Here is a 57,358-nt window from a genome sequence, read left to right as displayed (position 1 = left end):
GAAAGCTGCTTGCCTGCCGGCAAGACCCCGACCTGGCGAAGCAGGATTTGAGGACCTTCGGCGCCGACATTTTTGCGACAACGGCGGTTGAGTATTTTGCGCCTTATGAACCCGTTCACCGGCAGAACGTGGAGGCCGCTATCGCGGCGAAGCGCCGGTAATGTGCGCTAGGCGAGGAAGGGCCGCAGCAACAGCTCGACGCCGAGCAGGACCAGAAAGATCAGGAACCATCGACGGAAAGTCGCTGGGCTGATTTTCTGGCGCAGCACCTGCCCCAGCCACATGCCGAGCAAGGCCGGCAGCACGGCGAGTGAGGACATCGCCAGATGCCCGGCCTCGAAGGCGCCATGCGAGGCAAGGCCTAGCGCCAGGGCGATCGTCGACACCGTGAAGGAGAGGCCGAGTGCCTGGATGAGATCATCGCGGCTCAAGCCCAGCGCCTGGATGTAGGGGACGGCAGGCACGACGAAGACGCCGGTGCCGCCCGTGACCAGGCCGGTGAGGAAACCCACAAACGGCGACGACCAGCGTTCGGCGAGTGCCGACACCGTCGGCTGCCGCGCGAGCAGGCTGTAGGCGGCATAGACGATCAATGCCGCGCCGAGGCCGGCGGTCGTCCATTTGACGTTGTCGCTGGCGAGCAGCCGCGAACCGGCGATGGTGCCGATCAGGATGCCCGCCATCATCAGCCACAGCCGGCGCAGGATCGCGGAAAAACTCGGGCCGGCGAAAAGCTGCCAGACATTGGTGACGAAGGAGGGCACGATGAGCAGCGATGCCGCGGTCACCGGCGGCATGATCGTGCCCAACAGGCCCATCGCTAGCGTCGGCAGGCCCATGCCGGTCACGCCTTTGACGATTCCGGCGAGCAGGAAAGTGATTGCGACGATGAGCGTCAGCAGCAGGGAAAAATCGGACATCGCCCTTCATGATCCGCCGCCGCATGCTTCAAAGAGCCAGAAAGGCTCGTTGCGGGTGGCACAAAAAAGCGGCGCCTCTCGGCGCCGCTTCCGTCTCGGGAGGGAGACGTCGTCTGCGATGGAGCCCGCGGATTACGCGGCGGCCTTGGCCTCGATCTGCTTGGCCTTGTCCGAAGACTGGGTAATCGCGATCTTGCGCGGCTTCAGCTCCTCGGGAATGTTACGCTTGAGGTCGACGAAGAGCAGGCCGTTCTTCAGCGTGGCGCCTTCCACTTCGACGTGATCGGCCAGCTGGAAGCGGCGCTCGAAGGAGCGGGAGGCGATGCCGCGATAGAGCAGCTCCGAACCCTCGCCGTTGTTCTCTTCCTTGCGCTCGCCCTTGACGGTCAGCACGTTGCGGTGCGCCTCGATCGAGATCTCGTCTTCGGAGAAGCCGGCAACGGCCATCGAGATGCGATAGGCGTTCTCGCCGGTGCGCTCGATATTATAGGGCGGGTAGGTCTGCGCGGTCTCGGGCTGGCCGAGCGAGTCGAGCATGGTGAACAGCCGGTCGAAGCCGACAGTCGAACGATAAAGCGGGGAAAAATCAACGTGACGCATAGGTGTTCTCCTTTTGAGCAACATGGTTTGCGTGTGACCGGTGCGAAACCCTCGAAAGGCGTTCCGGATGGGCCAGCGGCCCCGACATCGGCGGCCACAACCTTCATTTGGGAAGCTCAAAAAGCCATTTCAAGGTTTTCTTCGCGGTCGCAATGCGGCCACGTTCATGAACGGTGGATGAACCACCGCTTCGGCATCCGTTCAGTCATGCAGCGCTAGGCTTGGTCACGTTCGAGCAATTCCAGGAGAAGTGCGAAGCGGTTTTCCGTCCGGAATTGCGTCAAGACACAGAGACAAGCGGCGCCTCTTTCCCTGCGCCGCGACGAGGCCGAACCGGGTGCAACGTCCCTTCCTCCCGGATCGACAGAGGCCGGAAGTGCGCCGCAGGCACTTCCGGCCTTCCCCCTGCGCTGGCAGCCGCGTAAATCCTCGCAACGCCTTTGCTTTTGCCGCCTGGCCGTCTATCACCATGCCGACGCCTCGCCCGTCCGGGCAAAAGAGCAACCATCGACGCGCCGAATGACGGATCTTTTCCATCGCACCGAAGACAATCCCGCGCCGCAGAATGCCGCAGGCGGCTTCTTCACCACGCGAGACGGCAAGAAGATCCGCTACGGCGTCTTTGCCGCTGTCAGCCGCCCGCTGCAGGGCACGGTGGTTCTGCTGACGGGGCGCAACGAATGCATCGAGAAATATTTCGAGACCATTCGCGATCTCGCCGATCGCGGCTTCAGCGTCGCTGTCCTCGACTGGCGCGGCCAGGGCGATTCCAGCCGCCTGCTGCGCGACCGCCAGCGCGGCTATGTCCGCAGCTTTCGCGACTATACGCGCGACCTCGAGCAATTTTTCGAGGAGATCGTGCTGCCTGACTGCCGTGGTCCCTATTACATCCTCGCCCACTCCACGGGCGCGGTGATTGCGCTGCTTGCCTCGCCATCGATGGTCAACCGCGTGCGCCGCATGGTGCTGCTGACGCCGTTCCTCGCGGTGCCCGACCTGCCGGTTTCGATAAGCACGGTGCGGCGCGTCTGCGCGGTCTTCTGCGCGCTGGGTCTCGGCTGGCTCTATGCCGCGCTCGGTCCGCGGCCGAAAGTGCCGCCGCCTTTCGAAATGAACAAGGTGACCTCGGATCCCGGGCGCTACCGACGCAATGTCGGGATCTACGAGGCCTGGCCGCAGCTCGCGCTCGGCGGCCCGACGATCCGCTGGCTGAAGGCCGCCGCTGCCGCCGCGGAAGCCGTCAGCGATCCGGATTTCATGGCCAGGGTGAAGGTGCCGATGCTGATCGTCGCCGCCGGCGCCGACCGGGTGGTCTCGACGAGGGCGGTGGAAGCCTATGCCAGGAAACTGCGCGTCGGCTCGCTGTTGATGATCGACGGCGCCGAGCACGAAATCCTGCAGGAGAAGGACATCTACCGCGAGCAGCTCCTGGCCGCTTTCGACGCCTTCATTCCGGGCACCGGCGACGCTCCCTGAGCGCGATCGAAATCCTGCGGCGACCAGCCCTTGCCGCTTGGCGCATCAGCCGCGCAGCGCCGCCATCGCCGCAGCGTGAAGCTCGGGCGTCGCCGCTGCCAATACGTCGCCGCCCTTTTCCGCCGGTCCGCCTTCGAAAGTGGTGATGACGCCGCCGGCCTTCTCAATGATCGGGATCAGCGCCACGATGTCGTAGGGCTTCAGGCCCGGGTCGGCGACGATGTCGACGCTGCCCGCGGCCAGCATGGCGAAGGCGTAGCAGTCGGTGCCGTAGCGGGCGAGTTGCACCTTTGTCTCGAACTGGTCGTAACGCTTGCGCGCATCGCCCTTGAACAGGGCCGGCGTGGTCGTGAACAGCGTCGCTTGCGCAAGGTCGGTCGTCTTGCGGGTCGCGAGCCTGCGCGGGCCGCCCGGTCCCTCGTAGTGCGAGCCGGAAGCGTTGGCGTAGAACAGCTCGCCGGTGAAAGGTTGCGACATCATGCCGGCGACCGCGTCGCCGTCGACGGTGAACCCGACCAACGTTCCCCACACCGGGACGCCGGAAATGAAGGCGCGGGTGCCGTCGATCGGGTCGATCACCCAGACATGCCGGCTGGTGAGGTTCTGGCTGCCATGTTCCTCGCCGAGAATGCCGTGCTCGGGATATTCGGCGGAAATCAGCGCCCGGATCGCGCGCTCCGCCTCGCGATCGGCCTCCGTCACCGGATCGAAGCTTCCCGCAAGCTTGTTGGTGACCACCCCCTGGCTGCGGAAGCGCGGCAAGGTTTCGGCGGCGGCGGCATGCGCGATGCGCCGCATGAAATCGGTGCTGATATCCAAGTCGCTCTCCCCATCGCGGCCTTTGCCAGCCGCTCTTTCTCACGGAACAGCCGCGCTGAAGACCGGCCAGATGCCCGTTTTCTGTTGCCCGAATGTCACATCTGAGCCGCCGAAGCGGAATTTCCACATCATATTGAATTAAAAAAGCCTGCTGTCGATTGACATTTGTGCGGCGCACAATAATTTTGTCATCGGACAGGTTTTCCTGTCCATGCCCTCCTTGGGCGTTTCCTCCCTAGACTTCGACCGTGTCGTGAAAACGATGCGGTCTTTTTTTCGAGCAATTCCAGGAAAAGTGTGAAGCGGTTTTCCGTCCGGAATTGCGTTTATAAGAACCCGGCGCGCCGACCGCGCCGTCATTCCGCCGCGAGCGGCAAATCGACGAAATGATGGTCGGGCATCGACATCAAATCGGCCGAGAAGCGGGTCAGGTTGCAGGCCAAAGCGTCGAAGCTGGCCGATTTCTGGAACGTCCGCTCGTCCATGTAAAGCCCGCGATTGACCTCGATCTGCAGCGCATGCAGATGCCTTGCCGGCCTGCCATAATGCTCGGTGATGAAGCCTCCGGCATAAGGCTTGTTGTGCGCGACCGTGTAGCCCATGTCGACAAGCAGGCTGATGGCCATCTCGGTGAGCGCCGGCGATGCTGAAATGCCGAACCGGTCGCCGATGATGAAGTCGGGCCGCACACCATTGTCGCCGACGCGGATGCTGGCCGGCATCGAATGGCAATCGATCAGCACGGCATAGCCGAACCTGGCATGCGTCCTGGTCAGGAGCCGCTTAAGCGTCTCGTGATAGGGCTTGTACACCGCTTCGACGCGTCCCACCGCCTCGGCCAGCGGCAGCCGGCCGGGATAGATATCGAGCCCCTCGCCGACCAGTTTCGGCACCGTGCCGAGCCCGCCGGCGACACGCGCCGAGCGGATGTTGCAGAAGGACGGCATTGGCTCCGCGAACATGCGCGGATCGAGTTCCCAGGGCTCGCGGTTGACGTCGAGATAGGCACGCGGAAAATTGGCGGCCAGCAACGGCGCGCCGAGCGCCACGGCGCCGCCGAAGAGCTCCTCGACATAGCAGTCCTCCGACCGGCGAATGGCGTTGCGGTCGAGCCGCGCCATGGCCAGGAAGCGCTCCGGATAGTGGCGGCCGCTATGCGGTGAGTTGAACAGGAAAGGCACGCGCTGTTCGGCGCCCGATCGGATTTCGAAGGGTGGAACGACCGAAAAATCCTCGGCTGCCGTCTTCAATTTGTATGAACCAGGAAACAGCACTGCATCATGGCATGAAATTGCCATCTTGCGCCCGGCATGTCCAGCATTTCAGGCGGTGAAACCGCGCCTCGAGCCGGATGTCGGATGCCCTTCATTCACTTGATGTTTACCGGCGCGACCGCATATACAGGATGGTTAACGGTCTTGCCCGGCGGCAGGCTTGGGGCGGGTGATTCGGACGGGATATGATGGCACGCATTCTGCTGGCGGAAGACGATGACGATATGCGCCGCTTCCTCGTCAAGGCGCTGGAGCGCGCCGGCTACCAGGTAAGCGATTTCGACAATGGCGCCAGCGCCTATGAGCGGCTGCGCGAGGAACCTTTTTCGCTGCTCCTGACCGACATCGTCATGCCGGAGATGGATGGCATCGAGCTCGCCCGCCGCGCCACCGAGATCGATCCGGACCTCAAGGTGATGTTCATCACCGGCTTTGCCGCGGTCGCGCTCAATCCCGATTCCAAGGCACCCAAGGACGCCAAGGTGCTGTCGAAGCCCTTCCATCTGCGCGATCTCGTCAACGAGGTCGAGAAGATGCTGCAGGCGGCCTGAGCCGTCTTCTGGTTCGCATTGAGGCCCCATCGGCGGGCGCTTCGCCGATGCGACAAACGGAAGCCGTCTTTCCACATTCCCGCTATTGACGCGCCGGATCAAAAGTGGTGTATGCGCGGCTTCGGATGGGCGTGTAGCTCAGCGGGAGAGCACTGCATTGACATTGCAGGGGTCACAAGTTCAATCCTTGTCACGCCCACCATCCTTCCAATAACTTCGCCGATCTCCGCCACTAGACCCCGAGCACACCGGCTAGGAGCATTGCAGCCACTGGTCGCGCCCGGTGGCGACGTGAGCAGGCGGCGTCTTAATATTTGTGAAAGTGCACGCAGCCGTGCTGCGATGGATTCCCCTCGCTGAACAGCCCGTAGGCCTCTGTCGGCGGGATTTTTGTTGCGCGGCCTAATTTCATTAGTTGTCACTAAAATCATTGATGCAGAAACCTGCCAATTGGCGCATAATATTCGCCTGCCCCGCGCAGCAATCCGGGGTAAGGGCCCGGCCTGTCTGCCCTAGTCCCCCGACTTCCCGCAGGCCGGGTTCGTATGTCTGGCCAGCTAATTCAGCCTGGGCGCCTTGTCGGCAACGAAGGGCGCCAGCGCGTCGGAGCAGCGCAAGAGCTGGACGCCTTCCCCATAGAGCGGCCCGACAGTTCCGCGTTGGGGTTTGCGTTGGGTTGAACCGCCGGGCCCAACCGACTCGGTAAGGGTGAGTCGGCCAAAGAGAAGGCTAAATTAGCATCCATGCATTGATATAGATTTCTATGCCTTTCCACTGGTTTCGTTGGCCGGATACGCGGCTTGCGCAATGTTGCTCAATCATATGACAGGGCTCGTCTGAACTAAGGCGGCAAGAGCAGCACGGCCATGAGAGCGTTTGCTGCCATCCCGATCATAATCGCGCTGCCGGTAGCGCCAAACTGCGATGGCGAGCATCACGGCGCCGATGGCGGCGATGTAGGTTGAGACGGGATCGATAGCGTTCAAGGTGCGTCCGCGGCGATGGTGAACGGGCGGGTGGTGGCCGTGGTGCCCTCCGAGGGAACGCGAATTGCGCTACTCAACCTTCACGTTGATCGTGATGCTGTAGGATGCGCCATCGTATGTGTGTACCGACAGGGCGATCTGGTCATGGCCTTTGAACCCTGACATGGACCGGTACAGCACCTTTATGCCGTCCACCTTACGGAAATTGCATTTCCATCGAATGTTGCTTTTGGTGAAGTGAGGAAACGTCTTCGCGTTGACGATGGAGATTTTCCCGTGACTCGGTCCGGAAACCGCCTTCAGATCGACCGGGCCCGCGTTCGAGCAGTCGGGGTTAACGCTAGCTCCGTCGTAGACTTTGATTTCCTTCCCCGAAAGCGCTGTCCTTTCGAGGGTTTTCGAGTTCCCCCATGCGGCGGCCTGGCCTCCGCCAAGTCCCAAAAAAATAAGCGCGATCCCAACAGCAGTAACGCGGTAGCCCATCTTTGTCGCCCCTTCGTTGAAGTAGATATCCCGAGTGTTCTAGAGGCGCCCCGGCAAAACACCATGTGTCGTGCTATCAAATGACCGTTATTGGCGAAGAATTCGATAACCGCTCGATTGAGTATCGTATTTTGCCGGCCCGCCGAAACGGCACCTTTTCCTTTGGCTGACACACAGGGAAGATCGCACTCTCTGGCACAGGAACGGCACAGATATTTCGAATGTTTTTGCTCTGTTCACGTTCATTTGGGGCCAATTTCGCAATGAAATCAGAGAACGAACTGCATTGACATTGCAGGGGTCACAAGTTCAATCCTTGTCACGCCTTCCGAATAACTTAGTCAAGCCATCTGGCGGAGAACACTCCGGCGGCACAACTACTCGAGATCCCCTTCGAACATCACGAGCACGCGGTTCGACGCCTTGAGCGCGAAGCGCATGGCTTCCTCATAATCCGGGTCCGCGTAACAGGCCTTGGCGATCTCCAGCGACGGAAATTCCACAAGGACCATGCGCTTGGCATCGCGCGCCTCGACGAGCAGCGGCGGCTGCTTTGTCGTGTTCGTCCGTGCCTGGTATTTTTCGCCGATCGGCATCCAGAGGCGGCTGTACTCGGCCTGCGCCTCCTGGTCCGAAATCTCGGTTCCGACGATGAGCCAGTATCCCTTCACGCTGAAGCGCTCTCCCTGATGATTGCCGGCCTACACCATGAACTCGCCGATTGAACGCGTCTCGTTCGGACCGATCGCCGATCTTGGCAGCCGCCGCGATCGCCGCATTGCCGCGCTCATCCTGAATTTGGGAAGCGAATACGATTTGCCGGCGGAACGCAAATCCCCTCACGGGGGATCGGCTCAGACGCCCGCCGTCGCCAGCAGTGCCTTCATCCTGGCGGTAGCAAGATCGGGGTCTGCCAGCAGGCCGGCCTGGTCGGAGAGCCGGAAGACGTCCGCGTAATGGCATATGCCGCGCGCCGACTGCATGCCTCCGACCATCGTGAAATGATCCTGATGCCCGTTCAGCCATGCCATGAAGACGATGCCGGCCTTGTAGTATTCGGTCGGCGCTTCGAAGATCTTGCGCGACAGCGGCACGGTCGGCGCCATCAACGCGTCGTAACCGGTCTTATCGCCTTCTGCCAGCTTCGCCAGTGCGGCATTTGCCACGGGTGCGATGGCGTCGAAGATGCCGAGCAGTGCGTGCGAATGCCTCTTGCCGTCCCCCGTGATCAGCTCCGGATAATTGAAATCGTCGCCCGTGAACATCACGACGCCCTCGGGCAGCCGGTCGCGCAGCAGCACTTCCTTCTCGGCATCGAGCAGCGATATCTTGATGCCCTCGACCTTGCCCGCATGCCGCTCGATGATGGCGACGACCGTGTCGAGCGCCGAGTCGAAATCGTTGCTGCCCCAGTAGCCCTTAAGCGCTGGATCGAACATGTCGCCCAGCCAATGCAGGATGACCTTGCCGGACGCCTGGGAGAGCATGCGGTCGTAGACGCGGGCATAATCGTCAGGCCCCTTGGCCACCGCCGCCAGAGCGCGGCTCGCCATCATGATCGCCTTGCCGCCCTCGCCTTCAATGAAGGCGAACTGGTCTTCATAGGCGCGGATGACGTCGTCGACCGTCTTGGCCGCAGCCGGCGCCAGATGATCTGTCCCCGCCCCCGATGCGAGGTCGGCGCCCGGCACCGTTTTAGCCTCCGCGATCGAGCGTCGGATCAGTTCCTTCGCGCTCGCCCAGTCGAAACCCATGCCGCGCTGGGACGTGTCCATGGCCTCGGCGATGCGGAAGCCGAGCCGCCACAGATGATGGCGAAACGCCATCGTCCTGTCCCAGTCGACCGCTGGCCGAGACCAGGGATTGGTCATGGCGATGGGATCGGCAACGACATGGGCGGCGGCATAGGCGATGCGTGAAAATCGCGCGCCCATGCTCGGTTCGATCGGTTTGCCGACGAGCCGGTAGCTGACCCGGCCGCGGTTTGCCGCAGGCAAGATGATGTCCATGGAACTCTCCCGTTGCGGCCGCTATAAATGGAACGTTCCAATAAATCAAGAACCTTTATGATTCAAGGCGCCCCAGCCGGTGAAGCATCGTGTCTCTAGAGGATAGTCCTTGCATTCATTGAGATTTTGAACCGCTCCAATCAATTTTTTGAATCTTATCGGAATCGCAATTGACTCTGATTTCGAACGATGATTAGAACGTTCCAATAAATTCGTTCAAAAAACACGGAGGACGGGACGAGGATGGCCAGCCGGGCCAAGGCAACGATCCTGGACATCGCCCGCGAGGCCGGCGTGTCCAAATCGACGGTGTCGCTCGTGCTGCAGGGCAGCGGGCTGATCCGGCCTGAAACCGCGACCAAGGTGCGCAAGGCGATCGAGGATGTCGGCTATGTCTACAACCGCGGCGCCGCCAATCTGCGCAAGGCCCATTCCAACGTCATCGGCATGGTGATCAACGATCTCACCAACCCGTTCTTCGCCGAGCTTGCCGTTGGCATGGAGCGCGTCTTCCAGGCGGCGGGCGTCGTCCCCTTCATTGCCAACACGGCGGAAAACCCGGTGCGCCAGGAAGAGGTGCTGAAATCGCTGATGGAGCAGGGTGTCGCCGGACTGATCGTCTCGCCGGCGCGCGGCACCACGCCGGGCGCCTTCCGCCGCATCGAGACGGCCGGAGTGCCGATCGTCTTTGCCATGCGCCGCCTGCCCGACAGCCGCATCCCAGTGATCGCGCCGGACAATCATCGCGGCGCGGTGCTTGCCACCGAGCATTTGATCCGCAAGGGCCATCGCCGCCTGGCGTTCTTCGGCGGCTCGTCCGATCTCGTCGTCTATCACGAGCGCCTGGGCGGCTTCCTCGAGGCTTGCGAAACGATCGGCATTCCGGCCTCCGACCGGCTGATCGTCGAGGGCGAGACCAGCCGCAAGGGAGGCATGGCCTGCCTGGAGACGGCGCTCGCCGCAGCCGAACCGCCAACTGCGGCACTCTGCTTCAACGACGCGGTCGCCTTCGGCGCCATGCTGGCGCTGCGTCGTCGCAATCTGGAAGCAGGAGCGGACTTTGCCGTCGTCGGCTTCGACGACGTCGCCGAGGCCGAGCACTACAGTCCGGCGCTGACCAGCGTTGCCGTCGACACAGCGGGTCTCGGCGAACGCGCCGCCCACGTCATGCTGAAGATGATTCAGTCGCGCACCACGCGCGCCGAGGACCATATCGGCGCCGTCAGCCTGGTCGTGCGGGAAAGCAGCGGCCCGGAACGCAACAGCCAGGTGGGAGACGCGGCATGAGCGTGCGATGGGGATTGATCGGCGCGAGCACGATCGCCAGACAGTTCGTGATCGATGCCATCCGCGCGCAGGCCGATGGCGAGGTCGCCGCCGTGATGAGCTCGAATCCCGAGCGCGCCAAGACCTATGCCGGCGAGAACGGCATTCCGACCGCCGTCTCGACCCTCGACGCGCTGCTCGACGCCGACATCGACGCCGTCTATATCTCGACCACCAACGAACTGCATCTCGAGCAGGGTCTTGCCGCAATCAAGGCCGGCAAGCATGTGCTGTGCGAAAAGCCGCTGGCGCTGACCAGCGCCGATGCCCGCAAGATGGTTGCGGCAGCCAAGGCCGCCGGCATCGTCTTCGGCACCAACCACCATTTGCGCAACGCCGGCGCCCATCGCGCCATGCGCGAGGCGATTGCCGCCGGTCGTATCGGCAAACCGGTCGCGGCGCGCGTCTTCCACTCCGTCTACCTGCCGGAGAACCTGCAGGGCTGGCGCATCGCTAAACCCGAGGCCGGCGGCGGCGTGGTGCTCGACATCACCGTGCATGATGCCGACACGCTGCGCTTCGTGCTCGGCGACGATCCTGTCGAGATTTCGGCCTTCACGCAGTCGGCAGGCATGGCCGGCGGCGGCCTGGAGGACGGTGCAATGTGCATCTGGCGCTTCAAGTCGGGCGTCATCGCGCAGTCGCATGAAGGCTTCACGACAAAATTCGCCGGCACCGGCTTCGAGGTGCATGGCTCGGAAGGCTCGCTGATCGCCACCAATGTGATGACGCAGAAGCCGGTCGGCTCGGTGCTGCTGCGCACGGCCAAGGGCGAAGAAGAATTGAGCTTCGACCGCGAGGACCTCTACGCCCGCTCGCTGCGCCAGTTCCATGCCGCGATCCGCGGCGAAGGCCAGCCTTCGGCCACTGGCGAGGACGGCATCTGGTCGCTGGCCTCCGCCGAAGCGGCTTTGCAGTCGGCGAAGACCGGCAAGACTGTTTCGATCGATCCGAAACTCGGGAGCGGAAATTGAGCAAGGTTGTTTCCGCGGCCCAGGCCGCCAGCCTGATCAAGGACGGCATGGTCGTCTCTGTGTCGTCGTCGAGCGGCCTTGGCTGCCCGGACGCCGTGCTTGCCGCGATCGGCGAGCGTTTCGACGCGGAGGGCCATCCGAAGGCGATCACCACGCTGCACCCGATCGCCGCCGGCGACATGTACGGCATCAAGGGCATCGACCATCTCGCCAAGCCGGGTCTGTTGAAACGCACGCTTTGCGGCTCCTATCCGTCCGGCCCCTCCTCCGCCGAGCCGCCGCGGATCTGGAAGATGATCGGCGACAATTCCGTCGCCGCCTACAACGTGCCATCCGGCATCCTCTTCGACATGCATCGCGAGGCCGCCGCCAAGCGCCCGGGCGTGCTGACCAAGGTCGGCCTCGACACGTTTGCCGATCCACGTCACCAGGGCTGCGCCATGAATGCGGCGGCCAGCGAGCCGATCGTCTCGGTTGAGCAATTCGACGGCGAGGAATGGCTCTATTTCCGCGCTATCGTTCCCAACATCTCGATCATTCGCGCCACCACGGCCGACGAACGCGGCAACCTGACCTACGAGCATGAGGGCGCCTATCTCGGCGGCCTGGAGCAGGCGCTGGCGGCCCGCAACAATGGCGGCATCGTCATCGCGCAGGTCAAGCGCGTGGTCGAGAACGGCACGCTGAAGCCGCATGACGTGCGCGTGCCAGGCGTTCTGGTCGACCATATCGTCATTGCGCCCGACCAGTTGCAGACGACGCAGACCCCTTACGATCCGGCGATCTCGGGCGAAATCTTCCGACCGCTGTCGAGCTTCCGCAACGCCGAGATGAACGTGCAGAAGGTGATCGCGCGCCGCGTCGCCATGGAATTGCGCGACGGCATGGCGGTCAACATCGGCTTCGGCATCTCAGCCAACGTGCCGCGCATCCTTCTCGAAGAAGGCCAGCACGGCAAGGTCACCTGGGTGATCGAGCAGGGCGCGGTCGGCGGCGTGCCGCTGCTCGACTTCAAGTTCGGCTGCGCCTCCAACGCCGAGGCGATTATGCCTTCGCCGCACCAGTTCATCTACTTCCAGGCCGGCGGCTTCGACGCCTCGCTGCTCTCCTTCCTGCAGATCGACCGCCACGGCTCGGTCAACGTCTCGAAGCTTTCGGCAAGGCCGCATGTCACCGCCGGCGCCGGCGGCTTCGTCGACATCACGGCGCGGGCGAAGAAGATCGTCTTTTCCGGCTTCTTCAACGCCAACGCCAAGCTCTCGCTGGCCAATGGTGCGATCCGCATCGACCAGGAAGGCAAGGTCAAGAAGGTTGTCGAGGAGGTCGAGCACATCTCCTTCTCCGGAAAACGCGCCGTCGCGCAAGGCCAGGACATCACCTATGTCACCGAACGCTGCGTGATGAAGCTGACCCCCGACGGCCTGATGGTGACGGAGTTGGCGCCCGGCATCGACCTCGAGCGCGACGTGCTGGCGCAGGCCGAGATCCCGCTTGGCGTCGCCAACGACCTCAAGGTGACGCCGGCTGCGCTCTATCAGGACCGGACGATCGGCCTGACGCTCAACGGCGGCGCCTCGCTCGGAGGCGCGCATGGCTGAGCATCTCGTCACCTTCGAACAGGACGGCGCCGTCGGCAACATCACGCTGCGGCGGCCGGATAAATTCAACGCGCTCGACATTCCGATGCTGCGTGCGCTCGAAGCAGCACTTGACGAAGCGGAACTGGCCGAGGGCGTTCGCGCCGTGCTCATCGGTGGCGAAGGCAAGGGCTTTTGCGCCGGCGGCGACGTCGAGGCCTGGGGGACGATGAGCGCGGCCGATTTCCAGGTGCAATGGGTCCGCTACGGCCACCGCGTCTTCGACCGGCTGGCGCGCCTGCGGCAGCCGACCATCGCGGTGCTGTCCGGCCATGCGCTGGGCGGCGGGCTGGAACTGGCGGCGGCCTGCGATTTCCGCGTCGCCGAAACCCAGGTGAAGCTGGGCTTCCCGGAAACCTCTATCGGCGTCGTGCCCGGCTGGTCCGGCACGCAGCGCGCCGTGCGCCGCTTTGGCGCGCAAGTGGTGCGGCGCATGGCGCTGGGTGGCGAGATTTTGCTGGCCCCTGACGCGCTTGCGATCGGCGTCGTAGACCGTGTCGTAGAAACCGGCAAGGCGTTCGACGAAGCGAAAGCTTGGGCAGAAAAAATCGCCGAGCGCGGGCCGCTGGCAACCGAGGCCGCCAAGCTGATGATCGGCATTGCCGAGGGCGAGGAAAACGCCGCCGCGACCGAGGCGCTGGCCAGTGGTTTCATAGCGCTCACCGCCGACCTGAAAACCGGCGTTAGCGCCTTCAAGGCCAAGCAGAAACCGGCCTTTTCGAGATCCTAGAGAAGAGACGATGAACGCACCCCTCAACATTGCCATGCCGGCCGAGGCGTCCCAGGCGCCCAAGACCTACAAGCTCCTGATCGACGGCAAGCATATCGAAGCGCGCGATGGCCGCGCGATCGAGCGCGCCAGCCCCGGCCATGGCTTTGTCGTGTCCCGCTATGCGCGAGCAGGCGCAGCGGACGTCGACGCTGCGGTTCAGGCGGCGCACAAGGCTTTCGAGACCGGCCCGTGGCCGCGCATGAAAGCATCGGAACGCGCGGCGGTCCTGCTGAAGACGGCCGACCTGATCGAGACTCGGCTGGAAGAGATCGCCCGCCTCGATGCGCTGGAATCCGGCAAGCCGATCGCCCAGGCGCGCGGCGAGATCGGCGGCGCGATCGACATCTGGCGCTATGCCGCCTCGCTCGCCCGCACGCTGCATGGCGAAAGCTACGCCAATCTCGGCGACGATATGCTGGGCGTCGTGCTGCGCGAGCCGATCGGCGTCGTCTCGATCATCACGCCGTGGAATTTCCCCTTCCTGATCGTCAGCCAGAAGCTGCCCTTCGCGCTCGCCGCCGGCTGCACGGCGGTGGTGAAGCCGAGCGAGATGACGTCGGCCTCGACCTTCGTGCTCGGCGACATCCTGCTCGAGGCAGGGCTTCCTGCAGGCGTCGTCAACATCCTTGCCGGCTTCGGCGCCGATGTCGGCGCGCCGATGGTCAGCCATCCGCTGGTCGAGATGGTGTCCTTCACCGGCTCGACCCGTGTCGGCAAGATGACCATGGCGGCCGCTTCCGATTCCTTGAAGAAGGTCTCGATGGAGCTCGGCGGCAAGAACGGCCAGATAGTCTTCCCCGACGCCGACCTCGAAGCCGCGGCGGATGCCGCAGTGTTCGGCGGCTTCTTCAACGCCGGCGAATGCTGCAATGCCGGCAGCCGCCTGATCGTGCATGAGGCGATTGCCGACGACTTCCTCAACGCGGTCAAGGCGCTGGCCGGGAAGGTCCGCGTCGGCGATCCGCTCGACGACCGCACCAAGGTCGGCGCGATGATCTCGGCCGATCATGTGGAAAAGGTAGCCGGCTATGTAACGGCGGCGAAAACCGACGGCGGCAACGTTTTCACCGGCGGCGCCCGGCTTGCATCCAATGCCGGCCAATATCTCGATCCGACCATCATCCGTAACGTTACAGAGGATATGGCGATCGCGCGCGAGGAAGTGTTCGGGCCGGTGCTGTCCGTGCTCACTTTTGAAACGATTGAAAAGGCATTGCACATTGCCAACAACACGCCCTATGGTTTGTCTGCAGGGGTGTGGAGCGCCGGCGTCGACACGTGCATGTCGGTGGCGCGCGGTGTGCGTTCGGGGACGGTTTGGGTGAATACGTTCATGGAAGGTTATCCCGAACTGCCCTTCGGCGGCTACAAGCAGTCCGGTCTGGGACGCGAACTCGGCAAGCGCGCAGTCGAGGACTATACCGAGGAAAAGACCATCCAGTTTCATCGCGGCCAGCGCACCGGGTGGTGGGTCGGCTGAGTTGGGAGACCCCGGCGGACACCCGCCGGTTATGTGTATGCAACAAGGGAGGTAGTACATGTTGCGCAAACTGCTTATCGGAACGGCTCTTGCGACGAGCTTTGCGTTCTCGGCGCATGCCGCGGACGTCAAGGAAGTGCAGATGCTGCATTGGTGGACGTCGGGCGGCGAAGCGGCTGCTCTGAACGTGCTGAAGCAGGATCTGGCCAAGGAAGGCTATGCCTGGAAGGACGTGCCGGTGGCCGGCGGCGGCGGCGACGCCGCCATGACCGCGCTGAAGGCGATGGTCGCGGCCGGCAACTATCCGACCGCATCGCAGATGCTCGGCTACACCGTGCTCGACTACGCCGCCGCCGGCGTCATGGGCGACCTGACCGAGACCGCCAAGAAGGAAGGCTGGGACAAGTCGGTTCCGGCCGCCCTGCAGAAGTTCTCCGTCTATGACGGCAAGTGGGTCGCGGCTCCGGTCAACGTCCACTCGGTCAACTGGCTGTGGATCAACAAGGCGGTGATGGACAAGATCGGCGGCACCGAGCCGAAGACCTTCGACGACTTCGTGGCCCTGCTCGACAAGGCCAAGGCGGCCGGCGTCACCCCGCTGGCACTCGGCGGCCAGAACTGGCAGGAAGCCACCATGTTCGACTCCGTCGTGCTGTCGACCGGCGGTCCGGAGTTTTACAAGAAGGCGATGAACGACCTCGATGAAGAGTCGCTCAAGTCCGACACGATGAAGAAGTCGTTCGACAACCTCGCCAAGCTGGTCACCTATGTCGACCCGAACTTCTCGGGCCGCGACTGGAACCTCGCCACCGCCATGGTCATCAAGGGCGACGCGCTGGTTCAGGTCATGGGCGACTGGGCCAAGGGCGAGTTCCACGCCGCCAACAAGACCCCGGGCACCGACTTCCTCTGCTATCGCTTCCCGGGCACCGACGGCTCGGTGATCTACAACTCCGACATGTTCGGCATGTTCAACGTTCCGGACGACCGCAAGGCCGCCCAGGTCGCTCTGGCCACTGCCACCCTGTCGAAGAGCTTCCAGTCGGCCTTCAACGTGGTGAAGGGTTCTGTCCCGGCCCGCACCGACGTGCCGGACACCGACTTCGACGCTTGCGGCAAGAAGGGCATCGCCGACCTGAAGAAGGCCAATGAAGGCGGCACGTTGTTCGGCTCACTGGCGCAGGGCTACGGCGCCCCGCCGGCCGTCGCCAACGCCTACAAGGATGTCGTGTCGAAGTTCGTCCATGGTCAGATCAAGACCTCCGACGAAGCCGTGACCGAGCTGGTCAAAGCGATCGACGACGCAAAGTAAGCGTGCCTTGAACTGAGCCTCCCCTGCCCTGGCGGGGGAGGTCTCCTACCGAAGCAAGGTCCGGGATTGCTCGGGCTGGCGCGGTTCGCGCCGGTCGGTCCCGTGACAAACCGGTACTGGACAAGCCGATGAGCACAGTTGCCGAAACCCAGATCAAGCTGACACCGGAGCACGACGCCCGGCCTGGCGCGTCGGTCCGTTCGCGGCTGCAGGACCTGCTGCCGAAGATCGTGTTGGCGCCAAGCTTCGCGGCGACGATCGTCTTCGTCTACGGCTTCATCCTGTGGACGATCTATCTGTCCTTCACCAATTCCAAGACCTTCCCGTCCTATGCCATCACCGGTCCCCGCGCCTATCAGCGGCTATGGCGCTGGACCTTCGAGAGCGACCCGCCGTCGAGCTGGTACACCTCGATCACCAATATGGGCATCTTCGGCTTCCTTTATATCGGAATCTGCCTGACGCTCGGCCTGTTCCTGGCCATTCTGCTCGACCAGAAGATCCGCGGCGAAGGTGTCTTGAGGCCGATCTACCTCTACCCGATGGCGCTCTCCTTCATCGTCACCGGCGTCGCCTGGAAGTGGTTCCTCGACCCCGGCCTCGGGCTGGAACAGACGCTGCATCAATGGGGCTGGACGGGCTTCCACTTCGACTGGATCAAGAACAAGGATTTCGTCATCTACACGGTGGTGATCGCCGGCGTCTGGCAGGCTTCCGGCTTCGTCATGGCGATGTTCCTGGCCGGGCTTCGCGGCATCGACGGCGAGATCATGAAGGCGGCGCAGATCGACGGCGCATCCACCTTCCAGCTCTACCGCCGCATCGTCATCCCGCTGCTGCGGCCCGTCTTCCTGTCGGCCTTCATCGTGCTCGCGCACCTCGCAATCAAGTCCTATGACTTGGTGGTGGCGCTGACCAGCGGCGGCCCCGGCGGCTCGGCCTGGCTGCCCTCCAACTTCATGTATGAGTTCACCTTCAAGCGCAACGAAATGGCGGTCGGCTCGGCAAGCGCGGTGATCATGCTGATGACCATCACGGCCATCATCGTTCCGTATCTCTACTCCGAGCTCAGGGAGAAGTCGCGATGAGCGCCGTCACTTCACCCGCCCGCCAGGCCGCAAGCAGCGTCCGCGCCAGGACGCTCAACCGCATCGTCATCTACGGGCTGCTCGCGCTGTTCGCGATCTTCTACTTGATGCCGCTCTTCGTCATGCTCGTCACCTCGTTCAAGACCATGGACGAGATCCAGAACGGCAACATGCTGTCGCTGCCGCATGCGCCGACCTTCGCACCATGGATAAAGGCATGGAGCGAAGTTTGCTCGGGCCTGACTTGCGTCGGCATGAAGGGCTACTTCTGGAACTCCATCAAGATGGTCGTGCCGGCGGTGCTGATCTCGACGCTGCTTGGCGCACTCAACGGTTATGTGCTGACCAAATGGCGCTTCCGCGGCCACACGCTGGTCTTCGCCATGATGCTGTTCGCCTGCTTCATTCCATTCCAGTCGGTGCTGTTGCCGATGGCAACGATTCTGGGCAGCCTTGGCCGCTTCGGTGTCACCCTGCAGAACGCCACCGGCTTTAATTTCGGCCTCGGCAATTCGACCGTCAATCTCGTCTTCGTCCACGTGGTCTACGGCCTCGGCTTCACCACGCTTTTCTTCCGCAATTATTACGAGGCCTTCCCGACCGAACTGGTCAAGGCGGCACAGGTCGACGGCGCCTCCTTCTTCCAGATCTTCCGGCGCATCATGCTGCCCAATTCGCTGCCGATCATCGTTGTGACGGTGATCTACCAGTTCACCAACATTTGGAACGACTTCTTGTTCGCCTCCGCCTATGCCGGCTCCGGCGACGTGATGCCGATGACGGTGGCGCTGAACAATGTCGTCAATACTTCGACCGGCGTCGTCGAATACAACGTCAACATGGCGGCGGCGATGATTGCGGCGCTCCCCACACTGATCGTCTATGTCGTCGCCGGCCGCTATTTCGTGCGCGGGCTGATGGCGGGCGCGGTCAAGGGCTGACCCTATTTTCTGAAGGAACGATCATGGCTTTTCTTGAAATTGATGGGCTGAAGAAGCGCTTCGGGAATGTCGAGATCCTGAAGGGCATCGATGTCGAGCTCGAAAAGGGCGGCTTCCTCGTGCTGGTCGGCCCGTCCGGCTGCGGCAAGTCCACGCTGCTCAACACCATCGCCGGCCTGGAGCAGATCACCGAGGGTGAGATCCGCGTCGACGGCCGCGCCATCAACGACCTGCATCCCTCGAAGCGCGACATCGCCATGGTGTTCCAGAGCTACGCGCTCTATCCGAACATGACGGTGGCCGGCAACATCGCTTTCGGCATGGAGATGCGCGGCGTGCCGGTGACGGAGCGCCAGGCTGCGATCGACAAGGTGGCCAAGGTTCTGCAGATCGGCCACCTGCTCAACCGCAAGCCCAGCCAGCTTTCCGGTGGCCAGCGCCAGCGCGTCGCCATGGGCCGGGCGCTGGTGCGCGACCCGAAACTCTTCCTGTTCGACGAGCCGCTCTCCAACCTGGACGCCAAGCTGCGCGTCGACATGCGCATCGAGATCAAGCGCCTGCACGCCACGACCGGCACGACCATCGTCTACGTCACGCACGACCAGATCGAGGCGATGACGCTGGCGACCAAGATCGCCGTCATGCGCGACGGCGAGGTGCAGCAATTCGGCACGCCGGCCGAAATCTACAACAACCCGACCAACATCTTCGTCGCCGACTTCATGGGCTCGCCGGCGATGAACCTGATCCCGGCCAAGATCGACGGCAATGGCAGCGGGCTGTCGGTGGTGCTGGACCGCGACGCGCGCCAGCCGATCGTGCTGCCCATGCCCGCCGCGCCTGCGGGCCTGTCGGCGTTCAAGGACAAGCAGGTGATCTTCGGCGTGCGCCCCGAGGCGCTGACCGACCCGGAAGGCGCCGAGCGCAACGGTTCGAACATCGCCACCGCCGACTGCCACATCGAAGTGGTGGAGCCGGCGGGATCGGATACTTTCGCCGTCACCAATCTGGGCGGCAAGGGCGTCGTGGCGCGGCTGCGGGCCGATGCCAGGATCCAGCCCGGCACCAGCACGCCTTTAGCCTTCAACCTCAGCAAGGCGGTGTTCTTCGACCCCGCGACCGAGAAGCGCATCCTCTGATGCCTGTCGCCCAAAAGTGGGTCCGGTTTTGGGGCAACGACATGCAGCAAAACAAAGATCTATGAAAAATCCGGATATCGTCATCATCGGCTCCGGCATCGGCGGCGCCACGATCGCCTCCGGCTTGGCCGGCAGCGGCGCCTCGATCCTGATCCTGGAGCGTGGCGAACCGCTGCCCGCGACACCACATGCGCGCTCGACGCGTTCCATCTTCGTCGACGAGCACTACCGGCCGAAGGAGATGTGGCGCGAGGCCGGCGGTGCTGCCTTCAACCCCGGCAACTACTACTATGTCGGCGGCAATTCGAAGTTCTTCGGCGCGGTCCTGATCCGCTACCGCAAGGAGGATTTTGCCGAGCTCGAGCATTTCGGCGGCGTCTCGCCGGCCTGGCCGTTTTCCTATGACGAGTTCGAGCCCTGGTATTCGAAAGCCGAGCAGCTTTTTCGCGTGCGCGGCACGCTCGGCGAGGATCCGACCGAGCCGTTCCATTCGATCCCCTACGCCTTCCAGCCGGTGCCGGACGAGCCGCCGATCGCGCGCGCCCGCGCCGAGTTGAAGAGCCTCGGACTGCATCCGGCATCGCTGCCGCTCGGCGTCGACATCGAGACCTGGCTGAAAGACGGCAAGACGGGCTGGGACGCATTTCCCAACACCGGCCAGGGCAAGATCGACGCGCAGACCGGTCCGCTGACCGAAGCGCTGAAGGATCCGAACATCCGGCTCGAAACCGGCGCCTATGTCGACTGGCTCGAAACCGCGCCGGACGGCAAGTCGATCGCCGCCATCCACTATACCCAGAACGGTGCGCAAAAGACGCTGTCGCCGAAGCTGGCGATCCTCTCCGCCGGCGCGATCAACTCGGCCGCCATCCTGCTGCGCTCGCCTTCGGCCAACGGTAAAGGCCTCGCCAACAGCTCCGATCAGGTCGGGCGCAATTTCATGAACCACAATTCGAGCGCGATGCTGGCGATCGATCCGCGCCGCCGCAACGATAGCGTCTACCAGAAGACGCTGATGCTCAACGACTACTATCTGTCCGACGGCAAGGGCGGCAAGCCGCTCGGCAATGTGCAACTGCTCGGCAAGATCGACGGCAACATGCTCAAGGCCAATGTGAAGACGATGCCGAAATTCGCGCTCGACTACATGGCCGGCCACGCCGTCGACTGGTACCTGATGTGCGAGGACCTTCCCGATCCGGAAAGCCGCATCATGGTCGACGGCAAGGAGATCGTCATGCAGTGGCGGCGCTCCAACATGCAGTCGCTGGAAGGCCTGTCCAAGGTGATGCGCGAGAACCTTCGCGCCTGCGGCTATCCGATCGTGCTGTCGCGCCCCTTCGACAAGCGCACGCCCTCGCATCAGTGCGGCACGGTGAAGATGGGCAACGAGCCAGCCACCTCGCCGCTCGATCCGCTCTGCCGCGCCTGGGACCACCAGAACCTCTACGTCGTCGACGGCGGCTTCCTGCCGACATCGGCCGCCGTCAATCCGGCGCTGTCGATCGGGGCGCAGGCGCTGCGCGTCGCCGACCACATCCGCAGGACGGAGCTTTCCTCATGATAGGCCGGCGCCGCCCCTCATCCGCCTGCCGGCACCTTCTCCCCGTAAACGGGAAGAAGAGGGCTAGCCGCAACGCTGGCACTCATTCTGCAGCGCTGGCGATTGGAGAAAGCGCCGGCGACAGCATCCTTCTCGCCGTCACTATACGGGGAGAAGTGCCCGGTCCACCCTCCGCAGCTGCAGCGCAGCTGCTGCGGAGGACGGGCAGGGCGATGAGGGGCAGCGCTGACATTCGCAAGGCTAGTCTCCAATGACCCGCCCGGCGGCCATTATCACCGGCGGCGCGCGCGGAATTGGGCTCGCTTGTGCCGAGGCATTGGCCGACGCCGGCTTCGACATTCTGATCGCCGACCTTGCCGAGAAGCCCGATGTCAATCTGGCCTCCAACATCACCAAGCGCGGCGCGAAGTTTGCCTACCATCGCTGCGACATCGCTGATCTCGCAGGCCATGCTGCACTCGTTGATGCTGCGACCAAAGCCTTCGGCCACATCGGCTGCCTGGTCAACAATGCCGGCGTCGGAGCCGTCATGCGCGGCGACTTGCTGGACCTGAAGCCGGAGAATTTCGACCGCGCATTAGGCATCAACCTGCGCGGCACGGTGTTCCTCAGCCAAGCCGTCGCCAAGGCCATGCTGGCGACGCCTGCCGTTTCAGCCAGGTCGATCATCACCATCACTTCGGTGAGCGCCGCCATGGCCTCGCCGGAGCGCGCCGACTACTGCGTCTCGAAAGCCGGCCTATCCATGTGGGTGAAGAACCTGGCGCTGCGACTCGCGGCTGAAAAAATCGGCGTGTTCGAGGTACGGCCGGGCATCATCCGAACCGATATGACGGCGGGCGTTTCCGCCAAATATGACGCGCTGATCGAAAGCGGCCTGGTGCCGGCAAAACGCTGGGGCGAAGGCGCCGATATCGGGGCCGTCGTGGCCGCGCTTGCCTCCGGAAAGTTCGGCTTTTCGACCGGATCGGTCATCGATGTCGACGGCGCGCTCTCCGTGCCACGCTTGTGAGGAACAATGGCTGATTACATCATTGTTGGCGCCGGTCCGGCCGGCTGCGTTCTCGCCAACCGGCTGAGCGAGGATCCGTCGAATTCCGTCCTGCTGCTCGAGGCCGGCGGCAAGGATTGGCATCCCTATATCCACATGCCGGCGGGCTTCGCCAAGATGACCAAGGGCATCGCCTCCTGGGGCTGGTCGACCGTACCGCAGAAGCACATGAAGGACCGCGTCTTCTGGTACACGCAAGCCAAGGTCGTCGGCGGCGGCTCGTCGATCAACGCGCAGATCTACACGCGCGGCAATGCCCGCGACTACGACGCCTGGGAGAAGGAGGACGGCCTCGCCGGCTGGGGCTATCGCGACGTGCTGCCCTATTTCAAGCGCGCCGAAAACAACCAACGTTTTGCCAACGATTTTCACGGCGACCAAGGACCGCTCGGCGTCTCCAACCCGATCTCGCCGCTGCCGATCTGCGAGGCCTATTTCCGCGCGGGCCAGGAAATGGGCATACCCTTCAACCCGGATTTCAACGGCGCCAGCCAGGAGGGCGTCGGCTACTATCAGCTGACCCAAAAGAATGCGCGGCGCTCATCCGCCTCCGTCGCCTATCTGAAGCCGATCGGCGCCCGCAAGAACCTGACGGTCAGGACCGATGTGCTGGTCACCCGCGTCGTCGTCGAGAAGGGCCGCGCCATCGGTGTCGAGGTGGTCGACAGACCTGGCGGCGAAAAGACGATCCTGCGCGCCGAACGCGAGGTGATCGTTTCCTCCGGCGCCATCGGTTCGCCCAAGCTCCTCATGCAGTCGGGCATCGGCCCGGCCGACCATTTGAAATCGGTCGGCGTCACGCCCGTTCACGACCTGCCCGGCGTCGGCTCCAACATGCAGGACCATCTCGACCTGTTCGTGATCGCCGAATGCACCGGCGACCACACCTACGACAATTACGCCAAGCTGCACCGCACCCTATGGGCCGGTCTGCAGTACCTGCTGCTCAAGAAGGGGCCGGTCGCCTCGAGCCTGTTCGAGACCGGCGGCTTCTGGTACGCCGACCCGACGGCCGCCTCCCCCGACATCCAGTTCCATTTGGGCCTCGGCTCCGGCATCGAGGCCGGCGTGGAAAAACTGAAGAACCCTGGCGTGACGCTGAACTCGGCCTTCCTGCGTCCGCGCTCGCGCGGCACGGTGCGGCTGAAGAGCGCCGACCCGGCCGATCATCCGCTCATCGATCCGAACTACTGGTCCGATCCCTATGATCGCGACATGTCGATCAAGGGCCTTAGATTGGCGCGCGAGATCATGCGGCAGAAGGCGCTTGCCCCCTACGTACTTCGCGAGGTGCTGCCCGGGCCAAACCTAGAGAGCGATGCCGACCTCACCGACTATGCCTATCGCACCTCCAAGACCGATCATCACCCCGTCGGCACCTGCCGCATGGGCCATGATGCGATGGCCGTGGTGACGCCGGACTTGAGGCTGCGCGGCATCGAAGGTCTCCGGATCTGCGATGCATCGGTGATGCCGCGCGTCCCGTCCTCCAACACCAATGCGCCGACGATCATGGTCGGTGAAAAAGGTGCCGACCTCATTCTCGGCCGCGAGCCGCTGCCGCCGGCCGTGTTCAAGGGCAACCAGGCGGCGTGAGGCACCGATAATGATCCGTCACTGCGTCTTTGTCCGCTTTCGCGACGACGTTCCTGAAACCGAGCGGGCGGCGATCCACGCCGATCTCGAAGCGCTGCGCGCCGTCGTCGACGGCATGGGCAAGGTGGAATTCAGCGCCAATGTCAGCCCGGAGCCGTTCGCGCGCGGCTTCAGCCACGGCTTCACCATCGACTTTAAAAATGCCGCCGCGCGCGACGCCTATCTGGTGCACGAAGCGCATCAGCGCGCCGGCGCCCGTCTGGTTGCCGCCCTCGAAGGCGGCACCGAGGGGCTGATGGTCATCGATCTCGAGGTGACGCAAATGTGACCGCTCGCCGGCTTAAAACCGGCAGCTGTCCGGTTCTCTTTTACCCGCCCTGGAACATATCGTTGCTTTTGGGGGATGCAAAAGGAGGACCGCCTTGAACCTCACCACCGAGCAGAAGAAAACCGTACTCGCGTCGTTCCTCGGCTGGACGCTCGACGCTTTTGATTTCTTCCTTCTGACTTTCCTGCTCACCGATATTGCAACGGAATTCCAGACCGACGTGCCGGCGGTCTCCAAAGCGCTGTTCCTGACCTTGGCCACGCGCTTCATCGGCGCGTTCTTCTTCGGCATGCTTGCCGACAGATACGGCCGCAAGCCCATTCTGATGCTGAACATCGTCAGCTATTCGGTGATCGGCGCTTTAGCCGCCTTCTCGCCCAATCTCGGCATATTCCTGGCGCTGCGCGCCCTGTTCGGCATCGCCATGGGCGGCGAATGGGGCCTCGGCAGCTCGCTTGCCATGGAGTCCATTCCGCCAAGCGCGCGCGGCATGGTCTCGGGCATCCTGCAATGCGGTTATCCGGCCGGCTACCTGCTGGCCGCGGTGGTCTACGGGCTGCTCTACGGGCAGAAGATCGGCGACTTCACCTTCGGCTGGCGCGCCATGTTCCTCCTGAGCTTCATACCGGCGCTGATCGTGCTTTTCATCCGCTCGCATGTGCCGGAATCGCCAGCCTTCGTCGAAGCCCGCCAGCGCGTGAAGCCAGGATTGCTCGAAACGCTGCGGAAGCACTGGGGCATCGCGCTCTATGCCGTGGTGCTGATGATGTTCTTCAACTTCTTCAGCCACGGCACGCAGGATCTCTATCCGACCTTCCTCAAGAAGCAGCATAGCTTCGATCCGCATACGGTGAGTTGGATCACCATCGTCGCCAACATCGGCGCCATCGTCGGCGGACTGGCCTTCGGCGCGCTCTCCGAGAAGATCGGCCGCGTCAATGCCATTACGCTCGCTTGCCTGATCGCGTTGCCGGCACTGCCTCTATGGGCCTATTCGACGACACCCTTCATGCTGGCCGTCGGCGCCCTCGTCATGCAGGTGGCGGTTCAGGGCGCCTGGGGAGTCATCCCGGTGCATCTCAACGAGCTCTCGCCAGGCGCCGTGCGCGCGACCTTGCCCGGCTTCATCTACCAGGCCGGCAATCTGGCGGCATCCTATGGCGGCCCGTACCAGGCGGGCATCGCCGAGGCGCCCGGCAGCAGCTATGGCTACGCGCTGGCGCTCTTCGCCGGTGTGGTCGCGGTCTGCATCATCATCGTCATCCGCTTCAGCCCTGAGAAGCGCGGCCAGGTGATGACCGTGTTGGACCATGAGGTTGGAGCAATTCCGGAAAAAGTGTGAAACGGTCAGGCTCGGTGACTTCGCCGCAGCCCGTCCGCAATTACTAAAACGAAGAGATAGAGGGCGCCGTTTCCGGGAGACGGCGCCCTCTATCCGAGCCTGAGCGCCGCGACGCCGGCGACGATGCCGAGCGCCGCGGTTGCGCGCCAGGCCGTCATCTTTTCACCCAGCGCCAGCACCGAGATCAGCATGGCGAACAGGATCGAGGTCTCGCGCAGCGACGCGACCGAGGCGATCGGCGCCTTGGTCATTGCCCACATCACGATCCAGTAGGCCGCGCCGCTGAGCACGCCGGTGAACAGGCCGGCTTTCCAGTCGCGTGCCAGCACCGGAAGCGACTGCGGTCCGCGGACGGCAATGCACAGCACGAGCGCCCACGCCGCATCGCAGACGAACAGCCAGGCCGCATAGCTTTGCGCGGTTGCCGCGAGCCGCGCGCCGCTGCCGTCGGAGAGCGTGTAGCTGGCGATGAAGATCGATGTGCCGAGCGCGAAGCCGACCGCGCGCAGATTGAGCTTCTCCAGATGCGCCCCGCCCCGGAACGACATGACCAGCGTGCCTGCCGACAGAAGCACGATGCCGACGATGGCGAAAGGCGCCGGGACCTCGCCGACCATGACGATGCCGCCGAGCGCCGAGAGCAGCGGCGCGGTGCCGCGCGCCAGCGGATAGGTCTGGGCGAAATCGCCCGCCTTGTAGGCGCCGACCAGAAAGGTGCGATAGCCCATGTGGAAGATCACCGAGGCGATAATGTAGGGCCACACTTCAGCCTTTGGCACCTCGACAAAGGGAAGTGCGAACAGCGCCGCAAATCCCATCCCGAGCGTCATCAGCGTGATCGACAGGAAGCGGTCGAGATGCACCTTGACCAGCGCGTTCCAGATCGCGTGCATGGCCGCCGCCGAGAGCACCGCCAGGAAGACGAACAGCGTCATGTCGGTTTCATCGACCTTGTCGAGCCGAAAGGCGTTTCGAGATCGATATCGACCCTGAGCGGAAAATGGTCGGAAGCCACCTCGCCGATATCGGCGGTTACCGAACGCACGCGATCGGCCAACCCGCCGCCGACGAAACAATGGTCGAGCCGTCGTTTCGCCAGCCTGCCATCGATGATCTTTTCGTGCGTATGGAAGTCCGGCCCGGACTCGCCGGCGACCGCTACGGCATCGACGAATCCGTCGATGTAAGCGGCGCCCCGATGGTAGGGCGTGCTACCGACGATACGCCGGTATTCGGCGCTGCCCGGCTCCATGTTGAAGTCGCCCAGCCAGATCGCCGCCAACGGATTTTCCGGTTCCGTCTGGCCGTTCGTCCAGTTGCGCTGCGGCTCGTCGTCGACGCCGCTCCAAGGGCCTCCGTCGGATGGCGCGCGGCGATGCTCGACATTGAGATAGTCGATCTGCTCCAGCCGCTCCTCCGCCGCGATATGCGCCAGATGCAAGGAAAGCACCCGCACCGGTCCCGCCGGCGTGCGGATCATGCATTCCAGCGCCGCGTTGCGGGTGTTGAGCGGCCTCAGCGTGCGCCGTAGCGGCAGCGTGTGCAGCCGCGACCAGACGATCGGCAGCTTCGACAGCACCATCGTGCCGAACTGCCGCCTGCGGTTGACGACGCGGCCGTCGCGTCTCTCGCTGGCGTCCATATCGAAGGCCGGGCCGTAAGCCCAGTAATAGTCGGGCAGCAGGCTGGACAGGATCTCGGGCTGGTCGTCCTCATTGCTGCGCTGCCAGTGCCGCTCGACCTCCTGCAGCGCGATGATGTCGGCGCCGTTCACCAGCCTGGCGCAGCGGCTGAGATCGTAGCGCCCGTCGCTGCCATAGCCGTACTGGATGTTGTAGCTGATCAGCTTCATTGATTAACCGGCTCACTTCTCGTGATCGCAGTAGCGCAATTCCAGGAAAAGTGTGAGCGGTTTTCCGTTCGGAATTGCGTCAAAACAAAGGGATAGAGTGGTTCGCCGTCTTCGGTGAACCGCTCTATCGCCCCGCCTCTTGCGTTGCAATGTGCCGCGAGGCCAAGCGGAATAGTCCAACGGAGACCAGCGAACCGCTGCGCCTAATAGGTCGTCAGTGGCTGGAAGCTTCCGGCGGGCGACGCCGCCAGTTCCGACCAGTCGATCTCCTCTTCCAGCCGGTGATAGGCCTCGTCGCCGATCGTGCCATTGCTGCGCAGTTCCTCCAACCTGTCGCGCTGCCGCTTGATGGCGTAAAGACGCAACCGGTCGTATTCCGTCGCGGCTTGTGCGTCCTCGGGATTTTCGGCAACCCGCCGCTGCGCCTCGTACTGCTCGCGCACGACGGCGGCAGCGGCCGACGTCTTGCGGCTCAGCACATCGAGCGCAACCTGCATGATGGCCACCCGTGCCTCGGCCACCTCGCGGTCGATCGAGGTATCCCGCTCGAAGTTGAGCCGGCGCAGCAGCGGCTTGAGGCTCATGCCCTGCAGCACGAGCGTTCCGAGGACGACCGCGAAGGCGGCCAGCACGATCGGATCGCGACCGGGGAAGTCGGCCGGCAAGGCAATTGCCACTACCAGCGTCACCAGCCCGCGCATGCCGCACCAACCCACAAGCACGGCGCCGCGAAATGTCGGTGCATCGCGCCTTTCTTCCTCGCTGTCATGGCGGGCAAACCAGCGTATGACCGCGACATAGCCCGCCACCCAGACGAGACGCGCCACGATGACGACCGCAAGCACCGTTGCGGCGAAGAGAAAGGCTTCGCCTTGCCCGTCGCCGGAAAGCCGGCCGACAATCGAACGGGCCTGCAAGCCCATCAGCACGAAAGCCAGCACATTGAGCACGAACACGGCCGATTCCCAGACCGAATAGGTGCTGACGCGGCGTCGGGCCGACATGCGGCGTGGCGCGGTGCGCGCGATGGTGATGGCATAAACGACGATGGTGATGATGGCGGAAAGGCCAAGTCTGTCGGCAATGATCCAGACCGCGAAGGTTCCGGCGAACTGCACCACGGTGCTGCTTGCCGCATCCTCGATACGCGTCAGCGTGAGCAGGGAGAAGCGGCCGAACAGATAGCCGGCGACAACGCTGCCGACCGTTGCAAGCAGGATGACGGGCACTGCGTCTTTCAGCATGAGCGTGCCGATGGCTGCCGCGACCGAAATCCGGTAGATCAACAGCGCCGTGGCGTCGTTGAGCAGGCTCTCGCCCTGCAGGATAGCGGTGAGACGGTGCGGCACCTTGAACTGATTGAGCACCGCGCTTGCCGCCACAGCGTCCGGTGGCGCGACGATGGCGCCGAGCGCGATCGCCGCCGCGATCGGCAGCCCAGCCATTTTCCAGCCGACGAAGGCAACCACCACGGTGGTGAAGACGACGGCGCCGAGCGCCAAAAGCACCAGCGACAGGCGATAGCGCTTCAGGTCGCGCAGCGAGGTGTCATAGGCGGCATCGAGAAGCACCGGCGCGATGAACAGTGCAAGCGCCAGTTCCGGATCGATCTCGATCACCGGCGCGCCCGGCACGAAGGCAAGCCCGACCCCGGCAAGCGCCAGCAGCGACGGGTAAGGTACCTCCAGCCATCGCGATACCGCCGTCAGCGCGACGGCGATGAGAAGCAGGATCAGAGTAAGTTCGAACAGCGCCATGGCTTATCGTAACGGCGAAGCACGAAGCTTGGCAGTACCCTGAAGCAGGATACTGTTGATTTATCCGACAAGGCTTGTGTGCCCGGCAGGCCGCGTCCCCGGCCGATCGATGGATTACCCCTCGGCCGGCGCAAAGGCTTCGCCTGCCTTATCGGCGTCAAGACGGCCAGGCCGTCAGTGCAGGACCAGCATATCGCCCGACGAGAACGAAATATCCGCCTTGTCGCCAACGATCGGTGGCGGTGTCGTCGAGTTGTTGAAGGTGTCGAGCGACACCGTGTTGCCGCCGATGCCGACGCGCACCCGGATGACCGAGCCGAGGAAATGCACTTCGGCGATCTCGCCCGAAAGGCTGGTATCGTGCCCGGGCTGGCGCGCCAGCGAAATCGCTTCCGGCCGCAGCGCCAGCGACAGCGTATCGCCGGACTTCGAGCCATTGAGCTTGCCCTTGAGCGAGACTTCCTGGGCGTTGACCTGCACCTTGCCCGTTGAAGCGTCGGTGACCTTGCCTTCGAGCACGTTGAGCGTGCCGACGAAATTGGCGACGAACTTGGTCGCCGGCCGGTTGTAGATCTCGAATGGCGTGCCGACCTGTTCGGCCTTGCCGCCATACATCACCGCGATGCGGTCGGAGATCGACAGCGCCTCTTCCTGGTCATGGGTGACGAAGATGGTGGTGATGTCGAGCTTCTTCTGGATCGAGCGGATTTCCTCGCGCAGCGACACGCGCACCTTGGCGTCGAGCGCCGACAGCGGCTCGTCGAGCAAAAGCAGTTTGGGTTTCGGAGCAATTGCCCGCGCGAGCGCGATGCGCTGCTGCTGGCCGCCGGACAGCTGATAGGGATAGCGATCGGCCATCTGCGGCAGCTTGATCATGTCGAGCATCTCTGCAACGCGCTTGTCCGCGTCAGGCTTCGACATGCCGGCCACCTTCAGACCGAAGGCGATGTTCTGCGCCACCGTCAGGTTCGGGAACAGCGCGTAGGCCTGGAACACCATGCCGACATTGCGCTGATTGGGCTTCAGCCTGGTGATGTCCTTGCCGGCGACGACGATCTTGCCGGCCGAGGGCTCCTCGAAACCGGCGACCATGCGCAGCACAGTGGTCTTGCCGCAGCCGGATGGCCCCAGGAAGGAGACGAACTCGCCGGGCTCGACGTCGAGGCTGAAATCCTGCACCACGGTGTTGGCGCCGTAGGACTTTCGCACATGCTGGATAGACAGGAATGGCTCGGCCATGGCTTTTCTCTCAGGTCAATTCGGGCGGTTCGCCGATTTTGGCGCGAAACGGGACAGGATCTGGATCAGCGACATGCAGCCCCAGGTAATGGCGAAGGCGATGATGGCAAGTGCCGCCGGCTCGTAGGCGCGGTTGGCGCCGATGTTCTGCAGATAGGGGCCGAAGGCCGGACGGTTCAGCAGGCTGGCTATCGTGAACTCGCCGATGACGATGGCGAAGGTCAGGAAGGCGCCCGACAGAACGGCGATCAGTACATTGGGAAGAATGACCCGGGTGATGATCGTGGCCCAACCGGCGCCGAGGATTTGGGCGGCTTCCGTCAGCGTTCTGACATCGATGGTACGAAGACCGGTGTCGACGGCGCGGTACATATAGGGCAACGCCAGCGTCGCATAGCCGATCACCAGCAAGGCGCTGGCGCCGAGATCGCTGGCCAGGAACGGCAGCGGCGAATTCGAGCCGTACATGCGGATATAGCCGAACACGATGACGATCGCCGGAATGACCAGCGGCAGCAGCGTGATGAATTCGACGATCGGTCTGATTTGAGGCAAACGGAGACGGATCCAATAGGCGGCCGGCACCACGATCAGCACGCCGAGAATGATGGTGAAGATCGCGGCGACCACCGAATACAGGAACGTCGCCTGGAAGCGCGGATCGCCGAGCACGACTTGATAGGCGTCGAAGGAATGGACGCCGCGCCGCATGCGCAGCGAAAACTCGAACGTCGCCAGCAGCGGGATGAAGAAATAGGCCGTGCCGATTCCGAAGACGACCCAGGCCCAGAATTTGCCCGACTTCATTTCAGCCACCTCTCGGAACGGGTCCGGAACCAGATGTAGAAGACATTCGCCAGTCCGGTGATGACGATCATGCCGAAGGCGATCGCGTAGCCGAGCTGCGGGTTGTGCAGCACATCGCCGTTGATCTGCGAATAGAGCTTGATGGGAACGATGTTGAGCTGCGGGCCGGCGAACGCATAGGCCGTTGCGATGGCGCCGAAGGCGTTGGCGAACAGAAGGATGACGGTGCCGAGGAAGCTCGGAAACAGCACCGGTATCACCACCATACGCCAGTACTGCCATTGGGTGGCGCCAAGCGTGGCGGCGGCCTCGTTCCATTCCTTCTTCAAACCGTCGATCGCCGGCACGATGATGACCACCATCAGCGGGATCTGGAAGAAGAGATAGACCACGATCAGGCCCCACGTGGTCAGGAAATTGAACCCCATCGCATAGATGTTGAGATTGAATATGTCGCGCAGCAGCACCGTCACGATGCCGACGCGGCCAAGCGTGGCGATGAACGCGAAGGCAAGCGGCAAGCCGGCAAAATTCGAGGCGACGCCCGAGAAGGTCAGCGTCGCGGAGCGAACCCAGCTGGGCAGGCCGCCGCGCACGATGGCCACGGCGATCGCCAGTCCGGCAAATGCGCCGACGATGGCCGACCAGAAGCTGATCTTGATCGAGACCCAATAGGAATTGCTGATTGAAGGATCGCTCACCAATTGCAGGATGTTGTCGAGCGTGAACCCGCCTTCCCCGGTCTGAAACGCGCCGATGACGAGATAAAGCGTCGGCATGATCAGGAACATCAGGGTGAAGACGAAGAATGGCGCCACACCGATCCATTGCGTCGGCAGGCGAAAAGCGGTCGCCGCGTTCGGCGGCACGGGCTTGGTGGCAACTGACTGATTTGAAAGCGATAGATCGGTCATGCGCCCGGCACCGTCTTCGAGGGAAAGCCGGGCGGCCAAGTGGCCGCCCGGTGCACTTCAAGTCTTACTTGACGTTGGCGCCGACAGTGGCGTCCCAGTTCTTGCTGATGGCTTCCTTGGCCTTGCCCTGCTCGTCGAGCGTCGGGAAAGCCGCCGAGGCGTAGGACTCAGCCGGCGGCAGCTTGGCCAGCACGTCCGCCGGGATCTTGCCGTTCTTGGCGAGATCGTTGAAACGGATCGGGTGACAGTAGCCCTTCAGCCAGCCGATCTGGCCTTCGTCGGAATAGAGGTATTCCATCCACAGCTTCGCGGCATTCGGATGCGGCGCGTAAGCGCTGATCGCCTGCACATAGACACCGGCGACAACGCCGGTCTTCGGCACGATCACGTCGACGGGCGGGTTGCCCTTCAGCGTGTCGCGGCCGGCAAGCGCGTTGTAGTCCCAGTTGATCAGGATCGGCGTCTGGCCCTGGGCCAGCGTCGCCGGCTTGCCGACGACCGGAACGAAATTGCCGGCGGCATTGAGCTTCTTGAAGAAGTCGAGACCAGCGGTGCCGGCGGCTTCACCAGCGGCGGCGCCCGACGACAGACCGGAGGCATAGACCGCCTGAATGGCCTGGTTCGAAGCGCGCGGATCACCGGCGAGCGCGACCGAATTGGCGAATTCCGGCTTCAGCAGGTCGGCCCAGTCGGCCGGCGATTCCTTGACCAGGTCCTTGTTCACCATGAACGACAGCACGCCGTAATAGTCGCCGTACCAGGCGCCATCGGCATCCTTGGCGCTGTCCGGAATCGAGTCCCAGGTCGACACCTTGTAAGGCATCAGCAGGCCGTCGGCCTTGGCGGTCGGGCCGAACGACAGACCGACGTCGATGACGTCGGGCGCTTGCGGGCCCTTGTTGTCCTTATTGGCCTTGATCGCCTCGACCTCGTCGCCCGAGCCGGCGTCCGGGTTGAGTTCGTTGATCTTGATTTCCGGATACTTAGCCTTGAAAGCGTCGATCACTGCCCCGTAGCCACACCAGTCATGCGGAAGCGCGATGGTGGTGAGCTGGCCTTCAGCCTTCGCGGCCTTGACGAGATCGTCCAGCGAATCCGCGGACGAAATCACCGTCGACGCAAAGAGCGCCGCGGCCGAGAGGGAAAGCACTTTCCCCGTGAACTTGAACATGTGTTCTCTCCGTTGAACTGGCGCGTTTAAGCGCCTGCGATGCGGGTATCGTTTTCGTGTGACAGCCAGATGAAGACTTTTTGAAACCCGAGCCCCGCGGCAAAAAAAGTTAACTCTTTTTAACAGACTGTAGCAATTAGCCCGCGCTTAATTTTCCGGCTAATGGTTAGTCGCCTTGCCTTTTGCCCTCTCCCTCCGCTCTGGAACGCCCCTTCATTCAACTCTTCGGCATTGAAAGCCGGCTCTCAGACGGAGCCGACGATCGCATTTTCGAGCAGCGCCAGCGCCGCTTTCTTGGTGAGCTTGACCGGATTGCCGCCAGCGGTCGGATCGACCACCGCCATGTCGGCGATCAGTGCCTTGCGCTTCTTGTCCATGTCGAGGCCCTTGATCAGGCCCGGCAGCGCGTGCGGCACCTTCAATTCCTTGCGCAATTTGATGATCGCCTTGGCGAAGCCGTCGAAGCCGCCCTTGATGCCGCAATAGGCGGCGAGCCGGGCGATGCGCTCGTCGATGCTCTCCCTGTTGAAGGCGAGCACATAGGGCATGAACACGGCATTGGTCATGCCGTGATGGGTGTCATAGAGCGCGCCGATCGGATGCGACAGCGAATGGATAGCGCCGAGCCCCTTCTGGAAGGCGGCGGCGCCCATGGCGGCGGCACTCATCATGTGGGCGCGGGCGACCAGATCCTTGCCGTTGGCGAAGGCCTTGGGCAGATTCTCGAACACCAGCCGGATGCCTTCCACCGCGATGCCGTCAGCCATCGGGTGATAGCCCGGCGCGCAATAGGCCTCCAGGCAATGGGCCAGCGCGTCCATGCCCGTGCCGGCGGTGATGAAGGCCGGCATGCCGACCGACAGCTCCGGATCGGCAATGACGATCGCCGGCAGAAGCTTCGGATGGAAGATGACCTTCTTGGTGTGGGTCGCCTCATTGGTGATGACGCCGGCGCGGCCGACCTCGGAGCCGGTTCCCGCCGTGGTCGGCACGGCGATGATCGGCGCGATCGCGTCCGAGTTGGCCCTGGTCCACCAGTCGCCGACGTCCTCGAAATCCCATACCGGCCGGGTCTGCCCGGCCTGGAAGGCGATCAGCTTGCCGAGGTCGAGCGCCGAGCCGCCGCCGAAGGCGATCACGCCGTCATGCTTGCCCTTCTTGAACACGGCGATGCCGGCGATGAGGTTGGACTCGACCGGGTTCGGCTTCACCTCCGAAAACACGCCATAGGGAACCTTGGCGTCGTCGAGGATTTTCAGCGTCGAGGCGACAACCGGAAGCTTTGCCAGACCCGGATCGGTGACGAAGAGCGGGCGCTTGATACCCGCCGCAGTCAGTACGTCCGGCAGTTCCTTGATGCGGCCGGCGCCGAAGCGAACAGTGGTGGGATAGTTCCATTTGGAGATGAGCTTGGACATGTCTTGTCTTTCAAAAAATCAGATCGCTTCACGCAGGTGATAGGATTTCGGCCTCGTCAAATTGTCGTAGCCGATGGCCGAAAGCGCCGCCCCCTTGCCGGTATCCTTGACGCCGGTCCAGACCAGCGCCGGGTCGAGATAGTCGCAGCGGTTCATGAACACGGTGCCGGTTTCGACACGGTCGCCGATGGCAATTGCGCGCTCCGTGTCGCGCGTCCAGATCGAGGCGGTCAGCCCATAGGGGCTGTCGTTCATCAGAGCGATCGCCTCCTCGTCGTTGCGCACCTTCATGATGCCGACGATCGGCCCGAAGCTCTCCTCGCGCATGACGCTCATCTGGTGATCGACTTCGGTCAGCACTTCCGGCGCCAGATAGGGCGAGCCCGGCTTGTCGTTCTCGACCTTCATGTTGATATGCGCCTTGGCCCCCTTGCGCAGCGCCTCTGCCTTCTGCTCGCGGATCAGATCGGCGAAGCGCGCCTGTGCCATCGGCCCCATCGTGGTCGCCTGGTCCAGAGGATTGCCGACGACATAATTCCTGGTCTCGGCGACAAAACCCTCGACGAACTCGTCATAGACCTTCTCATGCACATAGACGCGCTCGATGCCGCAGCAGCACTGGCCTGAATTGTAGAAGGCGCCGTCGACCAGATTGGCGACAGCATGGTCCATCTTGGCGTCGGGCAGCACATAGGCCGGGTCCTTGCCGCCGAGTTCGAGGCCGAGCGTCATGAAGGTGCCGGCGGCGGCCTTCTCGATGGCGCGGCCGCCGCCGACGGAGCCGGTGAAATTGACATGGTCGATCTTGCCCGAGCCGAGCAGCTTCTCGGTCTGGGCGTGGTTCATGACCAGGTTCTGGAACAGTCCCTTCGGCAGGCCGGCCTTGTCGAAGGCTTGGCTGAAGCGTTCGCCGACCAGCAGCGTCTGCGCGGCATGCTTGAGGATGACGGCGCTTCCGGCCATCAGCGCCGGCACGATGGTGTTGACCGCTGTGAGATAGGGATAGTTCCACGGCGCGATCACCAGCACGACGCCGAGCGGCACCTTCTTGACATAGCGGCGGAAGCCGTCCTTCGGATTGGAGGCAAGCACCGGCTTCAGCGCGGCTTCGGCGATCTCGACCATGTAGTTGGTGCGTTCCTTGACGCCGCCGAACTCGCCGCCATAGCGTACCGGCCGGCCCATCTGCCAGGCGATCTCGGGCACGATCTCGTCGGTCATCGCAACCAGGGCTTCCAGCATCGCCAACATGTATTTGCCGCGCTCGACGACCGGCGTCTCGGCCCACTTCTCTTGCGCCGCCCTGGCGCGCTCGACGGCCGCGTTGATCGCCTGGTCGCTCGCGACCGGCCGCTCGGCATAGATCGAGCCATCGATGGGGGATTTGAGTTTGACCGTTTCGGTCATTTCTTCCTCGCAGTTTTGCAACAATCGAAATCACTTGGCTTGGCGCCGCCCCTCATCCGCCTGCCGGCACCTTCTCCCCGTATAGTGACGGGGGAGAAGCTCCCGCGCTGGCGACCCCTCTCCCCCGTTCTTCACGGAGAGGGTAAGGGTGAGGCGCAGCGCCGACGCTAACCCGGCCCCCTAGTACCGCTCGAAGCCCCGGTGCAGCTCCCAATCCGTGATGCGGCGGTCGTATTCGAACTGCTCCCAGCGGGCGGTGTGCACATAGTGCTCGATCACCTCCTCGCCGAAGGCCTGCTTCAGCATCTTCGACTTGGCCAGCGTCTCGGTGGCGTCGCGCAAGGTCTTGGGGATCTCGGGCAGGCGCGAGGCCTGGTAGGCGTCGCCGACGAAAGGCTTCTGCAGCTCCAGCTTCTCATCGATGCCGGCAAGGCCGGACGCGATCAGGGCGGCGAAGGCGAGATACGGATTGAGATCGGCGCCACCGATGCGGCATTCCATGCGGATGCCCTTGGTGCCCTCGCCGCACAGCCGGAAGCCGGCGGTTCGGTTGTCCTCGCTCCACATGATCTTGGTCGGCGCGAAGGTGCCGGCCTGGAAGCGCTTGTAGGAGTTGATGTAGGGCGCCAGGAACCAGGTGAACTCCTTGGCGTATTTGAGCTGCCCGGCCGCCCATTGCTGGCCTAGCGCGGACAGCGTCCAATCGGCCTTCTTGTCGAAGAACAGCGGCGTCTTGCCGTCCGCGCTCCACAGCGAATTGTGGATGTGGCTGGAATTGCCGGCGAGGCCGTAATTGTACTTGGCCATGAAGGAGATGGCCTTGCCCTCGGAATCGGCGATCTCCTTGGCGCCATTCTTCAGGATGACGTGGCGGTCGGCCATGTCGAGCGCTTCGGCATAGCGCACGTTGATCTCTTCCTGCCCAGGGCCCCACTCGCCCTTGGAATTTTCGATCGGGATGCCGGCGGCTTCCATCTCGTTGCGCAGCCGGCGCATGACGCCTTCTTCCTTGCTGGTGATGCCGATCTGGTAGTCGCCGATATAGGGCGAAGCGCTATCGAGCCCCTGCCAGTGCTTCTTGCGGGCGGACTCGTAGGTCTCGCTGAACAGATAGAATTCGAGCTCGGAGGCGAAATAGCCGATATAGCCGCGCTCCTGCAGACGCTTGACCTGCTTCTTCAGGATGGCGCGCGGCGAGTGTGCCAAATCCTCATGGTCGTGATGGTCGAGCACGTCGCAGATGACCAGCGCCGTCTTCTCCAGCCACGGAATGCGCCGCAGCGTCGACAGGTCCGGCTTCATGACGAAGTCGCCATAGCCCTTCGACCAACTCGCCGCCTTGTAGCCCGGCACCGGTTCCATATCGATGTCGCAGGCCAAGAGATAGTTGCAGCCATGCGTCTCGCCATGCGCGGAATCGACGAAATACTGGGCCAGGAAGCGTTTTCCCGAGAGCCGGCCCTGCATATCGACGATGCAGGCCAGCACCGTGTCGATCTCGCCGTTCGAGACCGCTTTCTTCAACTGATCGAACGAGAAATTCCCGGCCATTCCTTTGGCACTCCAGCGCTTGTCGATTGAGGGGAAACAAAACCATGGCCGGCGTTGCGCCGGCCATGGCCATGAGGCGAAGTATCAGTGGCCGGTCTCGCCGACCGCCTGTTCGGCCGCCTTGATCGCTGCCTGGCGCGCCGCGATTATGTCGCCAAGCGGCGGACCTTGGAAGCGGTTGCGCTCGAAGGCGAACCAGACGATCGCCGTCAGGATGAAGAAACCGACGGTGATATAGAGCGCCCAGTCGTTCGGCGGCTGGATGCCAATGACGAAGATCAGGATCATCGACAGGATCGAGAGAACGCCGAACAGCATGAAGACGGCGCGCCCCATGTTCCACGGGCCCATCTTGTCCCACTTCGGCGTTCCCCAGGCCATCATGCCGAGCACGATAGGCACAATGAAGGACAAAAACAGGAAGATGACCGTGCAGGATACAACGATCGTATAGGCCGAGGTGCCGGCGACCGAAACCAGGGTCGAACCCCACACGAACAGCACCGACAGGATCGAGGCCGTCCAGATCGCCGCCACCGGCGTGCGATAGGTGGGGCTGACCTTGGCAAGCGCTGCCGAGCCCGGCAGGCCGCCGTCACGCGAGAAGGCGAAGATCATGCGCGAGGCCGAGGTGACGGTGGCAAGACCGCACAGCAGCTGCGCGATGAACACGACGAGGTAGACGAACTCCTTGAGGCCGGGGCTGACGCGCTGGTCGAAAGCCCAGAAGAACACGTTCCAGCCCTGCTTGGCGGCGTCGTCCATGTTCGGGATCATCAGCACGAAGGCGGCCAGGAACAGGTAGCCGAACAGCGCCGACCAGACGACCGACATCACCATCGCGCGCGGCACCGAAGAGGCTGCCTTGATGGTCTCTTCCGACGTATGCGCCGAGGCGTCGTAGCCGGTGATCGTGTAGATCGGCAGCAGGAGGCCGAGCGCGAACACCCAGGCGTTCGAAACCGATGGCCACACACCGCCGCCGGCGTCGCCGGAGTAGTTATGGAAGGTGAAGAGGCGGCTGAAGTCCCAGGTCTCGGCCGAAAGCAGGCAGACCACTGCGATCAGGATCGAGCCGAAGAAGATGAGATAGCCCGAGAAATCGGTCAGTTTCGCTGTCAGCTTGATGCCGAGATGGTTGATCAGCGCCTGGGCACCGGTGATGACGACCAGGAAGATCATCTGGTTGGTCAGCGTGCCCTCGATGCCGAGCGCCGGTCCGAAGGCGCCGATGAAGAAGGTCCAGGTGCCGACATTGATGGCGCCCAGCACGGTGATCAGGCCGAGCAGGTTGAGCCAGGCCGTCACCCAGCCGGTGCCGCGATTGCCGAGGATCGAGCCCCAGTGATAGAGGCCGCCGGCCGTCGGATAGGCCGAGCTGATCTGCGACATGGCTACCGCGAAGGTGAGCGACACGAAGCAGCCGACCAGCCAGCCGATGCCGATGCCGATGCCGCCGGCGCCCGACGTGGCCTGAGCCAGCGAATTGATGCCGCCCGACAGGATGCAGATGATCGAGAACGAAACCGCGAAATTCGAGAAGCGGCTGAGCCGCCGCTCCAGTTCCTGGGCATAGCCCATGCTGTGGAGGGCTTTCACGTCCTCCGCCTTGTCGACGTCTGTATAACCCGGTGTCGTCATGTTGGAATTCCCCTATGGTTCTTGGCTGGCCGGTCCTGCACCTTGATGCCCGATCGACCTGAGCCGACCGGGCGATATTGCGTTTGCCGTTAGCCCGCTGTCTGGCCGACTGCTTTTTCCGCGGCCGCGATCTCCGCCGCGCGACGAGCAATGTCGGCACCGATCGGTGGCCCCTTGAAGCGCCGCGATTCGATACCGAACCACAGAACGGCCAGCAGAATGATCAATCCGATGGCGTAGTTGATCAGGATGTCGAAGGGCGGCTGGATGCCGGCATACATCAGCACCAGGACCCCGAGCACGGTGACGATGGCGAAAGGCTTTGACCAGACGCCGAGACGGAACGGGCCGAACTCCGTCCAAGTCTTGCCTTCCGCAAACAGGCCTGCCGCCACCGGCATGGCATAGGACACGTAAAGGAAGAGAGCGCAGCCTGCTGCCAACGCCGCGAAGGCCGGCGAATAGAGCGTGGCCGCGATCGACAGCACGACGCCAAGCCAGATGGCCGGGACGGGCGTGCGCCAGGTCGGCGAAACCTGCTTCCACAAAGACGACCCCGGCAGGCCTCCGTCACGCGAGAAGGCGAAGATCATACGCGAGGTCGAAGTGAGCCCGGCCAGCGCGCACAGATAATTCGCCAGCACGATGCAGATGCCGAGCAGATCCTTCAGCCAGGTCGGCGCCGGCAGGTTGTTGAAGAGGTTGAACCAGGCATTGCCGCCGTCCTTTGCGGTCGCCACGAGATCGGGGCTCGCGAGGACGAAGGAGACCGCCATGACGAAGCCGAAGACGAGAGACCACAGGACTGCGTGGATCATGCCCCTGGGCACTGCGGTGCGAGCATTGTGCGTCTCCTCGGCGGTGTGCGCCGAGGCGTCAAAGCCGGTGATTGTATAAAGTGGGTAGAGAAGGCCGATCAGGAAGGCCACCAGCGCCGTGCGGGCCGTCGGAACATAGCCGCCGCCGGCATCGCCGGTCGTGTTGACGAAAGTCGTCAACCGCGAAAGATCGAAGCCATGCGCGCCCCAGATCAGGAAGGTCAGCGTCAGCACGACCGCGACAACGAGGATGAGGTATCCTGAAAAGTCGGTCAACATCGTCGTCGTCTTGATGCCGAGATGGTTGAACAGGCCTTGGGTGACGGTGATGATGACAACCGCCGTCGTCTGCTGCCAGAAACCCCAGGTCGATGTGTCCAAGCCAAGGATCGGTCCCGCGACGAGCCCGGAAAACAACAGGTAGACGCCGACATTCACCGAAGCGACGACGAAGATCAGGCCGAGCAGGTTGATCCAGGCCGTTGCCCAGCCCCAGCCGCGCCCCCCCAAGATCGACGACCAATGGTAAAGCCCGCCGGCGGTAGGATAGGCCGAACCGATCTGGCCGAGCGAAGCCGCGACCACAAGGGCGAACAGACCGCCTATAACCCAGCCGATGGTCGCCTCGAAACCGCTGCCGGTGGCCATCGCCAGCGGGAACGACGTGATGCCGCCGGCTAGAATGCAAATGATCGAGAAGGAAATGGCGAAGTTGGAGAAGCCGCTCATGCGGCGGGCCAATTCCTGGGCATAGCCCATGCTGTGAAGGATTTTTACGTCCTCCGATTTCTCTGCGTGATCTGTTGTCATGTTGGAGTTCCCCTATCGTTCTTGGCTGGCCGTTCCTACTGACTTTCCCATTGCGCGCAGTCGGGAGCCCCTGGCCTCGTCGGGCTCCAGATTCGAGAATATGCCTGTGAGCAGATCCGCCCATTTCCGCTGCCCGGCATCGCCGGCGATTTCGTCGTTGCGGATTTCGATCATCGCGCAGGCGAGGCCGCGCGAACGCGCGTGCCGTTCCAGCGTGAAATAGACGCGGTCGGCCGGCGAATAGGGTTCGTTGACGCCGACAGTGACGCCGGAGAGCCGCTGCAGCGCCGATATCAGCGGCGCCGCCAAGCGGCGATCCTCGTCATGGATGATGCCGATATGCCATGGCCGGCTCTTGCCCTTGTAGATCGGCGTGAAGGAGTGCACCGACACCAGCCGCGTCTCCTGGCCGCGCGCCAGCCGCTCGTCGATGATCCGGGCGATCGTGTCGTGGAACGGGCGCCAGGCAAGGTCGATCCGCGTGGCGCGCTGCTTGTCGGACAGGCCCGAATTGCCGGGAATGGCTGTCGTCTCGCTGACCGGCGGAACGAGGTCCGGCGCGTCCAGCGGCCGGTTGCAATCGATGACGAGCCGCGACACGCGGGTCTCGATCAAAGTGGCATCGAGCGCTTCGGCCATGCGGCGTGCGACGGGAAGCGCGCCCGGGTCCCAGGCGATATGGCGCGAAAGGTCCGCGGCCGGGAGGCCGAGCGTCCCGAACTCGGCGGGAAGGACGTTGGAAGCGTGGTCGCAAGTGATGACGAAGGGGCTTGAGCCGCCAGGGTTGGTCACCCTTACGGTTTCAGACGGTGCAAGGCTGACAGACCGTGCTTTCTCCATGCTGCCGTCCCCTGGGGGAGCGCTGTATCGTATGTTACGTATTTTGTCTCATTGCGTCCCTGTGAATGATTTCATACAGTTTGACCGGCTTTGTCAAACGCGAATTCGGGAAAACGGCGGCGGGCGGCCAACAGGCGGGGGAAAACATGATTTCCAGCATTGCCGAACTGATCTCGGACCGCATCGGGACGATGCCGGCCGGCGAGCGCCGCGCGGCCCAGACGCTGATTGCCAACTATCCTTTGACCGGGCTGAAGACGGTCGCCGAATTCTCGGCCGCGGCCGGCGTGTCCTCGCCGACGATCTTGCGCTTCGTCGCCAGGCTCGGCTTCCAGAACTATCCTGAATTCCAGTCGGCGCTGCAGGATGAATTGGCGGCGCAATTGCAGTCGCCCGCTTCGCGCACGCTCGATCCAAGCTCGGCCGGCGGCGCCGTCTCGCCGATGCTCGAGGCAACGCTCGACAACATGCGTGAGACCTTCCGGCACCTCACCGACAGACAGCTTGCCGACATAGCCGCACGGCTTGCCGAGCGGCGCGGCAAGACCTTCCTTATCGGCGGTCGCTTCACCGATCCGCTGGCCCGCTACATGGCCGCCCATCTCGCCATCATCCAGCCGGATGTCTATCACCTCGCCGGCCAGGAGAGCATCTGGCGCGACCGCCTCATCGACATGGGCAAGCGCGACGTTCTGGTGATCTTCGACATCCGCCGCTACCAGGAAAGTCTCGTCCGCTTCGCCGAGAAGGCGCATCACCGCGGCGTGCAGATCATTCTCTTCACCGACCAGTGGCTTTCGCCGATCGCCCGCTTCGCCCGCCACGTGATCGCCGGGCGTACCGCCGTGCCTTCGGCCTGGGATTCCTCCGCCGCCCTGTTCGTGGTCGCCGAAACCCTTATCGGCGCCGTGACCAGGCAATTGGAAGCGGCCGGCGCCAAGCGCATCCGCGATCTTGAAAGCCTCCGCTAGCGAGGCGAAAGCCGGCGGCGAAATGCGGCAAAACGCAAGAGTCCGAACGGCGTCCGGACCTCACGTTACCGAGATTTAATGTGCACGATTGCGTGATAATTGCCATAAACCGCTGATATTGGGGTGTGGCGTGGCCGGTTTTCGCCCCCAGCCCGTATCGTCGAAGTGCCTGCTTCCGCTGGAATCCGGCAGACGAGTCCTGCCGCTGGAGTGTCGATGTCGAGCTGGAAACAGATTGTTGCAGCATTTGTGATTCTGGTCGCCGCCGTGGCCGCCTGGGCTCGCTTTTATCCCGGCGCGCCTCAGATACTGGCGCGTTGGGGAATGGATTGGGCCATCGCCGCGACACCTCCCGCGACGGAAAGCGCCGCCGGCACCGGCCAGTCCGGACGCAACCGCGCCGGTCAGATCGTCACCATCGTCGCTTCGCCCGCCGGCACAGCCACCATCAACGACAGGCTGCAGGCGATCGGCACCGGCCGTGCCAACGCGACCGTCACCGTCAATCCATACTCGTCCGGGCGCCTCACCGAACTGCTGGTCCAGTCCGGCACGCATGTCGAAAAGGGCGATGTCATCGCCAGGCTCGATTCCGAGACAGAAGTGATCGCGCGCGACCGCGCCCAGGTGGCGATCGAGGATGCCCAGTCCAAGCTCGACCGGGTAAAATCACTCAGGGCGTCCAATGCGGCCACGCCTGTTGCCGTCGCCGACGCCCAGGTGACGCTCGCCAACGCCAGGCTGGCGCTGCGCGATGCCGAGCTCGCGCTCGAGCGCCGCTCGATCGTGGCGCCGATCGAAGGCACCGTCGGCATCCTGCCGATCGCCGCCGGCAACTATGTCACCAATCAATCGGCGATCGCCACGCTGGATGACCGCTCCAGCATCCTGGTCGATTTCTGGGTACCGGAACGCTTCGCCGCCGCGGTCAAGGTTGGCGCTCAGCTGTCGGCCACGCCTCTGGCCAACCCCAACCAGGTCTATACCGGCACCGTCTCGGCCATCGACAACCATATCGACGAGAACAGCCGCACATTGCTCGTGAAAGCGACGATCGCCAACCCAGCCGATTCGCTGCGCGCCGGCATGTCCTTCCAGATCGGCATGCGGTTCCCCGGCGATACCTATCCGGCAGTCAGTCCGCTCGCCATCCAGTGGGGGACCGACGGCGCCTATATCTGGGCCGTCGACAACGGCAAGGCCAAGCGCGTTCCGGTACGCATCATCCAGCGCAACACCGAGACCGTGCTGATCGATGCTTCGGTCGTGAGCGGCGACATGGTGGTGACCGAAGGCACGCAGAGCGTCAGCGAAGGCGGCGATGTCCGCATCGCCGGCGAGGATCGCGCCGCCGGGACCGAGGGCTCATGAGCGGCGCCGGCGACGCCGCCGCGGGATCTGGCCTGACGGCGCTTTTCATCCGCAGGCCGGTCATGGCCTTCGTGCTCAACACGCTGATCGCGGTTGCCGGGCTTGCCGCCTTCTGGGGCGTCGAGATCCGCGAATTGCCGGATGTCGACCGCCCCGTCATCACCGTCAACACCACCTTCGAGGGCGCGGCCGCCGAAACGGTCGACCGTGAGCTGACCGACGCGATCGAAGGCGCCGTCGCGCGCGTTTCCGGCGTCAAGTCGATCTCGTCCACCTCCTCCTTCGGCCAAAGCCGCGTCACCATCGAATTCAACGACGGCGTCGACCTCAACGTCGCGGCCTCCGACGTGCGCGATTCCGTTAGCCGGATCACCAATCAGTTGCCCGAGACTGCCGACGCGCCGCGCATCGTCAAGGCCGACGCGAATTCGGACCCGGTGATGCGGCTGGCCGTCACCTCCGACACCATGTCGGTGCAGGACATGACGGTGTTCGTGCAGGACCGCATCGAGGACGAGCTCGCCGCGGTGCCGGGTGTCGCCGACGTCCAGGTCTCCGGCGACCGCGACAAGATCTTCCGCATCGACGTCGACCAGAACAAGCTGGCGAGCCTGGGCTTCACCGTCGCCGACCTTCGAAAGGCGCTGGCCTCTGTCGCCTTCGATTCCCCGGCCGGCTCGATCACCACGACCAATCAGGACCTCATCGTTCGCACGACCGCCGACGTGACCACGCCGGAGGAGTTCGAGAACATCGTCATCGGCGGCGCGACCCGTATCCGCGACGTCGCCACCGTGACGCTCGGGCCCGATATCGGCCAGACCTCCCTGCGCTCCGACGGCAAGACCGGTATCGGCCTCGGCATCATACGCCAGGCGGAATCGAACACGCTCGACATCTCGACCGGCGTGAGGGCCGCCGTCGCCAAGCTGCAAGAGACGTTGCCCGCCGGCATGTCCATCAAGGTGACCAGCGACGACGCCGTCTTCGTCAATGGCGCCGTGCACGAAGTCGAGATCGCGCTGGCGCTGTCGGTCTCGATCGTGCTCGTCGTCATCTACGCTTTCCTGCTCGACTGGCGCGCCACGCTGATCCCCGGCCTGGCGATGCCGGTCGCCATGATCGGCACCATCGCCGCGATCTATCTCGCCGGCTTCTCCGTCAACATCCTGACGCTGCTGGCGCTGGTGCTGGCGACCGGCCTTGTCGTCGACGACGCCATCGTCGTGCTCGAAAACATCGTGCGCCGCCGCAACGAAGGCATGGGTCCCCGCGCGGCGGCGGTGCTTGGCACGCAGGAAGTGTTCTTCGCCGTCGTCGCCACCACGCTGACGCTGGTCGCCGTCTTCGTGCCGATCTCCTTCCTGCCGGGACAGACAGGCGGCCTGTTCCGCGAATTCGGTTTCGTGCTGGCGATGTCGGTGCTGCTCTCCTGCGTGGTCGCGCTGACGCTCTGCCCCATGCTTGCCTCGCGCATGCTGACCAGCGCATCGCTTCACCATGAAGGCGGTACCGGCATCGGCGCGCGCATCGGCGGCGCCTTGCACGGGCTCTACAAGCATTGCCTGCGTCTTTGCCTCGACGCACCCTGGATCGTTGTCCTGGTCACGCTCATTTTCGCCGGCACCGCCTTCACGCTGTTCGGCACCATCCGCCAGGAACTGACGCCGACGGAAGACCGTGCCGTGGTGCTGTTGCGCATCAGCGCGCCGCAGGGCGTCAGCCTCGACTACACGACCGAGCAGATGCGCAAGATCGAGCGGCTGATCCAGCCGCTGCGCGATTCCGGCGAGATCCGCTCAACCTTCGAAAACGCCGGCAACAACGGCTCCTACAATTCGGGCTTCATGGTGATGACGCTGGCGCCCTGGGACGAGCGCAGCCGCAGCCAGCAGGAGATCATGGCCGACATCAGCCGCCTGACCAGGCAGGTGCCGAGCGTGCGCGTCTTTCCGGTGCAGCCGAACAGCCTCGGCATTCGCGGCGCCGGCAACGGCCTGCAATTCGCGCTGGTCGGCAACGACCGCAAGGCGCTGAGCGAGGCGGCGGTGAAGATCGTCGACGAGATGCGTCAGGACCCGCGCTTCCAGACGCCGCGCCTCTCCGTCGACCCGACGCAGCCGCAGCTTGCCGTGGCCATCGATCGCGAACGCGCCTCCGATCTCGGCATCGACATCACCGGGCTGGCCGACACGCTGCAGGCCATGCTCGACGGCAATGATGTCGTCGACGTCTACATCGCCGACCGCAGCTATGGCGTGAAGCTGGTCTCGACCACCAACCCGATCAACGACCCGACCGACCTGGAAAACATCTTCCTGAAGACGTCCGATGGCCGTTTCGTGCCGATGTCGACCATCGCCACGCTGACCGAGCGCGCCGTGCCGCCGTCGCTGACGCGCGAGCAGCAGCAGCCCTCGGTCGCGATCACCGCCAATCTCGGCAGCGGCTTCGCGCTCGGCGAGGCGCTGACCCGCGCCGATCAGATCGCGGCGCCGCTGCTGCCACCCGGCGCGCGCATCCTGCCGCTCGCCGAAGCCGCGACGCTCGGCGAGAGCAACAACGCCATGATTGCCGTCTTCAGCTTCGCCCTGGTCATCATCCTGCTGGTGCTGGCCGCGCAGTTCGAAAGCTTCGTCAGCGCCGTCATCATCATGGCGACGGTGCCGCTGGGACTCGCTTGCGCCATTTTCGCGCTGCTCCTGTCGGGCACCAGCCTCAACGCCTACAGCCAGATCGGACTGGTGCTTCTGGTCGGCGTCATGGCCAAGAACGGCATCCTGATCGTCGAGTTCGCCAATCAGCTGCGCGACCGCGGGCTCGGCGTGCGCGAGGCGATCGAACAGGCTTCGACCATCCGGCTGCGCCCGGTGATGATGACAATGATCTGCACCGTGCTCGGCGGCGTGCCGCTGGTGCTCGCCGCTGGCGCCGGCGCCGAGGCGCGCGTGGCGCTGGGCTGGGTCATCGTCGGCGGCCTTGGGCTCGCCACTGTCTCGACCCTGTTCCTCACCCCTGTCGCCTACCTGCTGCTTGGCCGCTTCGTCACACCCAAGGCGCATGAGGAAGCGAGGCTGAAGCGCGAGCTCGAGGAAGCCGTGTATGTCGACGCGGAGCCGGCCGAGTAGACTATCTCAACAGCCGACCCTCGATCGACCAGCGTGCCGCCAGGAAGTTCAGCACAGCGGCCACCACGACACCGATGATCTTGGCCGGCCACACGCCGATGGCCCCCGCGAGGGCGGCGATCGACAGGCTGGAAACGCCAAGCGAAATCAACGCGCCCAGCGAGACGAAGCGCAGGAAGGACTGGCGGAGCCGGATGCCCGGGTCGCGCTCGAACGACCAGAAGCCGTTCGCCGCGAAGGAGAAAAGGACCGCGACGAACCAGGCGCCGATATTGGCGGCCAGAGCCGGTACCGCGAGCTTGAGCAGCAGGAAGAATGCGGCGAGGTCGATGCCGCTGTTGACCAGCCCGACCAAGGCGAAACGAACGATCTTGTTGCCGGTCGAACGCTGCGGCTGGCCGGCGCTCATGTTTTGCCGTCCATGACACGGGCTTCGGCCCGCTTGAGGCTGACGCCGAAATCGTCTGAAGCTAGAAAGTCAAATTCGACCTCGCGCACGCTTTGCATTGGGTCGCGAGCGCGCAGCATGTCATCGACACGGCCCGGATGGCACATGAACACCCCTTGTTCGGGCAAGGTGTCAATCGCGGCGCGCAGCGTCGAAGCGAATTTCTCCGGCTTCCGCCAGTCATAGATGCCGGAAAGCGGCGTCATGAGGCTGAAGCCCGCCCGTTGCATCGATCTGTTGAAGCCCGCGGCCAGAGTGGCGATCGCCGCGATCTTGGCCGCCGCGTCCAGGCCGGCAAGCCCGGGCGCGCCGCGTAGTGCGGGCTTGTGTGCGCTCTCCCCAAACCGGGCGAGCAGCCAATTCCGTACCACGGGAAGAAAATGCACATGCTGGTGCCCGTCGATGTGATCGGGCGGGCCAACCAGCGCGTCGGTGAAGCGGTCGTACTGGGCGTCGAGCTCGGCATAAACGTCCCGCTCGTCGATACGCTCGCGCCGCACCGGCAGCGCAAGAGAGGCAAGCCCGGGCAACTTGCCTTCCGGCGCCAGGCTGGACGATCCGGTCACGGCTATCTGATCGGTCAGGGTCAGGTGCAGCCCGACGGCGGCGCTTCGACGGAACGGTCTGATGCGCGCCGCCGCCTCTTCCCATTCGGGAAAGCCGGTCATGCAACTGGTCCCGGTCAGGCGGCCGCGCTCGATGAGGTCGAGGATCGCACCCGATACCCCCGGCGCCAGCCCGTAGTCGTCGGCGATCAGGCGGATCGACCCGGTCATCTCTCAGAAGCAACCTGCTCGGCGGCATTGCCATGCAACACGTCGCGCACGATGTAGACGGGCCGGTCCTTGCTTTCGCTGAGCGTGACCCAGACATACTCGCCGATCAGGCCGAGCAGCGCCAGGTTGAGGCCTCCAAAAAGCACGACGGCGACCATGATGCTGGGGTAGCCTGGCACGGCGATGCCGTAGAACAGCACCTCGAAGAGCACCTTCACGCCATAGGCGAGACCTGCGAATGCCGCGAGCAATCCGATGAGGCTGATGACGCGCAGCGGGATCACGGAAAACGAGGTGAACCCTTCAAGCGAGAACGCGATCAGGTTGAACCTGGTCCATTTCGACGTGCCGCCGGAGCGGTTTTCCGGCGAGTAAAGCACCGCCTTCTGGCGAAAGCCGGCCCAGGCGAATAGGCCCTTGTTGAAACGCCGCTTGTCGCGCACGCTGGTCAAGGCACGTGCCACCGCGCCGCGCATGACACGGAAGTCTCCGGCATTCTCGGGAATATCGAAGCGCTGGCTGCTGTTGATCAGCCTGTAGAAGAGCCGCGCCAGCTGGCTGCGCCGCCAGCTCCCCTCGCGCCGGTCGTTCTGGGCGTAGACGACATCGATTTCGGGATTCTCGACCAGCTCGCCGATCATCCTCAGGCTGATATCCATGGAATGCTGGAGGTCGGAGTCCATGATCAGGACCATGTCGCCGCGGGAATGATCAAGGCCGGCGAGCACCGCCGCTTCCTTGCCGAAATTGCGGCTGAGCCGCACGATTTCCCACGAGCCCGACAACGCCGCGGCGAATGTCTCGGCGCTGCCGTCGCGGCTGCCGTCGTCGACGAGTATCTTGCGGACGGTCATGCCGAAGCGCTCCGCCACGGCCACTTCCAGCCTGTCGAGCAACCCGACGAAGGCGATCGCGGATTCGGCCTCGTTGAAGAACGGCGCGATGACGTCGAGCATCTCAGCCATGCGCGACGGCTCCGGGGGTCGGCACTTTGTCCCCGCCTCGCCCCCAGAACCAGGCGACAAGCATGCAGGCGACTATGCTGGTGCTGATTGGCCACAGCCACAAGTGGAAAAGATCGTGCAGCCGGAGATCGACACTGGTCAGTCCGGTAACGAAGAGGAGTATCGCCGGCAACCAGCGCATGGCCGCGTTTTCCTTCTTCCGCCACACCAGGGCGATGGAAAGGCCGGCTGGCACCGCCACCATGGCATAGGTGTTCTGCTCGACCCGCGGATTGAAGACGCACATGTAGAACGCCGCAATGAGGAAGATGGCCAGTCCGCCGATGTTGGAGTCCAGCCTGCGGTCCAACTGGAGCACCGCCCAAAGCGCAAGCAACCCCACGACGACGCGCACGATCGTCGCCTCGGCTTCGGACAGCGGCATCCCAAACCGCGTGAAAGGCGCTGTGAAGTCGGCCGGAACGAAGGGACCGGTTGGGTTGACCGTCATCGAAGTCAGCATGCGGAAGAAATCGTGGTACTGGGCGTTGATGTAGTCCGCGGGCGCAAAACCATAGGGGATGGCGAGCACGACGAGCACCGCCAGCACCAGCACCGGTATCAGCCGGGGACGCAGCGCTCCCACCAGAAGCAGCATGATGATCGCAGTGGGCTTGGCTATGACCGCAAGCGTGGCCCAGAAGAAGCTTTCAGCCCGGCGCCCCTCGAGTGCCGAGAGCGTGAGAAACCAGCACGCTCCGGTGAGCAGGATCGTCGCCTGGCCGTTGCGAAGCGCCGCCAGCGCCATCGGCAAGGCAAGGAACAGGCCGAAGGACAGCAGCCATGTCTGCTCCTGGCCGTCGATCCTGCGCACCTGACGCATTGCGGCGAAAGTCAGCGCGCCGAAGCCCAGCACATGCCACAAAACGCTGCCCAGATACGGCCCGAGCTTCACCAGGGGAACGTAAAGGGCGGCGAAGGCGGGCGCGTAGAGATACCCCCTCGCGGCCTGGACGTGATACAGCGGTTTACGGCTCAGGAAAGCTTCGCTGCCATGTCTGTAGATATAGACCACCGAACGGGTATCGGGCGACCATAGCGCCAGGCCAAGCACAATCAGAAACGACCCGACCCACAGCCAAAACCCCAAACGGTCGAAAACCGGCTTGGTTACCGTCATAGCGCACCCCGCGTTCCGACCAGGATGGCGTTCCCATCGCCGCCTGGCCTTCAGCGCCGGCGAGATATCACATCGAAATGAAATAGAACATACGAGCGTGACTGTTACCGGCGCGGGGCAAAGGACGGCGCAACAGCGGCGTTTTTCCGCCGCCACCTTGTCGATCACAGATTTGTGTTCAAGGCGTCGGCCCGTGGTCTGAACAGCTGCGATCGGCGCCCGGGAGTGCCTACGGCTTGATGAACACCTTTCCGTTGGGCCTGGCGAGCTCGGCCGGCAGCCGCGCCATCGCCTCGTCCAGCGGCACCACTGCCGCGACGTCGGTCGACCAGCGTCCGTCGGAAAAGCGCTTCTGCGCTTCCAGCACCGCCGGGCCCAGCCTGTCGCGGAACTGGCGCATCCATTCGGCCAGCCAGAAACCTTCGACACGCTTGTGCTGGAAGATCAGTTGGCCGGGCTCGGGGATCACCGTCGGCTCGGCGTCGAGCCGGCCATAGACGATCCAGCGCGCGCGTTTCGGCATGGCGTTGAAGATGGTGGAAGCCAGCGGGCCGGTGACGGCGTCGAGGAAGATGCGCGGCTGCTCAGCCTTCATCACCTCGCGCAGCGCCGCCTCGAAATCCGCCGCCTTCTCGTTGAGCACATGGGCGGCGCCGAGCTCTTTCAAAAGCGGGATCTGCTCGTCGCGACGCACCGTGACGATCGGCCGGAAACCCGCCTCCTTCGCCAGCCCGATGATCAGCTTGCAGAGCTGGCTGGCGCCAGCGCTCATGACGAAGGCCTTTTCGCCCTCTTGCTTGACGATGTCGAACATGGCCAAGGCCGTCAGCGGATTGACGATCATCGCGGCGCCGTCCTCGTCGCGCACCGTATCGATGAGCGGGATGCAGGACGCCGCCTCGGCGACGGCATAATCCGCCCAGGCGCCCCAGTTCGACACGCCGGTGGCGAAGGCGACGCGTTTCCCTGCGAGGCTCCTTGCATAGGGATCGTCGCCCGTGGCGACGACGATGCCGACGCCCTCGAAACCCGCCGGACGGCCCTTGACCCGCGGCTGGCCGTACTGGCCCTTGATGAAGGCGATGTCGGACGGGTTGATCGAGGCGAGGCTGACCTTGATCAGCGCCTGCGACGAACCGGGCGCCGGCACGGCGACGCTGCCGGGCTGGAGGTAAGGCTCCATCGCCTCCAGCGCGGCCGCCGAGGGCATCCTGGTGTAACCGTCGCCGACAAGCAGCAGACCCTGCATTTGCGAAGGAAGGGTCATGGCCGTCAGACCTTCTCCTGCGTGTATTTCTTCAGTTCCGTGCGCGCCACCTGCCGCCGGTGCACTGCGTCCGGCCCGTCGGCCAGCCGCAGCGTCCTCAGATGCGTCCAGGAGCGGGCGAGCGGGGTATCCTGGCTGATGCCTTGCGCGCCGAACATCTGCACCGCCTCGTCCGTGACTTTCAGCGCGACGCGGGGCGCCACCACCTTGATCTGGCTGATCCAGGGCGCGGCGGCGCGCGCGTCGCCCTGGTCGATCATCCAGGCGGCCTTGAGGCAGAGCAGCCGCGCCATCTCGATCTCCATCCGGCATTCGGCGATGATGTCGAAATTCGCGCCGAGCTTGGCCAGCGACTGACCGAAGGCTTCGCGCCGCACCGAGCGCTGGCACAGCATCTCCAGCGCCATCTCGGCCTGGCCGATGGCGCGCATGCAGTGATGGATGCGGCCAGGCCCCAGCCGCCCCTGCGCGATCTCGAAACCCCTGCCCTCGCCGAGGATCAGGTTCGCCGCCGGCACACGCACATTCTCGAATCTCAGATGCATGTGGCCATGCGGGGCGTCATCGTCGCCATAGACCTGCATGGGCCGCAGCCTGGTGACGCCCTTGCTGTCGGAAGGCACCAGGATCATCGAATGCCGGCGATGCTGCGGCTCTTCGTCCGATCCGGTCCTGACCATGACGATATAGATGGCGCAGCGCGGATCGCCCGCGCCGGAAGCCCACCATTTCTCGCCGTTCAGCACATAGTCGTCGCCCTGCCGCTCGCAGCGCATCGAAATGTTGGTCGCGTCCGAAGAGGCAACGTCAGGCTCGGTCATCAGATAGGCCGAACGAATCTTGCCCTCGAGCAGCGGCTCCAGCCAGTCCCGCTTGTGCCCTTGCGAGCCGTAACGCTCCAGCACTTCCATGTTGCCGGTGTCGGGCGCCGAGCAGTTGAAGGTCTCGGCACCGAGATGCGCCTTGCCCATCTCCTCCGCCAGATAGGCGTATTCGACGGTGGAAAGGCCATAGCCGCGCTTGGAATCGGTCAGCCAGAAGTTCCACAGGCCGCGTTCGCGCGCAGTCTTCTTCAAGCCTTCGAGGATTTCCGTCTGCCTGGCCGTATAGGACCAGCGGTCGCCGCCCTTGCCGATCTCGGCGAGAAATTCTTCGCCGAGCGGCGCTATCTCGTCGCGCACCATCGCCGCCACGCGCTGGTGGATTGGCTTCAGCCGCTCGGTCATGCCGAGATTCATATCCGTCATCGCTTCCGGCCTTTCCGAAGATAAATCTTTACCCGTGGCAAGGATGACCGTACTTCGGCTAGCCTTGTCAACGCGAGTCCCCGGCCGGACAGGATGCGGAGAAACACGATGAGCTATCTGGACAAGCTGTTCTCGGTCGCCGGCAAGACCGCGCTGGTGACGGGTGCTGCGACCGGCATCGGCCGCATGGTGGCGACCGGACTGGTACGCGCCGGCGCTCATGTGATGATCGTCTCGCGCAAGGGCGAGGATTGCGCGAAAGTCGCCAATGAATTGAACGCGCTCGGCGGCTCCGGCCATGCCGAGGGCTTTGCCGGCGACGTGTCCAGCGAAGCGGGCATCGCCGCGCTCGTCGCCGAGGTCAAGGCGCGCACGGAGCGCCTGCACATCCTGGTCAACAATGCCGGCATTTCCTGGGGTGCACCTCTGCAGGATTTCCCCTACCACGCCTGGGCCAAGGTGTTCGGCGTCAACGTCACCGCCGTCTTCCACCTGACGCGGGAGCTCTTGCCGCTGCTCGATGCCGCCGCGAGCGACGAGGATCCTGCTCGCGTCGTCAATCTCGGCTCGGTGATGGGCACCCAGCCGCTGGCCGACGATGCCTATTCCTACGCGGCCTCGAAAGCGGCGGTGCATCATTTGACTCGCACGCTGGCGATCGAGTTCGCGGCCCGCCGCATCACCGTCAACGCCTTTGCGCCTGGTCCTTTCCAGAGCCGTATGACGGCGTTTGCCACCGCGACCGAGGAGCAGGCGAAACATGTTGGTAACCATGTTCCGCTCGGCCGCATCGGCGTGGCGGATGACATTGCCGGCGCAACGCTTTATTTGTGCAGCCGGGCCGGCAGCTATGTCACCGGCGCCATCCTGCCGATCGACGGCGGCCAGTCGGTGCAGCATGGAATGACTTTGTTCAAGGAATAAGGTGCCCGGTTCGAGGAATCGTAATCCGGGCGGGGGTGCGGAGGACATCAGCGTGGAACCGATCAGTCTCGATACGCTTGTGGCAAGCGTCGGCAAGGAGGTCGGCGTCTCGCCCTGGCGAACGGTGACGCAGCGCATGATCGACCAGTTCGCCGATGCGACCGACGACCACCAGTTCATCCATTGCGATCCGGAGCGCGCCGAGCGCGAAACGCCCTTCGGCGGCACCATCGCTCATGGTTTCCTGTCGCTGTCGCTTCTGTCGGCAATGACCTTCGAGACGATGCCGCCGCTGGAAAACACCAAGATGGGCGTCAACCACGGCTTCGACACGCTGCGGTTCCTGGCGCCGGTGAAGACGGGCTCGCGCATCCGCACCCGCTTCGTGCTGGCGGACGTCAAGGTGCGGCCGTCCGGCTGGGTGCAGACGGCGCATGATGTGACCATCGAGATCGAAGGCTCGAAGAGGCCGGCGCTGACGGCGCGTTGGCTGACCTTGACGCTGATTGAGCGTCAGCCCGAGAACGCATGAGCGGCGAGGCCGGTGCCATAGACCAGGCGGCGCTTGCGCCCTATCTCGAGGCGCATATCCCGGGTTTTACCGGCCTGTCCGCGATTGAAAAATTCAAATCCGGACAATCCAATCCGACCTATCTTTTGACCGCCGCCAGCGGCCGCTATGTGCTGCGCGCCAAGCCGCCGGGACAATTGCTGAAATCCGCGCATCAGGTCGACCGCGAATTCCGGGTCATGCAGGCGCTTGCCGGCACGGCTGTGCCGGTCCCGCGCATGCTGCACCTGTCGGGTGAAACCTTCCCGATCGGCCGCATGTTCTATGTCATGGAATATCTCGACGGCCGCATCTTCTGGGATCCGTCGCTGCCTGACGTTTCCAGCAATGAAGAGCGTGCCGCGATCTACGATGCGATGAACGCGACGCTTGCCGCCCTGCACGATGTCGATGTCGGCGCCGTCGGCCTTGGCGATTTTGGCAAGCCCGGCAGCTATTTCGAGCGCCAGCTCGCGCGCTGGACCGGCCAATACCGGGCCTCCGAAACCGAAACCATTGCCGATATCGACAGGCTGATTGCGTGGCTCGAAACCCATATACCGGCCGATGACGGCCGCGTTTCGCTTGTCCATGGCGACTACCGGCTGGACAACATGATGTTCGCGCTCGATGCGCCGAAAGTCATCGCGCTGCTCGACTGGGAACTGTCGACACTCGGCGACCCCTTCGCCGACCTCGCCTATCAATGCATGCAATGGCGCCTGCCGCATGCCTCCGGCTTTCGCGGCCTCGGCGGCGTCGACCGCGCCGCTGCCGGCCTGCCGTCCGAGGAGGCCTATGTCGCAGCCTATTGCAAACGGCGCGGCATCGGGAAGATCGACAACTGGACCTTCTTCCTCGCCTTCTCCTTCTTCCGGCTGGCGGCAATTTGCCAGGGCGTCTATCGCCGCGCGCTGGACGGCAATGCCTCCAATCCGGAAAAGGCAAAGACCTATGGGCAAGCGGTTAAGCTGATCGCGATACTCGCGGCGGAGCTGAGCGGCGGGAAGAACTGAAGAAAGGAAAGCTGAGCGATGGGCCGTTTCGATGGGATGACGGTGCTGGTCACCGGCGCGACGGGCGGCCTCGGCAGCGGCGCGGCAAAGGCCTTCGCAGCGGAAGGCGCGCGGCTCGTGCTCTCCGATCTCGACGAGGCGGCGCTCGGCGATTTTGCGGCAACGCTCGACGCCGAGACCGCTCACCTTGCCGGCAACATCGCCGACGAAAAGCTCTCGGAGGATCTGATGCAACTGGCCGTCGAGAAATTCGGCCGGCTCGACATCGCCGTCAACAATGCCGGCATCGTACACAACTTCGTGCGCTTGCCGCAGGTGACCTCGGAAGAGGCGCGCCGCGTGGTCGAGGTCGACCTGCTCGGCGTCTTCTATGCCATGAAGCACCAGATTCCTCAGTTGGAACGGCAGTTCAGGGAAAGCGGCAAGGGCGGCGTCATCGTCAACATCGCCTCGGTCGCCGGTCTATCGGGCGCGCCGAAACTTTCGGTCTATGCCGCCGCCAAGCATGGCGTCGTCGGGCTGACGCGCTCTGCCGCCGTGGAATATGCCAGCAAAGGGATACGCATCAACGCCGTCTGCCCGGCCCACACCCGCACGGCGATGGTCGACGGCTTCGTGCGCGTCAGCGGAGCGCCCGAAGCCGAAGCACTTGCCGAACTCACGCGCGGCGTGCCGATGAAGCGTGTCGGCGAGATCGACGAGATCACCACCGGCATCCTGTTCCTTGCCGACCCTGCCAACTCCTTCATGACCGGTCACGCGCTGGCGCTCGACGGCGGCATTGGCGCCATTTGAGCATGCTGGGAACGGCTTGCATCCGCAATCGCGTTAACCGAAGAGTTTGAGCGGACGTTGCGGAACCGGAACGCTCTCTTGTCCGTTTCCGTACAGCGTATATAATTTCGTCAGGCAACCAATCACAAAGGCAGCGGGCATTGACGCTGAGCGTTCAGAAACGCCGCGAAAAACAGAAGGCGGAGCTTCGCTCCGAACTGGTCGCGGCGGCTCACAAGCTGGTGCAGGAAGAGGGTTACGAGGGCCTCACCATCCGCAAGCTCGCCAAGCGCGTCGGCTACGCGCCGATGTCGGTCTATTCCTATTTCGCCGACAAGCAGGACATCCTGTTCGCGCTGGCCGAAGACGCCTTCGAGACGCTCGCTCGTCGCATCGAGGAGCACCCCGCCGACGACCCGATCGAGGCGCTCAAGGCGGTGATGACCGAGTACGCGGCTTTCGGGCTCGGCAATCCCAACGAATACCGCACCGTCTTCATGACCGAGAAGACCAAGCTGCCCGAAGGACGCAGCTACGAGGACATGGAAGAGGGCAATCCGGCCATGAAGGTGCTGATCAAACGCGTCGAGGCCTGCGTTGCCGCCGGCAGGCTCAAGGGCGACCCGCGCGCCATCGCGACCATGCTGTGGACCGTGGGCCACGGCACGATTTCGCTCTTGATCACCTTTCCCTTTTATCCGTTCGGCGACGCCCAGGCCTATGTGAAGCGCATGTGCGATTTCACGCTTGTGGGGTTGCAGGCGCAGGATATTCCGCCGCTGACCGCAACGCCCGTCAACTGCTGATCTCTTTGATCGTCGGCTCGCATCGCTTCGCCTGATTTGCGGGGGCGAATTCCTGTGTTCAAA

52 protein-coding genes and 1 tRNA gene (1 of these 53 running past the window's edge) are annotated in these 57,358 nt (G+C 63.7%); 26 read left to right on the top strand and 27 right to left on the bottom strand.

All coding sequences use genetic code 11. From position 1 onward, the window contains the following. Positions 1–161, top strand: the 3' end of a protein-coding gene (locus FJ430_RS09890) for an MBL fold metallo-hydrolase (protein WP_140706910.1). It extends 733 nt beyond the left edge of the window; 161 of the gene's 894 nt are visible here — the last part of the coding sequence; the start codon falls outside the window, past its left edge; its stop codon occupies positions 159–161. 6 nt (positions 162–167) lie between these two features. On the opposite strand, the gene FJ430_RS09885 is transcribed toward FJ430_RS09890, so the two are convergent. Together FJ430_RS09885 and FJ430_RS09880 are read right to left on the bottom strand one after the other, a co-directional pair. Next, complete coding sequence (locus FJ430_RS09885) at positions 168–920, bottom strand: sulfite exporter TauE/SafE family protein (RefSeq protein WP_140706908.1); 753 nt, start codon at positions 918–920, stop codon at positions 168–170. A 132-nt stretch (positions 921–1,052) separates the two neighbouring features. Continuing rightward, complete coding sequence (locus FJ430_RS09880; RefSeq protein WP_140642283.1) at positions 1,053–1,520, bottom strand: Hsp20 family protein; 468 nt, start codon at positions 1,518–1,520, stop codon at positions 1,053–1,055. A gap of 519 nt (positions 1,521–2,039) precedes the next feature. Between FJ430_RS09880 and FJ430_RS09875 the strand changes: the two genes are divergently transcribed. After that, complete coding sequence (locus FJ430_RS09875; protein ID WP_140706906.1) at positions 2,040–2,996, top strand: alpha/beta fold hydrolase; 957 nt, start codon at positions 2,040–2,042, stop codon at positions 2,994–2,996. Between the two features lie 45 nt (positions 2,997–3,041). On the opposite strand, the gene hisN is transcribed toward FJ430_RS09875, so the two are convergent. Together hisN and FJ430_RS09865 are read right to left on the bottom strand one after the other, a co-directional pair. Further along, positions 3,042–3,815 carry a histidinol-phosphatase gene (gene hisN, locus FJ430_RS09870; protein WP_140706904.1) on the bottom strand — a complete coding sequence of 258 codons (774 nt, stop codon included), beginning with the start codon at positions 3,813–3,815 and terminating at the stop codon, positions 3,042–3,044. Between the two features lie 356 nt (positions 3,816–4,171). Then, positions 4,172–5,113 (bottom strand): N-formylglutamate amidohydrolase, encoded by a 942-nt coding sequence (locus FJ430_RS09865; RefSeq protein WP_140706902.1) that lies wholly within the window; start codon positions 5,111–5,113, stop codon positions 4,172–4,174. A gap of 164 nt (positions 5,114–5,277) precedes the next feature. Between FJ430_RS09865 and cpdR the strand changes: the two genes are divergently transcribed. Together cpdR and FJ430_RS09855 are read left to right on the top strand one after the other, a co-directional pair. Beyond that, the gene (cpdR, locus tag FJ430_RS09860; RefSeq protein WP_006199474.1) at positions 5,278–5,640 is read left to right on the top strand and encodes a cell cycle two-component system response regulator CpdR; all 363 of its coding nucleotides are present in this window, start codon (positions 5,278–5,280) and stop codon (positions 5,638–5,640) included. A 127-nt stretch (positions 5,641–5,767) separates the two neighbouring features. Continuing rightward, a tRNA-Val gene (locus FJ430_RS09855) sits at positions 5,768–5,842 on the top strand. Positions 5,843–6,458: 616 nt separating this feature from the next. On the opposite strand, the gene FJ430_RS09850 is transcribed toward FJ430_RS09855, so the two are convergent. The 4 genes from FJ430_RS09850 to FJ430_RS09835 form a co-directional block, all read right to left on the bottom strand. Then, complete coding sequence (locus tag FJ430_RS09850; protein ID WP_181175468.1) at positions 6,459–6,626, bottom strand: hypothetical protein; 168 nt, start codon at positions 6,624–6,626, stop codon at positions 6,459–6,461. 69 nt (positions 6,627–6,695) lie between these two features. Beyond that, a complete protein-coding gene (locus tag FJ430_RS09845; RefSeq protein ID WP_140706900.1) occupies positions 6,696–7,109 on the bottom strand; it encodes a hypothetical protein in 414 nt (137 codons plus the stop codon). 377 nt (positions 7,110–7,486) lie between these two features. Next, the gene (locus FJ430_RS09840; protein ID WP_140706897.1) at positions 7,487–7,780 is read right to left on the bottom strand and encodes a DUF1330 domain-containing protein; all 294 of its coding nucleotides are present in this window, start codon (positions 7,778–7,780) and stop codon (positions 7,487–7,489) included. 183 nt (positions 7,781–7,963) lie between these two features. Continuing rightward, a complete protein-coding gene (locus tag FJ430_RS09835; RefSeq protein WP_140706895.1) occupies positions 7,964–9,118 on the bottom strand; it encodes a dihydrodipicolinate synthase family protein in 1,155 nt (384 codons plus the stop codon). Positions 9,119–9,361: 243 nt separating this feature from the next. On the opposite strand from FJ430_RS09835, the gene FJ430_RS09830 reads away from it, so the two are divergent. The 14 genes from FJ430_RS09830 (at position 9,362) to FJ430_RS09765 (ending at position 25,668) form a co-directional block, all read left to right on the top strand. Further along, complete coding sequence (locus FJ430_RS09830) at positions 9,362–10,405, top strand: LacI family DNA-binding transcriptional regulator (RefSeq protein ID WP_140642298.1); 1,044 nt, start codon at positions 9,362–9,364, stop codon at positions 10,403–10,405. Further along, positions 10,402–11,418 (top strand): Gfo/Idh/MocA family protein, encoded by a 1,017-nt coding sequence (locus FJ430_RS09825; protein ID WP_140706893.1) that lies wholly within the window; start codon positions 10,402–10,404, stop codon positions 11,416–11,418. The genes FJ430_RS09830 and FJ430_RS09825 overlap by 4 nt, the downstream gene beginning before the upstream one ends. Then, positions 11,415–13,016 (top strand): acyl CoA:acetate/3-ketoacid CoA transferase, encoded by a 1,602-nt coding sequence (locus FJ430_RS09820; protein WP_140706891.1) that lies wholly within the window; start codon positions 11,415–11,417, stop codon positions 13,014–13,016. Before FJ430_RS09825 ends, FJ430_RS09820 begins: the two co-directional genes overlap by 4 nt. After that, positions 13,009–13,785: an enoyl-CoA hydratase/isomerase family protein gene (locus FJ430_RS09815; protein ID WP_140706889.1), complete on the top strand. Its 777-nt coding sequence runs from the start codon at positions 13,009–13,011 to the stop codon at positions 13,783–13,785. The genes FJ430_RS09820 and FJ430_RS09815 overlap by 8 nt, the downstream gene beginning before the upstream one ends. 10 nt (positions 13,786–13,795) lie before the next feature. Then, positions 13,796–15,307 (top strand): aldehyde dehydrogenase family protein, encoded by a 1,512-nt coding sequence (locus tag FJ430_RS09810; RefSeq protein ID WP_140706887.1) that lies wholly within the window; start codon positions 13,796–13,798, stop codon positions 15,305–15,307. A 58-nt stretch (positions 15,308–15,365) separates the two neighbouring features. Beyond that, on the top strand, positions 15,366–16,619 hold the full coding sequence (locus FJ430_RS09805; RefSeq protein ID WP_140642310.1) for an ABC transporter substrate-binding protein: 1,254 nt from the start codon (positions 15,366–15,368) through the stop codon (positions 16,617–16,619). A 128-nt stretch (positions 16,620–16,747) separates the two neighbouring features. After that, on the top strand, positions 16,748–17,707 hold the full coding sequence (locus tag FJ430_RS09800; protein WP_140706885.1) for a carbohydrate ABC transporter permease: 960 nt from the start codon (positions 16,748–16,750) through the stop codon (positions 17,705–17,707). Continuing rightward, a complete protein-coding gene (locus tag FJ430_RS09795) occupies positions 17,704–18,648 on the top strand; it encodes a carbohydrate ABC transporter permease (RefSeq protein ID WP_140706883.1) in 945 nt (314 codons plus the stop codon). The genes FJ430_RS09800 and FJ430_RS09795 overlap by 4 nt, the downstream gene beginning before the upstream one ends. A 23-nt stretch (positions 18,649–18,671) precedes the next feature. Continuing rightward, positions 18,672–19,787 (top strand): ABC transporter ATP-binding protein, encoded by a 1,116-nt coding sequence (locus FJ430_RS09790; RefSeq protein WP_140706881.1) that lies wholly within the window; start codon positions 18,672–18,674, stop codon positions 19,785–19,787. Positions 19,788–19,848: 61 nt separating this feature from the next. After that, entirely contained in the window at positions 19,849–21,351 is a 1,503-nt protein-coding gene (locus FJ430_RS09785; protein ID WP_140706879.1) for a GMC oxidoreductase, read from the top strand. Positions 21,352–21,601: 250 nt separating this feature from the next. Then, on the top strand, positions 21,602–22,363 hold the full coding sequence (locus FJ430_RS09780; protein WP_140706878.1) for a 3-ketoacyl-ACP reductase: 762 nt from the start codon (positions 21,602–21,604) through the stop codon (positions 22,361–22,363). Between the two features lie 6 nt (positions 22,364–22,369). After that, on the top strand, positions 22,370–23,998 hold the full coding sequence (locus tag FJ430_RS09775) for a GMC family oxidoreductase (protein ID WP_140706876.1): 1,629 nt from the start codon (positions 22,370–22,372) through the stop codon (positions 23,996–23,998). Positions 23,999–24,008: 10 nt separating this feature from the next. Beyond that, positions 24,009–24,326 (top strand): Dabb family protein, encoded by a 318-nt coding sequence (locus tag FJ430_RS09770; RefSeq protein ID WP_140706874.1) that lies wholly within the window; start codon positions 24,009–24,011, stop codon positions 24,324–24,326. Positions 24,327–24,420: 94 nt separating this feature from the next. Then, positions 24,421–25,668 (top strand): MFS transporter, encoded by a 1,248-nt coding sequence (locus FJ430_RS09765; protein WP_140706872.1) that lies wholly within the window; start codon positions 24,421–24,423, stop codon positions 25,666–25,668. 89 nt (positions 25,669–25,757) lie between these two features. Here FJ430_RS09765 and FJ430_RS09760 read toward each other — a convergent pair whose 3' ends face one another. The 13 genes from FJ430_RS09760 to FJ430_RS09700 form a co-directional block, all read right to left on the bottom strand. After that, entirely contained in the window at positions 25,758–26,603 is an 846-nt protein-coding gene (locus FJ430_RS09760) for an EamA family transporter (RefSeq protein WP_140706870.1), read from the bottom strand. Beyond that, on the bottom strand, positions 26,600–27,520 hold the full coding sequence (locus FJ430_RS09755) for an endonuclease/exonuclease/phosphatase family protein (RefSeq protein ID WP_140706868.1): 921 nt from the start codon (positions 27,518–27,520) through the stop codon (positions 26,600–26,602). The genes FJ430_RS09760 and FJ430_RS09755 overlap by 4 nt, the downstream gene beginning before the upstream one ends. Positions 27,521–27,723: 203 nt before the next feature. Continuing rightward, positions 27,724–29,277 carry a cation:proton antiporter gene (locus FJ430_RS09750; protein ID WP_140706866.1) on the bottom strand — a complete coding sequence of 518 codons (1,554 nt, stop codon included), beginning with the start codon at positions 29,275–29,277 and terminating at the stop codon, positions 27,724–27,726. Positions 29,278–29,451: 174 nt separating this feature from the next. Next, positions 29,452–30,516, bottom strand: a complete 1,065-nt coding sequence (locus FJ430_RS09745; protein ID WP_140642338.1) for an ABC transporter ATP-binding protein — start codon at positions 30,514–30,516, stop codon at positions 29,452–29,454. A gap of 15 nt (positions 30,517–30,531) precedes the next feature. Further along, on the bottom strand, positions 30,532–31,323 hold the full coding sequence (locus FJ430_RS09740; protein ID WP_140651453.1) for an ABC transporter permease: 792 nt from the start codon (positions 31,321–31,323) through the stop codon (positions 30,532–30,534). Beyond that, the gene (locus tag FJ430_RS09735) at positions 31,320–32,237 is read right to left on the bottom strand and encodes an ABC transporter permease (protein WP_140651452.1); all 918 of its coding nucleotides are present in this window, start codon (positions 32,235–32,237) and stop codon (positions 31,320–31,322) included. Before FJ430_RS09735 ends, FJ430_RS09740 begins: the two co-directional genes overlap by 4 nt. Positions 32,238–32,301: 64 nt before the next feature. Further along, positions 32,302–33,408 (bottom strand): ABC transporter substrate-binding protein, encoded by a 1,107-nt coding sequence (locus FJ430_RS09730; protein WP_140642344.1) that lies wholly within the window; start codon positions 33,406–33,408, stop codon positions 32,302–32,304. A gap of 245 nt (positions 33,409–33,653) precedes the next feature. Then, on the bottom strand, positions 33,654–34,826 hold the full coding sequence (locus FJ430_RS09725) for an iron-containing alcohol dehydrogenase (protein WP_140706864.1): 1,173 nt from the start codon (positions 34,824–34,826) through the stop codon (positions 33,654–33,656). Positions 34,827–34,844: 18 nt separating this feature from the next. Further along, positions 34,845–36,233, bottom strand: coding sequence for an aldehyde dehydrogenase family protein (locus tag FJ430_RS09720; RefSeq protein WP_140706862.1), 1,389 nt, complete (start codon positions 36,231–36,233; stop codon positions 34,845–34,847). Between the two features lie 180 nt (positions 36,234–36,413). Then, on the bottom strand, positions 36,414–37,784 hold the full coding sequence (locus FJ430_RS09715; protein WP_140706860.1) for a glutamine synthetase family protein: 1,371 nt from the start codon (positions 37,782–37,784) through the stop codon (positions 36,414–36,416). A gap of 84 nt (positions 37,785–37,868) precedes the next feature. Then, positions 37,869–39,425 (bottom strand): amino acid permease, encoded by a 1,557-nt coding sequence (locus tag FJ430_RS09710; protein ID WP_140642353.1) that lies wholly within the window; start codon positions 39,423–39,425, stop codon positions 37,869–37,871. 89 nt (positions 39,426–39,514) lie between these two features. Beyond that, positions 39,515–41,053 carry an amino acid permease gene (locus FJ430_RS09705; protein ID WP_140706858.1) on the bottom strand — a complete coding sequence of 513 codons (1,539 nt, stop codon included), beginning with the start codon at positions 41,051–41,053 and terminating at the stop codon, positions 39,515–39,517. 12 nt (positions 41,054–41,065) lie between these two features. After that, entirely contained in the window at positions 41,066–41,893 is an 828-nt protein-coding gene (locus tag FJ430_RS09700; RefSeq protein ID WP_140706856.1) for an N-formylglutamate amidohydrolase, read from the bottom strand. Positions 41,894–42,039: 146 nt separating this feature from the next. Here FJ430_RS09700 and FJ430_RS09695 point away from each other — a divergent pair, with 146 nt between their 5' ends. The 3 genes from FJ430_RS09695 to FJ430_RS09685 all read left to right on the top strand — a co-directional run bounded on the left by FJ430_RS09695 (position 42,040) and on the right by FJ430_RS09685 (position 47,363). Continuing rightward, entirely contained in the window at positions 42,040–42,864 is an 825-nt protein-coding gene (locus tag FJ430_RS09695) for a MurR/RpiR family transcriptional regulator (protein WP_140706854.1), read from the top strand. 216 nt (positions 42,865–43,080) lie between these two features. Then, positions 43,081–44,235: an efflux RND transporter periplasmic adaptor subunit gene (locus tag FJ430_RS09690; protein WP_140706852.1), complete on the top strand. Its 1,155-nt coding sequence runs from the start codon at positions 43,081–43,083 to the stop codon at positions 44,233–44,235. Next, positions 44,232–47,363 carry an efflux RND transporter permease subunit gene (locus FJ430_RS09685; protein WP_140706850.1) on the top strand — a complete coding sequence of 1,044 codons (3,132 nt, stop codon included), beginning with the start codon at positions 44,232–44,234 and terminating at the stop codon, positions 47,361–47,363. Before FJ430_RS09690 ends, FJ430_RS09685 begins: the two co-directional genes overlap by 4 nt. 1 nt (position 47,364) lies before the next feature. Here FJ430_RS09685 and FJ430_RS09680 read toward each other — a convergent pair whose 3' ends face one another. From FJ430_RS09680 to FJ430_RS09655, 6 genes are all read right to left on the bottom strand, one after another. Then, entirely contained in the window at positions 47,365–47,772 is a 408-nt protein-coding gene (locus FJ430_RS09680) for a GtrA family protein (RefSeq protein ID WP_140706848.1), read from the bottom strand. Beyond that, positions 47,769–48,587 carry a ChbG/HpnK family deacetylase gene (locus FJ430_RS09675; RefSeq protein ID WP_140706846.1) on the bottom strand — a complete coding sequence of 273 codons (819 nt, stop codon included), beginning with the start codon at positions 48,585–48,587 and terminating at the stop codon, positions 47,769–47,771. The genes FJ430_RS09680 and FJ430_RS09675 overlap by 4 nt, the downstream gene beginning before the upstream one ends. Further along, positions 48,584–49,552: a glycosyltransferase family 2 protein gene (locus FJ430_RS09670; RefSeq protein ID WP_140642370.1), complete on the bottom strand. Its 969-nt coding sequence runs from the start codon at positions 49,550–49,552 to the stop codon at positions 48,584–48,586. The genes FJ430_RS09675 and FJ430_RS09670 overlap by 4 nt, the downstream gene beginning before the upstream one ends. Then, positions 49,545–50,879, bottom strand: a complete 1,335-nt coding sequence (locus tag FJ430_RS09665) for a glycosyltransferase family 87 protein (protein WP_226892126.1) — start codon at positions 50,877–50,879, stop codon at positions 49,545–49,547. Before FJ430_RS09665 ends, FJ430_RS09670 begins: the two co-directional genes overlap by 8 nt. A gap of 61 nt (positions 50,880–50,940) precedes the next feature. After that, positions 50,941–51,978 (bottom strand): zinc-binding dehydrogenase, encoded by a 1,038-nt coding sequence (locus FJ430_RS09660; protein WP_140706844.1) that lies wholly within the window; start codon positions 51,976–51,978, stop codon positions 50,941–50,943. A 5-nt stretch (positions 51,979–51,983) separates the two neighbouring features. Then, positions 51,984–53,225, bottom strand: coding sequence for an acyl-CoA dehydrogenase family protein (locus tag FJ430_RS09655; protein ID WP_140706842.1), 1,242 nt, complete (start codon positions 53,223–53,225; stop codon positions 51,984–51,986). A 108-nt stretch (positions 53,226–53,333) separates the two neighbouring features. Here FJ430_RS09655 and FJ430_RS09650 point away from each other — a divergent pair, with 108 nt between their 5' ends. From FJ430_RS09650 to FJ430_RS09630, 5 genes are all read left to right on the top strand, one after another. Then, complete coding sequence (locus FJ430_RS09650; protein WP_140642379.1) at positions 53,334–54,149, top strand: SDR family oxidoreductase; 816 nt, start codon at positions 53,334–53,336, stop codon at positions 54,147–54,149. Positions 54,150–54,201: 52 nt separating this feature from the next. After that, positions 54,202–54,681 (top strand): MaoC family dehydratase, encoded by a 480-nt coding sequence (locus FJ430_RS09645; RefSeq protein WP_140706840.1) that lies wholly within the window; start codon positions 54,202–54,204, stop codon positions 54,679–54,681. Further along, complete coding sequence (locus FJ430_RS09640) at positions 54,678–55,715, top strand: phosphotransferase family protein (RefSeq protein WP_140706838.1); 1,038 nt, start codon at positions 54,678–54,680, stop codon at positions 55,713–55,715. Before FJ430_RS09645 ends, FJ430_RS09640 begins: the two co-directional genes overlap by 4 nt. 18 nt (positions 55,716–55,733) lie before the next feature. Continuing rightward, complete coding sequence (locus tag FJ430_RS09635; RefSeq protein WP_140706836.1) at positions 55,734–56,510, top strand: SDR family NAD(P)-dependent oxidoreductase; 777 nt, start codon at positions 55,734–55,736, stop codon at positions 56,508–56,510. 140 nt (positions 56,511–56,650) lie between these two features. After that, positions 56,651–57,295 carry a TetR/AcrR family transcriptional regulator gene (locus FJ430_RS09630; RefSeq protein ID WP_140706834.1) on the top strand — a complete coding sequence of 215 codons (645 nt, stop codon included), beginning with the start codon at positions 56,651–56,653 and terminating at the stop codon, positions 57,293–57,295. Positions 57,296–57,358: the final 63 nt, after the last annotated feature.

The organism is Mesorhizobium sp. B2-8-5, from assembly GCF_006440675.2.
Classification (GTDB): domain Bacteria; phylum Pseudomonadota; class Alphaproteobacteria; order Rhizobiales; family Rhizobiaceae; genus Mesorhizobium.
Note: the sequence above shows the minus strand (reverse complement) of the source record. Positions and strands in the feature narration are given on the sequence as shown.

Bases quoted from the DNA above. Each gene is read 5' to 3' on its own strand.
- FJ430_RS09675 (WP_140706846.1), bottom strand. From the start codon at position 48,587: ATGACCGGGTCGATCCGCCTGATCGCCGACGACTACGGGCTGGCGCCG.
- FJ430_RS09650 (WP_140642379.1), top strand. From the start codon at position 53,334: ATGAGCTATCTGGACAAGCTGTTCTCGGTCGCCGGCAAGACCGCGCTG.
- FJ430_RS09810 (WP_140706887.1), top strand. From the start codon at position 13,796: ATGAACGCACCCCTCAACATTGCCATGCCGGCCGAGGCGTCCCAGGCG.
- FJ430_RS09875 (WP_140706906.1), top strand. From the start codon at position 2,040: ATGACGGATCTTTTCCATCGCACCGAAGACAATCCCGCGCCGCAGAAT.
- FJ430_RS09655 (WP_140706842.1), bottom strand. From the start codon at position 53,225: ATGACGGATATGAATCTCGGCATGACCGAGCGGCTGAAGCCAATCCAC.
- FJ430_RS09745 (WP_140642338.1), bottom strand. From the start codon at position 30,516: ATGGCCGAGCCATTCCTGTCTATCCAGCATGTGCGAAAGTCCTACGGC.
- FJ430_RS09635 (WP_140706836.1), top strand. From the start codon at position 55,734: ATGGGCCGTTTCGATGGGATGACGGTGCTGGTCACCGGCGCGACGGGC.
- FJ430_RS09865 (WP_140706902.1), bottom strand. From the start codon at position 5,113: ATGGCAATTTCATGCCATGATGCAGTGCTGTTTCCTGGTTCATACAAA.
- FJ430_RS09685 (WP_140706850.1), top strand. From the start codon at position 44,232: ATGAGCGGCGCCGGCGACGCCGCCGCGGGATCTGGCCTGACGGCGCTT.
- FJ430_RS09640 (WP_140706838.1), top strand. From the start codon at position 54,678: ATGAGCGGCGAGGCCGGTGCCATAGACCAGGCGGCGCTTGCGCCCTAT.
- FJ430_RS09750 (WP_140706866.1), bottom strand. From the start codon at position 29,277: ATGGCGCTGTTCGAACTTACTCTGATCCTGCTTCTCATCGCCGTCGCG.
- FJ430_RS09720 (WP_140706862.1), bottom strand. From the start codon at position 36,233: ATGACCGAAACGGTCAAACTCAAATCCCCCATCGATGGCTCGATCTAT.
- FJ430_RS09710 (WP_140642353.1), bottom strand. From the start codon at position 39,425: ATGACGACACCGGGTTATACAGACGTCGACAAGGCGGAGGACGTGAAA.
- FJ430_RS09880 (WP_140642283.1), bottom strand. From the start codon at position 1,520: ATGCGTCACGTTGATTTTTCCCCGCTTTATCGTTCGACTGTCGGCTTC.
- FJ430_RS09690 (WP_140706852.1), top strand. From the start codon at position 43,081: ATGTCGAGCTGGAAACAGATTGTTGCAGCATTTGTGATTCTGGTCGCC.
- FJ430_RS09775 (WP_140706876.1), top strand. From the start codon at position 22,370: ATGGCTGATTACATCATTGTTGGCGCCGGTCCGGCCGGCTGCGTTCTC.
- cpdR (WP_006199474.1), top strand. From the start codon at position 5,278: ATGGCACGCATTCTGCTGGCGGAAGACGATGACGATATGCGCCGCTTC.
- FJ430_RS09735 (WP_140651452.1), bottom strand. From the start codon at position 32,237: ATGACCGATCTATCGCTTTCAAATCAGTCAGTTGCCACCAAGCCCGTG.
- FJ430_RS09660 (WP_140706844.1), bottom strand. From the start codon at position 51,978: ATGACCCTTCCTTCGCAAATGCAGGGTCTGCTGCTTGTCGGCGACGGT.
- FJ430_RS09695 (WP_140706854.1), top strand. From the start codon at position 42,040: ATGATTTCCAGCATTGCCGAACTGATCTCGGACCGCATCGGGACGATG.
- FJ430_RS09790 (WP_140706881.1), top strand. From the start codon at position 18,672: ATGGCTTTTCTTGAAATTGATGGGCTGAAGAAGCGCTTCGGGAATGTC.
- FJ430_RS09715 (WP_140706860.1), bottom strand. From the start codon at position 37,784: ATGGCCGGGAATTTCTCGTTCGATCAGTTGAAGAAAGCGGTCTCGAAC.
- FJ430_RS09705 (WP_140706858.1), bottom strand. From the start codon at position 41,053: ATGACAACAGATCACGCAGAGAAATCGGAGGACGTAAAAATCCTTCAC.
- FJ430_RS09740 (WP_140651453.1), bottom strand. From the start codon at position 31,323: ATGAAGTCGGGCAAATTCTGGGCCTGGGTCGTCTTCGGAATCGGCACG.
- FJ430_RS09885 (WP_140706908.1), bottom strand. From the start codon at position 920: ATGTCCGATTTTTCCCTGCTGCTGACGCTCATCGTCGCAATCACTTTC.
- FJ430_RS09845 (WP_140706900.1), bottom strand. From the start codon at position 7,109: ATGGGCTACCGCGTTACTGCTGTTGGGATCGCGCTTATTTTTTTGGGA.
- FJ430_RS09730 (WP_140642344.1), bottom strand. From the start codon at position 33,408: ATGTTCAAGTTCACGGGGAAAGTGCTTTCCCTCTCGGCCGCGGCGCTC.
- FJ430_RS09770 (WP_140706874.1), top strand. From the start codon at position 24,009: ATGATCCGTCACTGCGTCTTTGTCCGCTTTCGCGACGACGTTCCTGAA.
- FJ430_RS09725 (WP_140706864.1), bottom strand. From the start codon at position 34,826: ATGTCCAAGCTCATCTCCAAATGGAACTATCCCACCACTGTTCGCTTC.
- FJ430_RS09835 (WP_140706895.1), bottom strand. From the start codon at position 9,118: ATGGACATCATCTTGCCTGCGGCAAACCGCGGCCGGGTCAGCTACCGG.
- FJ430_RS09700 (WP_140706856.1), bottom strand. From the start codon at position 41,893: ATGGAGAAAGCACGGTCTGTCAGCCTTGCACCGTCTGAAACCGTAAGG.
- FJ430_RS09830 (WP_140642298.1), top strand. From the start codon at position 9,362: ATGGCCAGCCGGGCCAAGGCAACGATCCTGGACATCGCCCGCGAGGCC.
- FJ430_RS09815 (WP_140706889.1), top strand. From the start codon at position 13,009: ATGGCTGAGCATCTCGTCACCTTCGAACAGGACGGCGCCGTCGGCAAC.
- FJ430_RS09760 (WP_140706870.1), bottom strand. From the start codon at position 26,603: ATGACGCTGTTCGTCTTCCTGGCGGTGCTCTCGGCGGCGGCCATGCAC.
- FJ430_RS09825 (WP_140706893.1), top strand. From the start codon at position 10,402: ATGAGCGTGCGATGGGGATTGATCGGCGCGAGCACGATCGCCAGACAG.
- FJ430_RS09800 (WP_140706885.1), top strand. From the start codon at position 16,748: ATGAGCACAGTTGCCGAAACCCAGATCAAGCTGACACCGGAGCACGAC.
- FJ430_RS09795 (WP_140706883.1), top strand. From the start codon at position 17,704: ATGAGCGCCGTCACTTCACCCGCCCGCCAGGCCGCAAGCAGCGTCCGC.
- FJ430_RS09785 (WP_140706879.1), top strand. From the start codon at position 19,849: ATGAAAAATCCGGATATCGTCATCATCGGCTCCGGCATCGGCGGCGCC.
- FJ430_RS09670 (WP_140642370.1), bottom strand. From the start codon at position 49,552: ATGGCTGAGATGCTCGACGTCATCGCGCCGTTCTTCAACGAGGCCGAA.
- FJ430_RS09805 (WP_140642310.1), top strand. From the start codon at position 15,366: ATGTTGCGCAAACTGCTTATCGGAACGGCTCTTGCGACGAGCTTTGCG.
- FJ430_RS09755 (WP_140706868.1), bottom strand. From the start codon at position 27,520: ATGAAGCTGATCAGCTACAACATCCAGTACGGCTATGGCAGCGACGGG.
- FJ430_RS09780 (WP_140706878.1), top strand. From the start codon at position 21,602: ATGACCCGCCCGGCGGCCATTATCACCGGCGGCGCGCGCGGAATTGGG.
- FJ430_RS09680 (WP_140706848.1), bottom strand. From the start codon at position 47,772: ATGAGCGCCGGCCAGCCGCAGCGTTCGACCGGCAACAAGATCGTTCGT.